The organism is Actinomadura sp. NPDC023710 (genome assembly GCF_040639875.1).
GTDB lineage: Bacteria > Actinomycetota > Actinomycetes > Streptosporangiales > Streptosporangiaceae > Spirillospora > Spirillospora citrea.
In genome coordinates this window covers 1-55389 of record NZ_JBFAGB010000020.1, presented here as the reverse complement: position 1 = coordinate 55389, position 55389 = coordinate 1, and the positions used below count along the sequence as shown (strand labels likewise).

General features: G+C 74.3%; 51 protein-coding genes and 1 pseudogene. 27 read left to right on the top strand and 25 right to left on the bottom strand.

Going from position 1 to position 55389, the window contains the following annotated elements:
- Positions 1 to 71: 71 nt before the first annotated feature.
- The gene (locus AB0H37_RS23260; RefSeq protein ID WP_229810577.1) at positions 72 to 653 is read left to right on the top strand and encodes a TetR/AcrR family transcriptional regulator; all 582 of its coding nucleotides are present in this window, start codon (positions 72 to 74) and stop codon (positions 651 to 653) included.
- 7 nt (positions 654 to 660) lie between these two features.
- Here the strand turns inward: AB0H37_RS23260 and AB0H37_RS23255 are convergent, their stop codons facing one another.
- Both AB0H37_RS23255 and AB0H37_RS23250 read right to left on the bottom strand, forming a co-directional pair.
- Positions 661 to 1497: a metallophosphoesterase gene (locus tag AB0H37_RS23255; RefSeq protein WP_360615064.1), complete on the bottom strand. Its 837-nt coding sequence runs from the start codon at positions 1495 to 1497 to the stop codon at positions 661 to 663.
- Positions 1498 to 1523: 26 nt separating this feature from the next.
- Complete coding sequence (locus tag AB0H37_RS23250) at positions 1524 to 1664, bottom strand: hypothetical protein (RefSeq protein WP_360615062.1); 141 nt, start codon at positions 1662 to 1664, stop codon at positions 1524 to 1526.
- A gap of 93 nt (positions 1665 to 1757) precedes the next feature.
- Here AB0H37_RS23250 and AB0H37_RS23245 point away from each other — a divergent pair, with 93 nt between their 5' ends.
- A complete protein-coding gene (locus AB0H37_RS23245; protein WP_360615060.1) occupies positions 1758 to 2732 on the top strand; it encodes a DUF1838 family protein in 975 nt (324 codons plus the stop codon).
- Positions 2733 to 2790: 58 nt separating this feature from the next.
- Here AB0H37_RS23245 and AB0H37_RS23240 read toward each other — a convergent pair whose 3' ends face one another.
- Together AB0H37_RS23240 and AB0H37_RS23235 are read right to left on the bottom strand one after the other, a co-directional pair.
- Positions 2791 to 3294: an anthrone oxygenase family protein gene (locus AB0H37_RS23240; RefSeq protein WP_329090960.1), complete on the bottom strand. Its 504-nt coding sequence runs from the start codon at positions 3292 to 3294 to the stop codon at positions 2791 to 2793.
- A gap of 17 nt (positions 3295 to 3311) precedes the next feature.
- Positions 3312 to 4160 (bottom strand): NAD(P)H-binding protein, encoded by an 849-nt coding sequence (locus AB0H37_RS23235; RefSeq protein WP_179834820.1) that lies wholly within the window; start codon positions 4158 to 4160, stop codon positions 3312 to 3314.
- Between the two features lie 82 nt (positions 4161 to 4242).
- On the opposite strand from AB0H37_RS23235, the gene AB0H37_RS23230 reads away from it, so the two are divergent.
- A complete protein-coding gene (locus AB0H37_RS23230; protein WP_360615058.1) occupies positions 4243 to 5184 on the top strand; it encodes an AraC family transcriptional regulator in 942 nt (313 codons plus the stop codon).
- A gap of 9 nt (positions 5185 to 5193) precedes the next feature.
- Here the strand turns inward: AB0H37_RS23230 and AB0H37_RS23225 are convergent, their stop codons facing one another.
- The gene (locus AB0H37_RS23225) at positions 5194 to 5358 is read right to left on the bottom strand and encodes a hypothetical protein (protein WP_360615056.1); all 165 of its coding nucleotides are present in this window, start codon (positions 5356 to 5358) and stop codon (positions 5194 to 5196) included.
- A gap of 33 nt (positions 5359 to 5391) precedes the next feature.
- On the bottom strand, positions 5392 to 6723 hold the full coding sequence (locus AB0H37_RS23220) for a hypothetical protein (RefSeq protein ID WP_360615054.1): 1332 nt from the start codon (positions 6721 to 6723) through the stop codon (positions 5392 to 5394).
- 195 nt (positions 6724 to 6918) lie between these two features.
- Here AB0H37_RS23220 and AB0H37_RS23215 point away from each other — a divergent pair, with 195 nt between their 5' ends.
- The 6 genes from AB0H37_RS23215 (at position 6919) to AB0H37_RS23190 (ending at position 11155) form a co-directional block, all read left to right on the top strand.
- Positions 6919 to 7650 carry a GntR family transcriptional regulator gene (locus AB0H37_RS23215; protein WP_360615052.1) on the top strand — a complete coding sequence of 244 codons (732 nt, stop codon included), beginning with the start codon at positions 6919 to 6921 and terminating at the stop codon, positions 7648 to 7650.
- Between the two features lie 101 nt (positions 7651 to 7751).
- Positions 7752 to 9194, top strand: coding sequence for a PTS ascorbate transporter subunit IIC (locus tag AB0H37_RS23210; protein ID WP_329090973.1), 1443 nt, complete (start codon positions 7752 to 7754; stop codon positions 9192 to 9194).
- 87 nt (positions 9195 to 9281) lie between these two features.
- Positions 9282 to 9584, top strand: coding sequence for a PTS sugar transporter subunit IIB (locus AB0H37_RS23205; RefSeq protein ID WP_179834816.1), 303 nt, complete (start codon positions 9282 to 9284; stop codon positions 9582 to 9584).
- The gene (locus AB0H37_RS23200; RefSeq protein WP_179834815.1) at positions 9581 to 10063 is read left to right on the top strand and encodes a PTS sugar transporter subunit IIA; all 483 of its coding nucleotides are present in this window, start codon (positions 9581 to 9583) and stop codon (positions 10061 to 10063) included. The genes AB0H37_RS23205 and AB0H37_RS23200 overlap by 4 nt, the downstream gene beginning before the upstream one ends.
- Positions 10056 to 10799 carry a sugar isomerase domain-containing protein gene (locus AB0H37_RS23195; protein WP_360615049.1) on the top strand — a complete coding sequence of 248 codons (744 nt, stop codon included), beginning with the start codon at positions 10056 to 10058 and terminating at the stop codon, positions 10797 to 10799. The genes AB0H37_RS23200 and AB0H37_RS23195 overlap by 8 nt, the downstream gene beginning before the upstream one ends.
- Positions 10800 to 10897: 98 nt before the next feature.
- On the top strand, positions 10898 to 11155 hold the full coding sequence (locus tag AB0H37_RS23190) for an EF-hand domain-containing protein (protein WP_179834813.1): 258 nt from the start codon (positions 10898 to 10900) through the stop codon (positions 11153 to 11155).
- A gap of 66 nt (positions 11156 to 11221) precedes the next feature.
- Here AB0H37_RS23190 and pgi read toward each other — a convergent pair whose 3' ends face one another.
- The gene (gene pgi / locus AB0H37_RS23185) at positions 11222 to 12850 is read right to left on the bottom strand and encodes a glucose-6-phosphate isomerase (RefSeq protein WP_329090979.1); all 1629 of its coding nucleotides are present in this window, start codon (positions 12848 to 12850) and stop codon (positions 11222 to 11224) included.
- 297 nt (positions 12851 to 13147) lie between these two features.
- On the opposite strand from pgi, the gene AB0H37_RS23180 reads away from it, so the two are divergent.
- Both AB0H37_RS23180 and AB0H37_RS23175 read left to right on the top strand, forming a co-directional pair.
- Entirely contained in the window at positions 13148 to 14167 is a 1020-nt protein-coding gene (locus AB0H37_RS23180) for a lactonase family protein (RefSeq protein ID WP_360615046.1), read from the top strand.
- An 84-nt stretch (positions 14168 to 14251) separates the two neighbouring features.
- Positions 14252 to 15631: an NADP-dependent succinic semialdehyde dehydrogenase gene (locus AB0H37_RS23175; protein ID WP_360615045.1), complete on the top strand. Its 1380-nt coding sequence runs from the start codon at positions 14252 to 14254 to the stop codon at positions 15629 to 15631.
- A 44-nt stretch (positions 15632 to 15675) separates the two neighbouring features.
- Here the strand turns inward: AB0H37_RS23175 and AB0H37_RS23170 are convergent, their stop codons facing one another.
- From AB0H37_RS23170 to AB0H37_RS23130, 9 genes are all read right to left on the bottom strand, one after another.
- Positions 15676 to 17076 carry an aldehyde dehydrogenase (NADP(+)) gene (locus AB0H37_RS23170; RefSeq protein WP_360615043.1) on the bottom strand — a complete coding sequence of 467 codons (1401 nt, stop codon included), beginning with the start codon at positions 17074 to 17076 and terminating at the stop codon, positions 15676 to 15678.
- Positions 17073 to 18572: an amino acid permease gene (locus AB0H37_RS23165; RefSeq protein WP_360615041.1), complete on the bottom strand. Its 1500-nt coding sequence runs from the start codon at positions 18570 to 18572 to the stop codon at positions 17073 to 17075. The genes AB0H37_RS23170 and AB0H37_RS23165 overlap by 4 nt, the downstream gene beginning before the upstream one ends.
- 95 nt (positions 18573 to 18667) lie before the next feature.
- Positions 18668 to 19669, bottom strand: a complete 1002-nt coding sequence (locus AB0H37_RS23160; protein WP_329090988.1) for a proline racemase family protein — start codon at positions 19667 to 19669, stop codon at positions 18668 to 18670.
- Positions 19669 to 20598: a dihydrodipicolinate synthase family protein gene (locus AB0H37_RS23155; RefSeq protein ID WP_179834807.1), complete on the bottom strand. Its 930-nt coding sequence runs from the start codon at positions 20596 to 20598 to the stop codon at positions 19669 to 19671. The genes AB0H37_RS23160 and AB0H37_RS23155 overlap by 1 nt, the downstream gene beginning before the upstream one ends.
- The gene (locus AB0H37_RS23150) at positions 20595 to 22019 is read right to left on the bottom strand and encodes an NAD(P)/FAD-dependent oxidoreductase (protein ID WP_360615038.1); all 1425 of its coding nucleotides are present in this window, start codon (positions 22017 to 22019) and stop codon (positions 20595 to 20597) included. Before AB0H37_RS23150 ends, AB0H37_RS23155 begins: the two co-directional genes overlap by 4 nt.
- The gene (locus AB0H37_RS23145) at positions 22016 to 22324 is read right to left on the bottom strand and encodes a (2Fe-2S)-binding protein (protein ID WP_329090993.1); all 309 of its coding nucleotides are present in this window, start codon (positions 22322 to 22324) and stop codon (positions 22016 to 22018) included. Before AB0H37_RS23145 ends, AB0H37_RS23150 begins: the two co-directional genes overlap by 4 nt.
- Positions 22321 to 23481, bottom strand: coding sequence for an FAD-binding oxidoreductase (locus AB0H37_RS23140; RefSeq protein WP_360615036.1), 1161 nt, complete (start codon positions 23479 to 23481; stop codon positions 22321 to 22323). Before AB0H37_RS23140 ends, AB0H37_RS23145 begins: the two co-directional genes overlap by 4 nt.
- 89 nt (positions 23482 to 23570) lie before the next feature.
- The gene (locus AB0H37_RS23135) at positions 23571 to 24182 is read right to left on the bottom strand and encodes an XRE family transcriptional regulator (RefSeq protein ID WP_179834804.1); all 612 of its coding nucleotides are present in this window, start codon (positions 24180 to 24182) and stop codon (positions 23571 to 23573) included.
- Between the two features lie 76 nt (positions 24183 to 24258).
- Positions 24259 to 25236, bottom strand: coding sequence for an ornithine cyclodeaminase family protein (locus tag AB0H37_RS23130; RefSeq protein WP_360615033.1), 978 nt, complete (start codon positions 25234 to 25236; stop codon positions 24259 to 24261).
- A gap of 178 nt (positions 25237 to 25414) precedes the next feature.
- Between AB0H37_RS23130 and AB0H37_RS23125 the strand changes: the two genes are divergently transcribed.
- From AB0H37_RS23125 to AB0H37_RS23110, 4 genes are read left to right on the top strand one after another with little or no spacing between them, the layout of a single operon-like run.
- A complete protein-coding gene (locus tag AB0H37_RS23125) occupies positions 25415 to 26620 on the top strand; it encodes a branched-chain amino acid ABC transporter substrate-binding protein (RefSeq protein WP_218935155.1) in 1206 nt (401 codons plus the stop codon).
- 11 nt (positions 26621 to 26631) lie between these two features.
- Positions 26632 to 27531, top strand: coding sequence for a branched-chain amino acid ABC transporter permease (locus AB0H37_RS23120; protein ID WP_329091003.1), 900 nt, complete (start codon positions 26632 to 26634; stop codon positions 27529 to 27531).
- Positions 27528 to 29291, top strand: a complete 1764-nt coding sequence (locus AB0H37_RS23115; RefSeq protein ID WP_360615031.1) for a branched-chain amino acid ABC transporter ATP-binding protein/permease — start codon at positions 27528 to 27530, stop codon at positions 29289 to 29291. Before AB0H37_RS23120 ends, AB0H37_RS23115 begins: the two co-directional genes overlap by 4 nt.
- Entirely contained in the window at positions 29288 to 30022 is a 735-nt protein-coding gene (locus AB0H37_RS23110; RefSeq protein ID WP_360615029.1) for an ABC transporter ATP-binding protein, read from the top strand. Before AB0H37_RS23115 ends, AB0H37_RS23110 begins: the two co-directional genes overlap by 4 nt.
- On the opposite strand, the gene AB0H37_RS23105 is transcribed toward AB0H37_RS23110, so the two are convergent.
- Entirely contained in the window at positions 30006 to 32132 is a 2127-nt protein-coding gene (locus AB0H37_RS23105; protein ID WP_360615027.1) for a thiamine pyrophosphate-dependent enzyme, read from the bottom strand. The two genes, AB0H37_RS23110 and AB0H37_RS23105, sit on opposite strands and share 17 nt — an antisense overlap.
- Positions 32133 to 32345: 213 nt before the next feature.
- Here AB0H37_RS23105 and AB0H37_RS23100 point away from each other — a divergent pair, with 213 nt between their 5' ends.
- From AB0H37_RS23100 to AB0H37_RS23090, 3 genes are read left to right on the top strand one after another with little or no spacing between them, the layout of a single operon-like run.
- A complete protein-coding gene (locus AB0H37_RS23100) occupies positions 32346 to 33884 on the top strand; it encodes an aldehyde dehydrogenase family protein (protein WP_179834798.1) in 1539 nt (512 codons plus the stop codon).
- 8 nt (positions 33885 to 33892) lie between these two features.
- Positions 33893 to 35056 carry an FAD-binding oxidoreductase gene (locus AB0H37_RS23095; RefSeq protein ID WP_329091011.1) on the top strand — a complete coding sequence of 388 codons (1164 nt, stop codon included), beginning with the start codon at positions 33893 to 33895 and terminating at the stop codon, positions 35054 to 35056.
- Positions 35049 to 36191 carry a Glu/Leu/Phe/Val dehydrogenase gene (locus tag AB0H37_RS23090; RefSeq protein WP_360615024.1) on the top strand — a complete coding sequence of 381 codons (1143 nt, stop codon included), beginning with the start codon at positions 35049 to 35051 and terminating at the stop codon, positions 36189 to 36191. The genes AB0H37_RS23095 and AB0H37_RS23090 overlap by 8 nt, the downstream gene beginning before the upstream one ends.
- Here the strand turns inward: AB0H37_RS23090 and AB0H37_RS23085 are convergent.
- The 3 genes from AB0H37_RS23085 to AB0H37_RS23075 form a co-directional block, all read right to left on the bottom strand.
- On the bottom strand, positions 36169 to 37095 hold the full coding sequence (locus AB0H37_RS23085) for a LysR family transcriptional regulator (protein WP_329091015.1): 927 nt from the start codon (positions 37093 to 37095) through the stop codon (positions 36169 to 36171). The two genes, AB0H37_RS23090 and AB0H37_RS23085, sit on opposite strands and share 23 nt — an antisense overlap.
- 96 nt (positions 37096 to 37191) lie before the next feature.
- Positions 37192 to 39231, bottom strand: a complete 2040-nt coding sequence (paaZ, locus tag AB0H37_RS23080) for a phenylacetic acid degradation bifunctional protein PaaZ (RefSeq protein ID WP_360615022.1) — start codon at positions 39229 to 39231, stop codon at positions 37192 to 37194.
- A gap of 136 nt (positions 39232 to 39367) precedes the next feature.
- Positions 39368 to 41638, bottom strand: a complete 2271-nt coding sequence (locus AB0H37_RS23075) for a hypothetical protein (RefSeq protein WP_360615020.1) — start codon at positions 41636 to 41638, stop codon at positions 39368 to 39370.
- A 1109-nt stretch (positions 41639 to 42747) separates the two neighbouring features.
- On the opposite strand from AB0H37_RS23075, the gene mgrA reads away from it, so the two are divergent.
- The 3 genes from mgrA to AB0H37_RS23060 are packed head-to-tail and all read left to right on the top strand — an operon-like array spanning position 42748 to position 44649.
- Positions 42748 to 43773 carry an L-glyceraldehyde 3-phosphate reductase gene (mgrA, locus tag AB0H37_RS23070; RefSeq protein WP_179834793.1) on the top strand — a complete coding sequence of 342 codons (1026 nt, stop codon included), beginning with the start codon at positions 42748 to 42750 and terminating at the stop codon, positions 43771 to 43773.
- 24 nt (positions 43774 to 43797) lie between these two features.
- Entirely contained in the window at positions 43798 to 44286 is a 489-nt protein-coding gene (locus tag AB0H37_RS23065) for a YbhB/YbcL family Raf kinase inhibitor-like protein (protein ID WP_360615017.1), read from the top strand.
- A gap of 3 nt (positions 44287 to 44289) precedes the next feature.
- Positions 44290 to 44649, top strand: a complete 360-nt coding sequence (locus AB0H37_RS23060) for a DUF6343 family protein (protein WP_360615016.1) — start codon at positions 44290 to 44292, stop codon at positions 44647 to 44649.
- Positions 44650 to 44671: 22 nt separating this feature from the next.
- Here the strand turns inward: AB0H37_RS23060 and AB0H37_RS23055 are convergent, their stop codons facing one another.
- Entirely contained in the window at positions 44672 to 45577 is a 906-nt protein-coding gene (locus AB0H37_RS23055) for a helix-turn-helix transcriptional regulator (RefSeq protein WP_360615014.1), read from the bottom strand.
- A 108-nt stretch (positions 45578 to 45685) separates the two neighbouring features.
- On the opposite strand from AB0H37_RS23055, the gene AB0H37_RS23050 reads away from it, so the two are divergent.
- From AB0H37_RS23050 to AB0H37_RS23030, 5 genes are all read left to right on the top strand, one after another.
- On the top strand, positions 45686 to 47140 hold the full coding sequence (locus AB0H37_RS23050; RefSeq protein WP_360615012.1) for an MFS transporter: 1455 nt from the start codon (positions 45686 to 45688) through the stop codon (positions 47138 to 47140).
- 402 nt (positions 47141 to 47542) lie between these two features.
- Positions 47543 to 48571 (top strand): glycosyltransferase family 9 protein, encoded by a 1029-nt coding sequence (locus AB0H37_RS23045; RefSeq protein ID WP_360615010.1) that lies wholly within the window; start codon positions 47543 to 47545, stop codon positions 48569 to 48571.
- Positions 48572 to 48691: 120 nt separating this feature from the next.
- Positions 48692 to 49909: a glycosyltransferase gene (locus tag AB0H37_RS23040; protein WP_360615008.1), complete on the top strand. Its 1218-nt coding sequence runs from the start codon at positions 48692 to 48694 to the stop codon at positions 49907 to 49909.
- Between the two features lie 92 nt (positions 49910 to 50001).
- A complete protein-coding gene (locus tag AB0H37_RS23035; RefSeq protein ID WP_360615006.1) occupies positions 50002 to 51399 on the top strand; it encodes a PfkB family carbohydrate kinase in 1398 nt (465 codons plus the stop codon).
- Positions 51396 to 52073 carry an SDR family oxidoreductase gene (locus AB0H37_RS23030; protein WP_360615004.1) on the top strand — a complete coding sequence of 226 codons (678 nt, stop codon included), beginning with the start codon at positions 51396 to 51398 and terminating at the stop codon, positions 52071 to 52073. The genes AB0H37_RS23035 and AB0H37_RS23030 overlap by 4 nt, the downstream gene beginning before the upstream one ends.
- A gap of 209 nt (positions 52074 to 52282) precedes the next feature.
- Here AB0H37_RS23030 and crcB (AB0H37_RS23025) read toward each other — a convergent pair whose 3' ends face one another.
- Positions 52283 to 52645 (bottom strand): fluoride efflux transporter CrcB, encoded by a 363-nt coding sequence (gene crcB / locus AB0H37_RS23025; RefSeq protein WP_329091036.1) that lies wholly within the window; start codon positions 52643 to 52645, stop codon positions 52283 to 52285.
- The gene (gene crcB / locus AB0H37_RS23020) at positions 52642 to 53157 is read right to left on the bottom strand and encodes a fluoride efflux transporter CrcB (protein ID WP_360615002.1); all 516 of its coding nucleotides are present in this window, start codon (positions 53155 to 53157) and stop codon (positions 52642 to 52644) included. The genes crcB (AB0H37_RS23025) and crcB (AB0H37_RS23020) overlap by 4 nt, the downstream gene beginning before the upstream one ends.
- Before the next feature lie 220 nt (positions 53158 to 53377).
- Here crcB (AB0H37_RS23020) and AB0H37_RS23015 point away from each other — a divergent pair, with 220 nt between their 5' ends.
- Entirely contained in the window at positions 53378 to 54166 is a 789-nt protein-coding gene (locus AB0H37_RS23015) for a SigB/SigF/SigG family RNA polymerase sigma factor (RefSeq protein ID WP_179834783.1), read from the top strand.
- 18 nt (positions 54167 to 54184) lie between these two features.
- Here the strand turns inward: AB0H37_RS23015 and AB0H37_RS23010 are convergent, their stop codons facing one another.
- On the bottom strand, positions 54185 to 55048 hold the full coding sequence (locus tag AB0H37_RS23010) for a serine protease (RefSeq protein WP_360615000.1): 864 nt from the start codon (positions 55046 to 55048) through the stop codon (positions 54185 to 54187).
- 125 nt (positions 55049 to 55173) lie between these two features.
- Positions 55174 to 55389, bottom strand: a pseudogene (locus AB0H37_RS23005) (glycerol kinase); the annotation flags it as partial.

The following is a 55389-nucleotide window of genomic DNA, read 5'->3' as shown; positions in this document are numbered from 1 at the left end:
ACCGTTCCAAAAGCCGCGGATCCTCCCGATCGCCGCAGGCCCGTTCCACCCGGGAAGGATCGACGACCCACGTGACCAGCGACGACACGCCGAAGGCGCGCCCGGTGCGGGCCGACGTGCGCCGCAACCGCGCGCGGCTGCTCGCCGCGGCGCGGGAGACCTTCCAGCGCCAGGGGGCGGGCGCCTCGCTCGAAGGCGTCGCGCGGCTCGCGGGTGTCGGCATCGGCACGCTCTACCGCCACTTCCCCACCCGCCAGGACCTCCTGGAGGCCCTGCTCGCCGACGTCTACACGGGGCTGGCCTCGGCCGCCCGCGACCTGCTGGACTCCCCCTCCCCCGACGAGGCCCTGCTGGCCTGGCTGCGGACGTTCGTCTCGGAGATCACCGCGTTCCCCGGCATGGCGGCCTCGGCGATGGTGTCGCTGCGCGACCCCCGGCTCGACCCCTCCGGCTCCCGCGCGGCGATGTCCGAGGCGGGCGAGGCGCTGCTCGCCCGCGCGCAGCGCGCCGGGGACGCGCCCGCCGACGCGGCGTTCGGCGACGTGCTGAGGCTGGCGGGCGCGATCGCGACGGTCGCCGAGCGGGACCCGGACGCCGCCGCCCGGCTGCTGGCGCTCGCCGCCACCGGCGTGGCGCCGGGCGCGGCCCGCTAGGACCCGGTCAGTCCGCCTCGGGGGCGGGCAGGACGCGGCGGGGGCCGCGCGGCGCGTCGGCCCGCCGGCGCCACTCGCGCGGGTACCCGACCGACACCTCGATGTGCGGGACGCCGCCGGTCCAGATCGTCCGGGGAATGTGCAGGTGCCCGTAGACGACGGACACCGCGCCGAACCGGCTGTGCCAGTCGGCGGTGCGCTCGGTGCCGCACCACTGGGCGAACTCGGGGTACCAGAGGACGCGGGTGGGCTCGCGGACGAGCGGCCAGTGGTTGACGAGCACGGTCCGCGTCCCCGGCTCCAGGTCGGACAGGCGCCGCTCGGTGTAGGCGATCCTGGCGTCGCACCAGGCGTCCCGGCCGGGATACGGGTCGGGATGCAGGTAGACCTCGTCAGTGCAGACGACGCCGGCCTCGTGCGCGGCCTTGAGGGCCTCTTCCTTGCTGGACGTCCCGTCCGGCCGGAACGTGTAGTCGTACAGGATGAACAGCGGCGCCACCGTGACGGCGCCGTCCGGGCCGTCCCAGACGGGATAGGGGTCCTCGGGGGTCAGCACGCCCAGGCCGCGGCACATGTCGACGAGCCGGCGGTAGCGGGCCTCGCCGCGCAACTGCACGGGGTCGCCCTTGACGGTCCACAGTTCGTGGTTGCCTGGCACCCACACCACCCTGGCGAAGCGCTCGCCGAGGGTGCGCAGCGTCCACTCGACGTCGGCGAAGCGCTCGCCGACGTCGCCCGCAACGATCAGCCAGTCGTCCTCGGACGCGGGCCGCAGGCCCTCGACGAACGCGCGGTTCTCCGGGAACCCCACGTGCAGGTCGCTGATCGCGTAGACGCCGCCCATCCCGCGATCGTAAGCCCCACCGCCGCTCAGCCGTCGCCGGCGGGAAGGGTGAACAGGCGGATGTGGACGGGACGCGCGCCGGGCGGCGCGTCCTCCCGGCGGTGCGCGTGCTCGTGTGGCAGGCGGATGTATGCCTCGAAGAACTCGGCCAGGCCCTCCTCGGTCATGCTGGGGCGTGCTGCTCCCATGAGCGTGACTCGGCGGGCAGGGGCTGCTTGCATGGCGGCGACCCCCCATCACCCTTCACCCAGGGAGCCCCGATGCGACGCCGAATGACGGCCGCGCTCGCCGGCGCGGCCGCCGCGTGCCTGCTGTGGTCGGTGCCGGGCGCGGCCGCCGCCCGCCCGGCCTACGGCCCGTCCGCCCCCGGCCCGCTGTACGCGCAGGTCAAGGACCGTGACACCCGGCTGCAACTGCAGGTGCTCGGGCGCCCGGACGGCCGGGACATGCTGTACCGGATCTCGGGCTTCGTGTACGTGGACGCGCCGGGCGACACCCTGGCGCCGGCACTGCGGCACGGGACGAGGCTGTTCGGGTTCGAGGGCTACAACGTCCGGCGCCTGTACCGCGAACCGGGCACGAACAGGCTGTACCAGCTCAGCCGCGAGATCGTCTTCTACACCGACCCGCAGGACCCGGCGAGAGTGCTGCGGGAATGGCGCAACCCGCTGGACGGCAGGACCTATCCGCTGGTCCCGGTGAACAACGACGACGTCGATTTCGGCCCGTTCCCGATCACGCCGGAGTTCAGGCTCGGGCCGCTGAAGGACGTCCAGCGCACGCTCGCCCAGGTGTCGGACATTCCGCCTCGCACGGACCTGAAGGCGCTGACCGGGGACGATTTCGGGCTTCCCGGTGGGATCTACACCGCGTGGGAGATGTTCGACTTCTACCTCGGGAAGCGGGAGGCCGCGCGCCGGGCGCACGGCGTCCCGGAGGGCGCGATGGAGGTGACCAGCAGCTGGACGCGGTCCAGCCCGTTCATCCCGTCGATGTGCATCGCGGACAGGGACGTGCGCGCCCGGCTGACGTTCCACGCCCGGAGCTGGACCCTCGATTCCTGGGACGAGCTGGAGCCCTGGCTGAAGGCCGAGGTCCAGCGGGACCACCCGCTCTACCGGAAGGCCCCCGAGGCGCCTGCGCGGTCGGAGACCTCCTGGACGTCGTTCTACCGCAAGCAGCTCGACAACGGCGCCCTCACATGGGCGGAGTGGTGCGCGAAGAACGGCCGTTAGGTAGAGGGAACGAGGCCCGTGCTCCGGAAAGGGGCACGGGCCTCGTAGATCCGCCAGGTCAGTTGTTCTTGCCCCAGACGTAGACGGCCAGGCTCATGGCGAGGAGGCTCGCCCAGCTGAACACCGCGCGGACGGTGTTCCACGCCGTCCAGCGGCCGGAGTAGTCCGACCAGATCCTCGCCGCCTCGGAGACGTCCTTCGGGATCGTGACGCCGTCCAGGTCGTTGTTCATCGGGATGTTCACCGCGAAGCTGGGGAGGAGCGCGCCAACGAAGTACAGGCCGGCCGCGGCGAAGAAGAGCAGGGCCGCCGACTTCTGGTCCAGGGTGAGCAGCAGGATCCCCGCCGCCGCCGCCAGCACCGGAACCAGGAGGAACATCCCCACGAAGACCGGGTTCTGGATCCTCTGGTTGATGCCCTGCATGGCGTCGATCGCCGAGGCGGGCCGCGCCGCGTTCAACCCGGGCATCACGCCGGTGGAGAAGCCGAAGAACGTTCCGGCCATCCCGGCCGCCATGATGATCGAGAGGGTCGCCGAGACGCCCGCGAGAGAGAATTTCATGATGTCCGATCCTCGGGTCAGTGGTTCCAGATGCCGCTGGCGGCGGTCGCGTCCGCGTACGCGGAGAAGTCGCGCGGCGGGCGGCCGAGGGCCCGCTCGACGCCGTCGGCGGGCCGGGCGTTGCGGCCGTCCAGCACGGTCGTGAACAGGTAGGTCAGCAGGCCGATGACGTCCTCGGGCACACCGTGCCCCCGGAGGGCCGCCGCGTTGTCGTCCGCGCTGACGGGAACGAAGGCGATCTCGCGTCCGGCGGCACGGCCGATCTCGGCGACCGCCTCGGCGAACGTGAGCGCCCGGGGGCCGGTCACCTCGTACACCTCGCCGGCGTGCCCGTCCCGGGTGAGCGCCTCGACGGCCACGTCCGCGATGTCGTCGGCGTCCACGAACGGCTCCGGGACATCGCCCGCCGGGAGGACGACCTCGCCGGCCCGCACGGGGTCGAGCAGGTAGTCCTCACTGAAGTTCTGCGCGAACCAGCTCGACCGCACGACCGTCCAGACCAGGCCCGACTCCTGGACGATCCGCTCGCACTCCTGCGCCTCCGGCTCGCCCCGCCCCGACAGCAGGACCACGCGCCGCACGCCCGCGCCTGCCGCCGCACCTGTGAACGCGCGGATGGCGTCGGGGGCGCCGGGCACGGCCAGGTCGGGGTAGTAGGAGAGGTAGACGTTCTCGACGTTCCGCAGGACGGGCGCCCAGGTGGACTCGTCCTCCCAGTCGAAGGGCGGCGAGGCCGACCGCGAGCCCATCCGGACCGGGACGTCCCGGGCCTCCAGCCGCTCGACGACGCGGCGGCCTGTCTTGCCGGTCCCGCCGAGGACGAGGGTGAGGCCGCTCTCGATGATGTCGGATTCGCTGTTCGTCATGCCCTTGAGTCAACAGGCGGGCGGTTCTGGCCACCATCGTTGAGAAGCTCGCCCGCATTCGCGAGCGTCTACGCTGGCCTCCATGGACGCCCTGGCCGAACTCCTCGACGGTCCGCGCGCGCGGGGAGCGTTCATGCTGCGCTCGACCCTCGCGCCGCCCTGGTCGCTCCGGATCCAGGACGAGGCGCCGCTGACCCTGCTCTCCATGGTCAGGGACGAGGCGTGGCTGGTCCCGGACGAGGGCGATCCGCAGCGCGTCGGCCCAGGCGACATGGTCATCTTCCGGGGGCCGGACCCCTACACCGTGAGCGACGACCCGGCGACCGCGCCGCAGATCGTCATCCATCCGGGGCAGCGCTGCACCACCCCGGACGGCACGAGCCTCTCGGAGGCCATGGACCTCGGCGTCCGCGCCTGGGGCAACGACCCGGACGGGCCGGCGGTCATGCTGGTCGGCACCTACCAGATGCGCGGCGCCGTCACGCAGCGGCTGCTGGCCGCGCTGCCCCCGATGGCGGTCGTCCGCGGCGACACGTGGAGGTCGCCGCTCGTCGCCGTGCTGCAGGAGGAGATCGGCAAGGACGAGCCCGGCCAGGACGTCGTCCTCGACCGGCTCCTCGACCTGCTGCTCATCGCGACCCTGCGCGCCTGGTTCTCCCGCTCGGACGCCGCCGCGCCCGGCTGGTACCGCGCCCACGGCGACCCGGTCGTCGGTCCGGCGCTGCGGCTCCTGCACGACGACCTCGCGCACCCCTGGACGGTCGCGGACCTCGCGGCCGGGGTCGGGGTGTCGCGTGCGGCGCTCGCGCAGCGGTTCGCGAAGCTGATCGGCGAGCCGCCCATGTCCTACCTCACCGGCCTCCGCCTCGCGCAGGCCGCCGATCTGCTGCGCGAGACGGACGCGACCCTGGAGGCCGTCGCCCGCAGGGTCGGCTACGGCAACGCCTTCGCGCTGAGCACGGCCTTCAAGCGGGAGCACGGCGTCAGCCCGCAGGAGTACCGCACCGGGGCGGCGACGGCCTGACCGGCCGGCTCACTCCTCCCGGCGCAGTGTCGGCTCGGCGCGCACGACGGTGTCGTCGGCGGCCTCGGGGATGGGGATCACGAACGCGTGGTCGGCGAGGACGGCTCGGGGGCCCTGCCTGGCGCGGTCTGCCGGGTCGCGGGCCCCCTGGGCGAGGCAAGGGAACGTTCTCACGGACCCTGGCCCGCACCACCGACATCCGGTCCGCTATCGCGGAACGTACAGCCGGATGTCGTCCACCTGCGCCGATCCTTCGTAGAAGTTCATGTGCGGGTCACCGATCATGAACCGGTCCGGGTAGGCGGACCCGGCCGGCCAGGTGTCGCGGTCGACGAGGGTGCCGCCCGGGCCCGTCCAGGTCCAGTCGGCGTTGAACCGGCCGTCGTACTCGCCGGGCTTCTGGTTGTAGTGCCAGATCGGCTCGCCGTCCTGGACGAACGAGCGCGTGTAGCGCAGGGTCGCCCTGCCGACATGCGCGAAGACCCCGGACATCTCCATCGTGTAGGCGCCGCCGCGGCGCTCCACCGCGAACGTGTACGGCTCCGCCGGCAGCAGCTCGGGCTTCAGGTCGACGGTCGAGACGATGGCGCCGCCCTTGCGCAGCCCGCACTCGCTCTCCATCAGGTACTCGGTGCCCGGCATCGTCGGGTAGCGGCGGTCGTCGGTCATGAAGATCGCGTTGACGCCGTTGCCCGTCCCGGCGGAGTACGGCTCGTACTGCCCGGTCGCCGGGTCGCAGTACAGCAGGCCCTTGCCGGTGTACCGGTACCGGTTGTATCCGTCCATGGCGACCTTGCGATGGCCGTGGACGAACACGTTGTTGTGCGGCGCGACCCGCGGGTAGTCCATGATCGACATGTAGTAGAAGCCGTTGGAGTCGGTCCGGACGTCGGCCCACTCGCACTCGGGCCGGGTGTAGTCGCCGCCCGAGGCCCAGGGGAAGTTGGTCTTGCAGCCCGCCGGCGAGTAGCCGTTGACCCTGCCGTCCGGATAGTCCCAGGACCCGTTCCGCTGGCCGCCGAAGTCCAGGCCGCGCAGCGTCATCTCCACCCGGTACTCGGCGGGCAGGTCGCGGGTCGAGCGGATGACGACGCCCGCCTGGTGGACCGGCTCGTCCAGCCGGGCCACCCCCTTGCGGGAGGTGAGCGTGGGCGGCGCCTCCGGCCGGCCGTCCCCGTCGGCGTCGCGGGCGGCCAGCTCGGCGGTGAGCCAGCCGCGCTTCCCGAAGGTGAACGACTTGCGGTAGGTCTTCATCTTCGCCAGCTGCTGCCGGAACGCCGGGCCGCCCATCGTGTCGAAGTAGGCGCCGTCGTTGTCGTACATGTCGACGTTGTACGGACTGGACGGACCGTCACCGTCCGGCTTCCAGGGGGCCTTCGCGTCGTCGATGTGCCGGTCGAACGGCTCGGAGGCGACCAGCCTCCAGCCGTCCCCCGTCCCCGGCCGGCCCGGGTCCGCCTGGGCCGGCGCCGCACTGAGCGCCGCCGGCATGAGCATCGGCAGGGCCAGCGCCACGGCGCCGCGCACGAGCTTCCTCATCTGGCCGCCTTCCTCGCCGCGGCGAGCGCGGCGTTGACACGGTCGGGATCGGCACCGTCTGCCGATCTGCCGAGACGCTAGTTCGGGCCCTCCGGTCGTGACCACGGCAAACATCGCCAAAGTGGTATTGACCAGTCGCCATAATGGGACATACCGTGTGCGACGACAGGAATCGCGTCAAAGGAGGTGACAGGCGTGCCATCCGCCGGTGAGGCCCGGACCGCGAGCACGAAACGGCAGACGGTGCGCCGGGAGCTGCTCGCGATGCTGGACGGCATGGACGTCGGGGACGCGCTGCCGTCCGAGCGCCGGCTGGCCGAGGAGCTCGGCGTCTCGCGGCCGACGCTGCGCCAGGCCATCGACGGGCTCGTCGCCGAGGGCCTGCTCGACCGGCGCCACGGCAGCGGGACCTACCTGGCGGAACCCCGGATCGCCGTGTCGCTGACCATGACCTCGTTCACCGAGGACATGATCAGGCGCGGGATGAAGCCGGGCGGCAGGGTGCTGTCGTTCCGCACCGAGACCGCGGGGGCGCGGATCGGCCGCCGGCTGGCCCTGTCGCCCGTCGAAGAGGTATTTACCATTCGGCGGCTCCGGCTGGCCGACGAGGCCCCCATGGCCATCGAGACCCTCTACCTTCCGCGGGCGCTGATACCGGACCTGCGGCGGAGCGACCTGGAAGGGCGCTCGTTCTACGACCTGCTCCGGGGCAACGGCGTCGTGATCGCCTCGGGCACCGAGACCATCGAGCCGACCGTCACCACCGCCGAGGAGGCCGCCGAGCTCGGCGTCCCGGTGCACATGCCGGCGTTCCTGTTCGAGCGGATCACCAGGGACGCGGGCGGCCGGCCGCTGGAGTACGTCCGGTCCCTCTACCGCGGCGACCGGTACCGGCTGGAACTGGACCTGCGACCACCGAGCCACTGACCGCCCGCCCGGGCGCCGCGTCCCGGGCGCATGATCGTCCGTCCGCGCTGACGGGGGCGACAGCGCACCACCCATCCCCCGAGATGTGAGGCGAGTTCACCATGGACGTCATCAAGGACATCCTCACCTTCCTGGCCGACAACGTGTTCGGCCAGGTGCCCATCCTCATCGGGCTCATCACGCTGGCGGGCCTGCTCCTGCAGCGCAAGCGGTTCGAGGACGTCTTCGCCGGGGCGCTGCGCGCCACGATCGGCGTGGTCATCCTGTTCATCGGCGTGGAGGTCTTCACCGGGGGGCTGACGAGCTTCCAGACGGTGCTCGCCAGCGCGATGGGGACCACGCCGCCGAAGGCGGACAACAGCCTCGCCGACTTCCTCGCCGACCAGGGCGGGACGGTCGCGCTGGTGATCACGGTCGCGTTCCTGGCGCACGTGCTGGTCGTGCGGCTCTTCCCCGCGGCCCGGTACCTGTACCTGACCGGCCACCTGATGTTCTGGGTCAGCACGGTCACCGTCGCCTCCCTGGTGACGATCGCGCCCGGCGCCGACCAGCTCACGCTCGTGCTCTGCGGGGCCGGGTTCGTCGCCGCGTACTGGACACTGCAGCCGCTGTGGATGCGGCCGCTGATGCGCCGCGTCATGCCGGACGACCGCTTCGGGTTCGCGCACACCAGCTCGCTCGCCTGCCTGATCACCGGCTACGCGGCCCGCCCGCTCGGCAGCCGCGAGAAGCACGACACCGAGAAGCTGAAGCTCCCGCGCCAGCTGTCGTTCTTCAAGGACGTCAACGTCAGCACCGCGCTGATCATCACCGTGATCATGCTGGTCGGGGTCGCGTTCGCCGACCACGGCGTGGTGACCAAGGCCGCGGCCGAGATGGACGACAAGCTGTCGCCGTGGGTGTGGGCGATCCTGGTGGGCCTGCGCTTCGCGGGCGGCATCGCGATCCTGCTGTTCGGCGTGCGGATGTTCCTCGGCGAGATCGTCCCGGCGTTCAAGGGGTTCAGCGACCGCGTCATCCCGGGCACGCGGCCCGCGCTGGACGCGCCCACCGTGTTCCCCGTCGCGCCGACCGCCGTCATGGTCGGGTTCGTCGCCTCCACCGCGGTGTTCCTGGTCTGCCTCGCGGTCTTCGCCGCCGCCGGCTGGTTCACCCTCGCCCCGCCCATGATCATGCTGTTCTTCGTGGGCGGCGCGGCGGCGCTGTTCGGCAACGTGGTGGCGGGCTGGCGCGGCGCGGTCCTCGGCGGCGTCATCACCGGTCTGATCCTGGCCGTCGGGCAGGCCGTCACCTGGGGCCTGTACGAGCGGACCGCGCCCGAGCTGGCGACGCTCGCCGACCCCGACTGGTACGCGATCGGCTGGCTGCTGAAGGCCGCGGACCCGGTCGTCGGCGGCAACTCGATCTGGCTCGTCCCCGCGGTCGCGGTCGGCGCGATGATCGTCACCCTGCTGCTCCTCGGCCGCGCCGAGAAGCGCCGGGCGGCGGCGGACGAGCAGGAGGAGGAGAAGGCGCCCGAGAGCGCGGCCCCCGCGGAAGCCTGACGGGCGGGGGAAGCCCGGCGGACGGCGGAGGCCTGACGGACGCCCGCGCAGGCCTGACCGACCACCCTACGAGGAGAGAAGGACGACATGGCACTGGACCGGCAACTGGAGATCCTCGCGGTCTGCGGCGTCGGCATGGGCTCAAGCCTGATGCTCAAGATGACCGCCGAGGACGCGCTGCGCTCGCTCGGCGTGGAGGCCCGGGTGGAGAACACCGACGTGTCCACGGCGCGCGGGATGTCGCCCGACGTGGTGATCGGCCAGGGCATGCACACCGGCGAGATCGCCGACCTGGCCCCCGTGGTGATCACCATCAGCGACTTCCTGGACAAGGAGGGCCTGGAGGCCCAGCTCAGGGAGCGCCTCACCGAGCAGGGCTGGCTCTCGTGACGGCCCGTTCCGAGGGAGCGGCCACCGGGTCCGCAGCGCCGGGCCCGGTCGTCGCCGCGACCGACGAGGCGACCGCGGGCGACTGGCGGGAGGCCGTTCGCGTGGCGGCCTCCGCGCTGGTCACCGCGGGCGCTGCGGGCGAGGGCTACCCCGAGGCGTGCGTCCGGGTGGTGGAGGAGAACGGCCCGTACATCGTGCTGACCAAGGGGCTCGCGCTCGTCCACGCCCGTCCTGAGGAGGGCGGCCTGGCCGTCGGCGTCGGCGTGACCCGGCTGGCCACGCCGGTCGAGTTCGGCCATCCCGACAACGACCCGGTCGACCTGCTGCTGGCGTTCTGCACGCCCGACCCCGACGCGCACGTCGGCACCCTGTCCGGGCTGGCGCGCGCCCTGTCGGGCGGACTCGCCGACCGCCTGCGCGCCGCGTCCGGCGAAGACGACCTGGCCCGCATCCTGAAGGAGGCTCTACCGAATGCCTGACGCGGCCTCCTCCGGGTTCCCCGCCAGGGTTCGCACCCTGCTCGACGACCTCGACGCGACCTCGGGCGGGGCGGCCGGCGACGCCGCCGCCCTGCTGTTCGACGCGATCGAGGCCGGCGGGATCGTGCACGTCGCCGGCGCCGGGCATTCCCTGGCGATGGTCTGCGAGACGTTCTACCGGGCCGGCGGCCTCGCCGCCGTCCGCCCGATCTGGGACCCCGACGTCTTCCCGCTCGACCACGCGCTGCGCAGCACCCGCGCCGAGCGACGGGACGGGGTGGGGCGCGCCGTCGTCGAGAAGGCCGCGCCCGCCCCGCCCGACGTGGCGGTGGTGTTCTCCACCAGCGGCCGCAACCCCTATCCGGTGGAGGTCGCGCGGGAGTGCGCGGCACGGGGCGTGCCGGTCGTCGCGGTGACCTCGGCGCGGGCGTCGCGGGGCGCGGCGGCGAGGGCCGACACGACCCTCGCCGACCACGCGGCCATCGTCCTCGACACGTGCGTCCCGCCCGGGGACGTGCTGCATCCGGCGGGCGCGCCGCGCACCGCGGCGGTCTCCACCGTCCTCGCCGCGTACGCGTGGGCGCGGGTGCTCGCCGACCTCGACGACCTCGCGGCGGCGCGCGGCGTTGAGCCGCCCCGCTGGACGAGCGCGAACGTCCCCGGCGGCGACGAGGTGAACGCCGCGCTGCTGGAGCGCTACCGCCACCGCGTCCCCGAGTTGACGGGCGAGGGTTGACGGGGAACCGAGGATCGTCCCGCGGCGTTTCTCATAGGGACGGACCAACCCGCTGTGACAAGATGCGGGGCTGAGTTCGGACCGGAACGAGGAGCGAGATGACGACGAGACCGACCGGGGACGACCTTCTTGCCGTGTTCACGCGCGCGGACCTCGGCGGCGACGAGAAGCTCGACCTGATGGAGTTCACGCTCGGGCTGGAGGAGCTGGGGCTGTCCTGGACGCGGGCCGAGACGCAGGACAGGTTCGAGAGGGCGGACAGCAACCTCGACGGGTTCATCTCCTATGGCGAGTTCCGCGCCATCCTGGAGTCGCAGGGCTGGGTCGAGGGGCCCCTGCCCGGCGCGCGCGCCTGACGGCGAAGGGACGGGCCCGCCGGACGACCGGCGGGCCCTTACGCGTGTCTCAGGCCGGCGAGGACATCAGACCCTGCGGCCGCGCAGCTCCCGGTACCTGCGCACGAGCGCGCCGGTGGACGGGTCGGGCGCCTCGGACGGCGGCTCCGGCGAGGTCAGGGCCGGGGCGAGGTCCATCGCCATGACCTTGCCGAGCTCGACGCCCCACTGGTCGAAGGAGTCGATGCCCCAGATCGTCCCCTCGACGAAGACGATGTGCTCGTAGAGGGCGACGAGGGAGCCGAGGGTCTTCGGGGTGAGCTTCGGCGCGAGGAGCGTGCTGCTCGGCCGGTTGCCCGGCATGACCTTGTGCGGGACGACCGCCGCGGGCGTGCCGTCGGCGGCGATCTCCTCGGCGGTCTTGCCGAACGCGAGCGCCGAGGTCTGCGCGAGCATGTTCGCGATGAGCAGGTCGTGCATCCCCTCGCGGTCCTCGAACGGCTCGGCGAAACCGATGAAGTCCGCAGGCACGAGCCGGGTCCCCTGGTGCAGCAGCTGGTAGAAGGCGTGCTGCCCGTTGGTGCCCGGCTCGCCCCAGAAGATCGCGCCGGTCTGCGCGATGACCGGGGCGCCGTCGGCCCGCACCGACTTGCCGTTGGACTCCATCGTGAGCTGCTGGAGGTAGGCGGGGAACCGCGACAGGCGCTGGCTGTAGGGCAGGACGGCCCGGGTCTGCGCGCCGAAGAAGTCGGTGTACCAGACGCCGAGCAGCCCCATCAGCACCGGCATGTTCGCCTCGAACGGCGCGCTCCGGAAGTGCTCGTCGACCTCCCGGAACCCGGCGAGCATCTCGCGGAACGCCTCGCCGCCGATCGCGATCATCAGCGACAGGCCGATGGCGCCGTCGAAGGAGTAGCGCCCGCCCACCCAGTCCCAGAACCCGAACATGTTGGCGGTGTCGATGCCGAACTCGGCGACCCGCTCGGCGTTGGTCGACACGGCGACGAAGTGGCGGGAGACGGCGTCGTCGCCGAGCCGCTCGGTGAGCCACCGCCGCGCGACCTTGGCGTTGGTGAGGGTCTCCAGCGTCCCGAACGTCTTGGAGCTGACGACGAACAGCGTCTGCTCGGGGTCGAGTCCGGCGAGCTTGCCGAGGATGTCGGCCGGGTCGATGTTGGAGACGAACCGGCAGGAGACGCCCGCGTCGGCGAAGTCGTGCAGCGCCTCGTAGGCCATGGCGGGGCCGAGGTCGGAGCCGCCGATGCCGATGTTGACGACGGTCGTGATGCGCTTTCCGGTGAAGCCCGTCCACTCCCCCGACCGGACGCGTCCCGCGAAGTCGGCCATCTTGTCCAGGACCGCGTGCACGTCGCCCGCGACGTCCTGCCCGTCCACCTTCAGCGCCTCGCCGGGAGGCAGCCGCAACGCGGTGTGGAGGACGGCGCGGTCCTCGCTGACGTTGATGTGCTCCCCGCCGAACATCGCATCGATCCTGGCGCGCAGCCCGGCCCGTTCGGCGAGCGCCGCGAGCAGCGACAGGGTCTCGCCGGTGACGCGGTGCTTGGAGTAGTCCAGGAACAGGTCCCCCGCGGTCACCGTCATCCGGTCGGCGCGGCCCGGGTCCTCCGCGAAGAGCTCGCGCAGGTGCCGCCCGGCGATCGCCGCCTGGTGCTCGGCCAGCGCGGTCCATTCGGGCGACTCGGTGATATCAGCCATTGCCTTCTCTCATCTCCTCGTGGGGGCGAGGGCGTACCCCCACGGGCGGGCGCCGAACGTCCCCCGGGCGCCACGCCGCTCCCCACCGGCGATCATAGGTCGACCGCGCGTGACCGTATCAGGGCCGTCCCCGCGCGCGCAGCGATCCGCCCCGTCCGCCCGCGACCGCCCAGGCCGCGAGCGGGGTCGCCGGCAGGCTCCGGGAGTGCCCGGAGGAGCGACGCCGATCATGGACGGGACTAGGCTCGCCCTCGGCCGCCGAGGGCGGGGTGGATCGCGTTTCGAGGGGAGTCCCGGGTGAGCGAGCGGGCGTTCTGGGTGGGCACGTACACCGGCGCGGCCGGAGGCGGCGCCGGGATCTACCGGGTCGCGCGGGGCGCCGACGGGGCGCTGCGGGCGGCCGTGCTCGCGGCGGAGGCGGTGTGCCCGTCGTACCTGGCCGTCCATCCCACCAAGGACGTCCTGTACGCGGTCCGGGAGGAGGACCGCGGCGGGGTGGTGGCCTACGAGGCGGCCGGACCGCGGCTGAAGGAGATCGGGGCGCGGGAGGCGGGGGCGCTGCCCTGCCACCTGTCCGTCTCACCGGACGGCGGCCGCCTCCTCGTCGCCGACTACGGGTCCGGGACGGTCCGGGCCTACCCGCTGGGCCCCGACGGCGGTCTCGCCGGGGAGCCGGACGTGGCGGACGGGCACGGCGGCGGGCCGAGGGCCGACCGCCAGGAGGGCCCGCACGCCCACATGACCGTCCACGCTCCCGACGGGACGGTCCTGACGACCGACCTGGGGGCGGACCTCGTGCGGTCCTTCCGGATCGAGGGCGGGGACCTGAGGCTCGTCGGGGAGACGCCCCTTCCGGCCGGGTGCGGACCGCGGCACCTGGTCGTCCATCCGAGCGGGCACGTGCACGTGCTGGCGGAGCTGGCCGCGTCCGTCCTGGTCCTGAGGCCGGCCGACGGGTACGCGGGCCTGGAGGTCGTGGCGGAGTCGCCCGCGACGGCCGGTCCGGCGGGCGACGCGGCCCAGGGTGCGGCGATCAAGGTCGGCGACGGCGGCCGGTACGTCTACACCTCCATGCGCGGCACGGACGTGGTGACGGCCCACCGGGTGCTGGACGGCGGCGCGGCGCTGGCGCCGGTCGCGGACGTCCCCTCCGGCGGGCACTGGCCGCGCGACCTGCACGTGGACGGCGAGTGGATGCACGTGGCGAACGAGCGGAGCGACGCGCTCTCGACCTTCCGGATCGGGCCGGACGGCGTCCCGGTGCCGGCGGGGCCGCCCCTGGGCGTCTCCTCGCCGGTGTGCGTGATCCCCGGCTGACCGCCGGGCCGGGCGGGCGTTTCCTGCGGGCCGGCTCGGGCACGCCCCGGGTGAACGAGTCCGACACTCAGGGAGCATCCCGACATGACGACGATCGCCACGACCAACCCCGCGACGGGCGAGGTCGAGAAGACCTTCGACGCGCTGACCGACGAGGAGGTCGACCGGCGCGTCGCGCGGGCGGCGGACACGTTCGCCTCCTACCGCTCGGTCCCCCTGGAGCGGCGTGCGGAGTGGATGAACGCCGCGGCGGACGTCCTCGACCGGGAGGCCGACCAGATCGGCGCCATGCTGACCACCGAGATGGGCAAGACCCACAAGGCGGCCGTGGCGGAGGCGCACAAGTGCGCGAAGGCGTGCCGGTACTACGCCGAGCACGCGGCGGAGTTCCTGGCCGACCGGCGCCCCGCCGACCCCGCGGACGTGGACGCGCGGGACGCCTACGTCCGCTACCAGCCGCTCGGGCCCGTGCTGGCGGTCATGCCGTGGAACTTCCCGCTGTGGCAGGTGATCCGCTTCGCGGCGCCCGCCCTGATGGCGGGGAACGTGGGGCTGCTGAAGCACTCCTCGAACGTCCCGCAGACGGCGCTGTTCCTTGAGGACCTGTTCCGCCGCGCCGGGTTCCCCGAGGGCGCGTTCCAGACGCTGCTGATCGGCTCGGCGAAGGTCGAGCGGGTGCTGCGCGACCCGCGGGTGAAGGCCGCGACGCTCACCGGCAGCGAGCCCGCCGGGCGGTCCGTCGCCTCCATCGCCGGGGACGAGATCAAGCCGACCGTGCTGGAGCTCGGCGGCAGCGACCCGTTCGTGGTGATGCCGTCCGCCGACCTCAAGGCGGCGGCGCGCACGGCCGCCGAGTCCCGGTGCCTCAACAACGGGCAGAGCTGCATCTCGGCGAAGCGGTTCATCGTCGACAACGGCTGCGCCGAGGAGTTCGAGAGGCTGTTCGTCGAGCGGATGCGCGCGAAGAAGGTCGGCGACCCGATGGAGGAGTCCACCGACGTCGGCCCCCTCGTCAGCGAGCAGGGCCGCGCCGAGGTCGAGGAACTCGTGGCCGACGCGGTCGGCAAGGGCGCCACCGTGCTGTGCGGCGGCGAGCGCCCGGACGGGCCCGGCTGGTACTACCCGCCGACGGTGGTCTCCGGGGTGACGCCCGGGATGCGGATGTACCACGAGGAGGTCTTCGCACCGGTCGCGTCGCTGCTGCGCGTGCGCGGGGTGTCGGAGGCCGTCGAGGTCGCGAACGCGACGGGCTTCGGGCTCGGCTCGAACGCCTGGACGCGCGACGACGACGAGCGGGAGCGGTTCGTGCGGGAGCTGGACGCCGGGCAGGTCTTCATCAACGGGATGACGACGTCCTACCCCGAACTGCCGTTCGGCGGGGTGAAGCGCTCCGGGTACGGGCGCGAGCTGTCGGCGGACGGCATGCGCGCGTTCTGCAACGCCAAGACCGTCTGGGTCGGCTGACCGCACGTCCTCGGTCCGCTGCGCACAGCGGACCGAGGACGGTCTCACCGGACGGCCTGCGGGACCTTCCACGGGTTGTCGTCGCGGAGCGGCGGCGGGAGCAGGTCCTGCGGCCAGCCCTGGTAGGCGACCGGCCGCAGGAACCGCTCCATCGCGGCCGTGCCGACCGAGGTGGTGGAGGGCGCCGTCGTGGCCGGGTACGGCCCGCCGTGCTGCATCGCGTGCGTGACGGACACACCGGTGGGCCACTGGTTCCACAGGACGCGGCCGCTTCGGCCCGCGAGCACCGCCGCGAGCGCGGCGAGGTCGCCGGTCTCCTCCGGCTCGGCGTGCAGCGAGGCGGTGAGCTGGCCGGGCAGGGCGGCCACGACGCCGGTGAGGTCGGCGAGGCGGTCGTAGGTGACGACGAGGCCGAGCGGCCCGAAGCACTCCTCCGCCGCGGCGTCGATGTCGGCCTGGAAGGCCGCCAGGTCCATGGTGAGCAGGCGCGGCGTCAGCGCGTCCGCCTCGTCCGGCCAGACGAGGCGCCGCACGCCGGGCCGGGCGCCCAGCGCGCCCGCCGCGGCCAGGTACCCGGCGCCGATCCGCTCGTTGAGCATCGGCGCGCCGGCGGCTTCGCGCAGGTGCGCCGCGATACCCGCCGGCAGCCCGGCGGGGGCGAACAGCAGGCCGGGGTTCGTGCAGAACTGGCCGGCCCCCAGGGTGAGGGACGCCGCGTAGCCCTCGGCGATCTCCTCGGCGCGGGCCTCGGCCGCGCCGGGCGTGACCACGGACGGGTTCACGCTGCCCATCTCGCCGTAGAACGGGATCGGCACCGGCCGCTCCGCCGCGATACGCGCGAGGGCGAGTCCGCCCCGCTGGGAGCCGGTGAACGCGGCGGCGGCGACGCCGGGATGCCGCAGGGCCTCGACTCCGGCGTCCTCGCCCTCGACCAGGGCGAACACGCCGTCCGGGAGCCCGGCGCCGGCGATCACCTCGGCCGTCCGGCGCGACAGCCGGGGGTGGCCGGGGTGCGCCTTGACCACGACGGGGCAGCCCGCCGCCCACGCCGACGCGGTGTCGCCGCCGGCGACGCTGAAGGCGAACGGGAAGTTGCTCGCCGCGAACACCAGCACAGGACCGACGGCCGTCCGGCAGCGGCGCAGATCCGGCCTCGGACCGGTGGGCCACTGCGGGTCGGCCCGGTCGATGCGCGCGTCGTGGAAGGCGCCCTCCAGGACCTGCTCGGCGAACAACTTCAGCTGGAACGTGGTGCGGGTCAGCTCGCCGTTCAGGCGCGCCTCGCCTAGGCGGCTCTCCTCGTCGGCGAGCGCGACCAGTTCGCCGCGGGCGGCCTCCAGCGCGTCCGCGACCGCCGCCAGGTGGGCGGCGCGTTCGGCCGGCGGCGACGCGGCCCAGCCTGGCGCGGCGGCGACCGCCGCGGAGACGGCCTGGTCCGGTGTCATGAACTGCTCCCTTCGTCCTCGGTGTTCGGGGCGGTGCGGGCTGACCGCGGCGCCCGGTTCTCCACCGAGTTGCGGTACCCGTACAGCGCGTAGACGACCAGGCCGAGCACCATCCACACCGCGAACCGGACCCAGGTGATCCAGTCGAGGTTGGCGATCAGCCAGATCGAGAAGGCGATGCCGACCAGCGGCACCACCGGCACCCAGGGGGTGCGGAACGAGCGCGGCAGGTCGGGGCGGGTGCGGCGCATCACCATGACGGCGATCGCGACGACGATGAACGCCATCAGGATGCCGATGTTGGTGAGGTCGGCCGCCTCCTTGATGGGCAGCAGGCCCGCGATGACGGCCGAGCCGAGGCCGACGAGCCAGATGACGCGGGTCGGCACCTGCCGGCGCGGGTGGTTCCGAGCGAAGTAGGAGGGCAGCAGGCCGTCCCGGCTCATCGAGAACCAGACGCGGGTGACCGCCAGCATGTTCGCGAGCGCGGAGGTGGTGATGCCGACGACGGCGCCGACCGCCACGACCGTGCCGAGGCCGGCCAGGCCGACCGAGGCGAGCGCGCTGGAGAACGGGCTCTTGACGTCGATCTGCCGGTAGTCCTGCATGCCGAGCAGGACGATGCAGACCAGCAGGTAGATGACCGCGGCGATGGCCAGGGAGATGACGATCGCCTTCGGCAGCACCTTCTTGGCCTCGGCGCTCTCCTCCGCCGCCGCGCTCATGGCGTCATAGCCGTACACGGCGAAGAAGGTGGTGGCGGCCCCCGCGACGGCGCCGCCGATGCCGAACGGCAGGAAAGGGCTGAAGTTGCCGGCCGAGATGTGGAACGCTCCCGCGACGATGACCAGCGCGACGATGGCGAGCTTGACCACGACGAGGATCGTCTCGAACCGCGCGGACTCCTTCGTCCCGCGCGACAGCACGAACGCCAGGAGCAGGCACAGCAGCGCGGCGAACAGGTCGACCTTGTGACCGGCGCCGGTGCCGGGCGCCCCGAGCGCCCAGTCCGGGATGTCCAGGCCGATCTGGTCGAGGATGTAGGACAGGTAGCCGGAGATGGCGATCGCGACGACGGCGACGATCGCGGTGTACTCCAGCAGCAGGTCCCACCCGATCGCCCAGCCGATCGCCTCGCCGAGCGCGGCGTAGGAGTAGGTGTAGGCGGAGCCGGCCTTCGGGATGGTGCCGGCGAACTCGGCGTAGCAGAGCGCGGCGGCGGAACTGGCGATGATGGCGATCAGGAAGGAGATCATCACGCCGGGCCCGGCGTCGTCGTGGGCGACGACGCCGGCGAGCGAGAACACGCCCGCGCCGACGAGCCCGCCGAGGCTGAGCGCGACGAGCTGCCACAGCCCCATGGTGCGGCGGAGGCCGCCCGGGGTCTCCTCCTCCGAGGAGTCGACGGGTTTCAGGCGGAAGACTCCGGCCCGGGTGAACAGCGCGGACCCGGCCGGGCCCCGCGGTGGTCGTGTTTTCGGCATGGCTTGGGACATGAAGGTCCCTCCCGACTGGTGCAGGGGAATACCAAGGTGGGTGTGGATCGGCGGTCAGGGGGCCGCCGTGAAGGGCTCGGGGAGCCGGCGGCCCTCTAGAGGACGAAGCCCTCGGGGAAGGGGTCGGCGGGGTCGAGCAGGTAGGTGGCGGTGCCGGTGATCCAGGCCCGCCCGGTGAACTCGGGGATCACCGCGGGCAGGCCGCCGGCCTCGGCGGTGCCGACCAGGCGCCCGGTGAAGCGGGTGCCGATGAACGACTCGTTGACGAACTCGGTGTGCAGCGGCAGCTCGCCCCGGGCGTGCAGCTGGGCCATGCGGGCGGAGGTGCCGGTGCCGCAGGGCGACCGGTCGAACCAGCCCGGATGGATCGCCATCGCGTTGCGGGAGCGCCTGGCGTCCGACCCGGGCGCGAGGAACTGGACGTGCTTGCAGCCTCCGATCAGCGGGTCGGCCGGATGGACGGGGCGGTCGGTCCCGTTGATCGCCTCCATGATCGCCAGCCCCGCCCGGAGGATGTCCTCCTTGCGTGCCCGGTCGAACGGCAGCCCGAGCGGTTCGAGGTCGGTGATGGCGTAGAAGTTGCCGCCGTAGGCCATGTCGTAGCGGACGTCCCCGAGCCCGGGCACCGGCACCACGGCGTCCCGCCGGAGCGCGAACGAGGCGACGTTGCGGAGCGTCACGTGCTCGGCGACGCCGTCGCGGACCGCGACGCGGGCCTCGACGAGGCCGGCCGGGGTGTCCAGCCGCACGATCGTCTCCGGCTCGGTCACCTCCACCATCCCGGTCTCGACCAGGACGGTCGCGACGCCGATGGTGCCGTGCCCGCACATCGGCAGGAACCCGCTGACCTCGACGTAGACCACGCCCCAGTCCGCGTCCGGGCGGGTGGGCGGCTGGAGCAGGGCGCCGCTCATCGCGGGGTGGCCGCGCGGCTCGTCCACGAGGAAGCGGCGCAGCCCGTCCAGGTGCCGCACGGCGTGGCGGCGCCGCTCGGCCATCGTGGCGCCCGGGATGGGCGCGACGCCGCCGGTGACGACGCGCGTCGGCATCCCCTCGGTGTGGGAGTCGACCGCGCTGATCGACCGGGCCGAGCGCATCAGGCGGCCCGCCGCCGCGCGAGGGCCGCGATCGCGCGGTCCATGTCGGCGGTGACGGCGGCGCGGTGCTCGGGCACGAGCGGGCCGCGCGGCGGGCGGCAGGGGCCGCCGTACCGGCCGACCTGCTCCATGCCGAGCTTGATCGCCTGGACGAACTCGGTGCGCGAGTCCCAGCGGAACGCGGCGACGAGCGGCTCGTACAGGGCGCGGGCCTCCTCCAGCTTCCCGGCGGTGGCCAGCTCGTACAGCAGCGCCGACTCGGCGGGGAAGACGTTGGGGAAGCCCGCGAACCAGCCGGTCGCGCCCATCAGCAGCGCTTCGAGGGTGACGTCGTCGGCGCCGGCGACCACCTCCAGGCCCGGGGCCCTCTCCCGGATCTCCAGGACGCGGCGGACGTCGCCGGAGAACTCCTTGACCGCGACGACGCCGTCGATCTGGGCGATCTCGGCCAGCAGGTCCGGGGTGAGGTCGACCTTGGTGTCGATGGGGTTGTTGTAGACCATGACCGGCAGGCCGACGGACGCGACGGCCTCGAAGTGCGCGATGATCTCGCCGCGGTTGGCCCGGTACATCGTCGGCGGCAGGCACAGCACGCCGTCGGCGCCGTCCTCGGCCGCGATCTGCGCCCAGTGCCGGGCCTGGTGGGAGCCGGGGCCGTGCACGCCGACCACGACGACGCCGTCCCGGCCGACCGCCTCGACGGCGGTGCGGGCGACGCGGCGGCGCTCGTCGTCGGTCAGCGAGGAGTACTCGCCGAGGGACCCGTTCGGGCCGACGCCGCGGCAGCCGTTGTCGACGAGCCAGCGGCAGTGCTCGGCGTACCGGTCGTGGTCGACGGCGAGCCCGGCGGGGGCGGCGGCGTCCTCACGGTAGGGCAGGGCCGTCGCCACGATGACGCCGCCGAGGCTCTGGAGCTTGCTGTCGCTCATCGGGCGCTCTCTTTCTTGTCGGGTGTGTCAACTGGAGGGTTCGCGAGCTCGCCGAGCCGGATGGGCTGGGCGACGGGCCGGCGGTGGGGATCGCCCCCGCCCGCCCGGTCGCGGAGCAGTTCGGCGACCGTGGGGCCGCAGACGCGGGCCTGGCAGGGGCCGAGGCCGGCGCGGGTGCCGAGCCTGACGGCGCGGGCGGAGCCGGCGGCCTCGCCGTCCGCGGCGCGCAGGAGGGTCCCGTAGGCGGTCTCCTCGCAGCGGCAGACGATCGTGTCGGGGCGCAGCCAGCCGGGCCACGCCGCGCCGACGGGGTGCGCGGCGGCGAGCCGGCCGGCGAACGCGCGCGCCCGGTCGCGGCGCCGGCGCAGGGCGGCGGCCGCGCGGTCGCCGCTGTCTCCTCCCCCGGCGGCCCAGCCGGCGAGCAGCCCCTCGGTGCGGGCGGCGGGCGCCCCGGCGATGCCGGTGATCTCCCCGGCCGCGTAGACGCCGGGGACGCTGGTGCGCTGGTCGTCGTCGACGTCGGTGAAGGCGCCGCCGCGCAGCCGGCAGCCCGCGGCGACGGGCAGTTCGAGCTGCGGGCTGAAGCCGTGGGTGACGCAGAGCGCGTCCACCGCGACGGTGCGCTCGGTGCCGGGCACGACCGACCAGTCGTGGCGGAGCCGCGCCGTGACCGCCTCTTCGACGCGCCCGTCGCCCCGGGCCTCGATCACGGCGCGGCCCGTCCGGTACGGGACGCGGTGCCGGGCCAGCAGCCCCGCGTACCCGGCCAGCTCCGCCGCCTTGCCCGCCTGCGGCGCCAGCTCCCACGGGCGCGCCGCCCAGCCGCGCGCCACGGTGGCGGCGGGGTTGGCCTCCAGCACCCCGAGGACGGTGGCGCCGGCCTCGACCAGCGACGCGGCGACCGGGAGCAGGAACGGTCCAGAACCGGCGATGAGGACGGGGTCGCCGATGACCAGGCGCTCCCCCTTCGCCAGCGCCTGCGCCGCACCGGCGGTGAAGACGCCGGGCAGCTCCCAGCCCGGGAACGGCAGGACGCGGTCATGGGCGCCCGGCGCCAGCACCAGCGCGTCCGGGCGCAGGACGTGCCGTTCCCGTCCGGCGCCGTCGGCCTCACCTCGCAGCACGTGGACGTGCGGCGGCGCCTGTTCGGTGCGGTCGACGGACCAGACGGCGCTCTCGGGCCACCAGGCGCAGCGCGGATGGCCGAGCACGCGGTCGCGCACCCGCTCGAAGCCGCGCCACCCGTGGTGAAGGCGGCCGGGGCGGGTCGCGCCGAACGCGGCGGGCGGCATCCGGTGGTACTGGCCGCCGGGCTCCTCGGCCGCGTCGAGCAGCGTGACCCGCGCGCCGGCGCGCAGCGCGCCCGCCGCCGCGCCGAGCCCCGCCGGCCCGGCGCCGACGACCACGACGTGCCGGCTCACCGGGCGTCCCGGGACTGGGTCGCGACGACGTCGCCGTCGCGGGCGCGGCGGCGGCAGGCCCGCACGTCGCGGACGCCGTTGACGGTGAGGAGGCAGTCGAAGCAGGCGCCGATCCCGCAGAACACGCCGCGCGGGGCGCCGGAGGGGCCCCGGCGCCAGGTTCGGCGGCCCGCGGCCAGCAGCACCCCGGCGAGGGTCTGGCCGGCGACGCCGTCCACGGGCTCGCCGTCCACGGTGATCCGCAGCGGGACGTCGGGGCGGCGCCCGGTCCGGTCGCCGCCGGCGGGCACGAGTCGCGCGCTCATCGGGTCTCTCCTTCGCACTGGGCGGCGGGCCGGTCCGCGCGGAACGGCGCCGCGTCGATCGCGGGGGCGCGGCCGAGCATGAGGTCGCGCAGGACGGCGGCGGTCCCGGCGGACAGGCCGATCCCGGCGCCCTCGTGCCCGGTGGCGTGCCAGAGGCCCTCAAGGTGCGGGTCGGCGCCGATGACGGGCAGGTGGTCGTCGACGTACGGGCGGAACCCTCCGTAGGCGCGCATCACCGGCACCCCGGCCAGGGACGGGAACAGCCGCAGCGCCTTGGCCGCGATGACCGACAGCACCTCGGGGCGGATCCGGTCGTCGAACCCGACCCGGCGGCGGGAGGATCCGAGGAGGATCGTCCCGGCCCGGGTGGACTCGACGACGGCGGACGCCTGCAGGTCCCCGGCGGCGCTGCCGACCGCGCTCACGTAGTCGGCGTCGTAGACCTTGTGGAAGACGGTCGGCGGCATCGGCGCGGTCACCAGGACCTCGCCCCGGCGGGGCCGGACACCGAGCCGGACGCCGAGCCGCGCGGCGACCTCCCCCGACCAGGGCCCGGCCGCGTTGACGACCGCGTCGGCCTCGATCGTCCCGCCGGAGGTGCGGACGCCGGTGACACGGCCGCCGCGCCGGACCGCGCCGAGGACCTCGCACCCGGTGCGCAGGACGGCGCCGGCGCGCACCGCGGCGGCCAGGAGGGCGACGGCGGCCCCCGCGGGCTGGACCTGCGCGTCCTCGGGGTAGTGGACGGCCTTGGCGAAGTCGCGCGTCAGGTGGGGCTCGGCGGCCGCGAGGGCGGCGGCGTCCAGGTCCTCGGCGATCACCCCGGCCTTGCGCTGAGCGCCGGCGAACTCCGTCAGCGCCTCGGCGCCCGCGGGGGTGGTGGCGACGACGATGCCGCCCTTGGCGTCCCATTCGACGCCGCCGGCGTTCGGGTCGCCGTCCAGGACGGCCGGCCACAGCTCGCGCGACAGCCGCGCGAGTTCGAGCTCCGGGCCCGGCCCCTTGTCGGAGACCAGGATGTTGCCCTCGCCGTGGGCGGTGGTCCCGGCGGCGGGGCCGCCCCGGTCGGCGACGGTGACCGCGCAGCCCGCCAGGGCCAGCTCGCGGGCGCAGGCCGCGCCGATGATCCCGGCGCCCAGTACCACGACCCGCGTCATCGACCCTCCCGTTCGTCGTTCGTTAAACCGAACGATTCCGAGAGTAAGTGCGTCCCGCGCGCGATGTCAACGCGCGGGCGACCCCGGATTCAGGGCGTTTCGACCAGATGGGACGGGGTTCCGGGCGAGGCGTGAAGCCGCTGGTCAGCGCTGTACTGCAGCAGCAGGACGGACCGGACGGGCCCCTCCACGGCGCTGTAGCTGTGCGGCAGGCGCGCGTCGAAGCCGACGTAGTCGCCCGGCCCGAGCTCGACGTCCCGGTCGTCCACCCGAACGGCGAGCCGCCCGGACTGGACGATCGTGTGCTCCATTCCCACGTGGCCGAGCGAGTCCTGCCGGCGGCCGGTCCTGACCTGCTGGTCGTACACCTCGAACAAGGCGCCGCCGGACTCGATCCCGCGCAGCGGCCGCAGGTCGACGCCCTCCCCGCTCAGCACCTCCACCTCCGCCGCCCGCACCACCGTGAGCCCGGACGGCTCCTGGTGGTCGAGCAGGTCGGAGATGGGGACCTCCAGCGCGCGCGACAGGCTGAACACGGTCTCGATCGTGGGGTTGCCGGCGCCCGCCTCAAGCTGGGAGAGCGTCGCCTTGCCGATCTTGGAGCGGCGGGACAGCTCCGACAGCGACAGGCCGAGCTCCAGCCGCGCGCGGCGCAGGTTGCCGGCCAGCACGTCCCGCACCGATTCCCCTGACGCGCCCACGCTCCCGCCCCTCGTCCGCTCACTCGGCTCACGTTCGCTCTATCGAACGGCCAGTGTACTCGGCGGACCGGAGGGGTCAGAGCTCCACCAGCGTCCCGGCGCCGGCCTCGCGGGCGCGGTCGACGATGACGGAGGCCGCCGCCGCGTCCTGCACGCCGAGGCCGACACTGTTGTAGAAGACGATGTCGGCGCCGGAGCGCCGCCCGGCGGCGAGGCCGGCGACGATCGGGCCCAGCGGGCGCACCCGGCCGAGGTCCAGCTCCCCCGCGCGCACGGCGGCCACCACGGGGCCGGCGTGCTCCAGTGCGGTCGTCACGTCGTCCACCACGACCGATGCGGCGCGGGTGAGGACCTCGCCGTCCACCTCCGCCCGGTCCGGGGCGAAGGACCCGACGCTCACGACCGTGCACCCGGGATCGAGCCACGCGCCGAGGACGACCGGCTCGGTGCTGGTGGTGGCGGTGACGACGATCTGCGCGCCCCGGACCGCCTCGCGGGCGGACGCCGCGGCCCCGACCGGCAGCTCCAGGTCCCGCGCGAGCTCGGAGGCCGCGGTGCAGGTGTCCGGCCGTCGGCAGGCCAACGTCACCTCGGTGAGGGGACGCACCATGGCCATCGCCCGCACGTGCGCGCGGCCCTGGACGCCGCAGCCGACGACCGCGAGGCGGGTGGCCCCCGGCACCGCGAGATGGTCGGCCGCCACCGCGCTCGCCGCCGACGTGCGCAGCGTCGTCACGGCCTCGCCCTCGATGATCGCGACGGGCCGCCCGTCGACCGGGTCCTGGACGGTCACCAGGGCCGCCACGGTCGGCAGCCCGCGCGCCGCGTTGCCCGGGGTGACGCTGCCGAACTTGGCGACGGCGCCGGCGCCGGGCAGGCGGGAGAGGTAGCCGAAGGCGACGTCGCCGTCCGGCCCGTCCAGCAGGACCCGCGGCGCGAGCCGCGCCCGCCCGCGGCCGAGCGCGGCGAACGCCTCCCGCTGCGAGGCGATCGCGGCGGGCAGGTCGAACACCGCGCGCACGTCGGCCGCGGAGAGCAGCAGGACACCGGCCATGGGGAGATCCTTTCCAGGCCGCGGCCGCGCTGTCGAGTGGCCAGAGGGCAAGCGGTGCTTACCGATCAGTGCATGAGATCGCATGCTTGCCCGTCTCGACGCCCGTGCCCCGACGTTTCACGCTTTCACCATCCCGGACCACGAGGACCTGCCGGCCACGAGCGACGGAGAGCCGCCGATGACTCCACTGACCCCGCGGGACCGCGGACGCCGGTTCCGGATGTTCACCGCGGCGGGCGCCGGCCTGCTGCTCGTCCCGCTCGCCGCGGCCTGCGGGTCGGGCGGCTCCGGCGGCTCGGGCGCCATCAAGATCGGCGTCCCGGCGCCGCTGAGCGGCGACTCGGCCTCGGCGGGGCAGGACATCCTCGCCGCGGCCAAGGTCGCCGCCGACGAGATCAACAAGGCCGGCGGCGTGGACGGCCGCAAGATCCAGATCGTGGAGGCCGACGACCAGTGCAGCGCCCAGCAGGGCGCGCAGGCCGCGCAGAAGCTGCTCAACAGCGGGGTCGTGGCGGTCGCCGGCGGGTACTGCTCGGGCGCGGCGGTGCCCGCGATCCCGATCTACGGCAGACGCGGCGTCCCGTTCGTGATGGACGCCTCCACCAACCCGTCCCTCACCGACAGCGGCAAGGGCAAGGTGTTCCGCACCTGCGGGCGCGACGACAACCAGGGCCTGGTCGCGGCCAAGTTCATGACCGGGCCGCTCGGCGCCAGGCGGATCGCGCTGCTGCACGACAGCACCACCTACGCCAAGGGGCTCGCGGACGCCGCGGCGAACTCGGCGAGGCGGGCGGGCGGCCAGGTCGTCTACGAGAACGCGCTGCAGCCCGGCCAGTCCGACTACGGCCCCGTGCTCACCAAGATCGCCTCGACGCGGCCGGACGTGCTGTACTTCACCGGCTACTTCGCCGAGGCGGGGCTCCTGATGAAGCAGCGCAAGCAGCTCGGGCTGAAGTTCACGCTCATGGGCGGGGACGCCACGACCGACTCCACCGTGCTGAAGACCGCGGGCTCGGCGGCCGGCGGCTACATCGCCACCACCGCGCCGCTGGCCAAGGACCTGCCGGCCGCCGCGACGTTCGTCTCGGCGTACAAGGCCGCGAACAACGCCGACCCGGGGCCGTTCTCGGTGTACGAGTACGACGCGGTGAAGGTCGTCGCGAAGGCGATCGACGACGCCGGGTCCACCCGGGGCGCCGCGATCACCGAGGCCCTCCACAAGATCAAGGACTTCCCGGGCATCACCGGACCGATCACCTTCGACGCCAAGGGCGACCGGACCGACCCGCTCTACATCACCGTCCAGGTCCAGAACGGCGCGTTCACCGCCTACAAGAAGCTCGACGAGAGCGGCGCCACCTGGGTGGACGCCAAGACCTCCTGATCAGGGGCCCGATGAGCGAATTCGTCCAGTACCTCGTGAACGGCCTGACGATCGGGGCGTTCCTCGCGCTGATCGCGCTGGGTTACTCGATGATCTACGGGGTGGTCCGGCTGATCAACTTCGCGCACGGCGACGTGTTCATGATCGGCGCGTTCGCCGGGTTCGGGACGCTGACGGCGCTCGGCGCGACCGGCGGGATGGCGCTGCCCGCCATCCTCGCCGCCGTCGTGGTCGGCGCGCTGACCACCGGCGTCGTCGGCGCCGGCATCGCCAGGGCCGCCTACGTGCCGCTGCTGTCGTCCCCGCGCCTGGCGCTGCTGATCGCCGCGATCGGGGTGTCGCTGGCACTGGAGGAGGGGGTGAAGGTGCTCACCGACGCCCGGTTCAAGTCCTACCCGCACGCGCTGGACGGCGGCCGGATCCTCAGCGGCGCCGTCCATGTCACCTGGGGGCAGCTCGTCCTGGTCGTGCTGTCGGTGGCGCTGATGGCGGCGCTGTGGGCGTTCGTCACCCGGACCGTGACGGGGACCGCGATGCGCGCGCTGGCGATGGACCGCGACGCGGCCCGGCTCCAGGGGATCAACGTGGAGCGGCTGATCCTGACGACGTTCTTCATCGGGTCGCTGCTCGCGGGGGCGGCCGGCGTCATGTACGGGTTGTACTACGTGCAGATCAGCTTCGGCATGGGGTTCCTCATCGGCCTGCGCGCGTTCACCGCCGCGGTGCTCGGCGGGATCGGCAACCTGCCGGGGACGATGGTCGCGGGCGTGTGCATCGGCCTCGTGCAGTCGTTCTCGGCCGGGTACGTCTCGTCCCGCTGGACGGACGTCATCATCTTCGGGCTGCTGATCGCGGTGCTGGCGCTGAGACCCACCGGCCTGTTCGGCGAGCGCGTCGTGGAGCGCGCGTGAGGGCGCGGGCGCCGCGGCCCGCGGGCGGGGAGGCGGCCGTCCGGTACGGCGGCTGGCCGCTGCTCATCGCGCTGGCGCTGGTCGCCGGGCAGACCCTCGACGACTACGCGCTGACCGTCGCGGGGACGATCCTGGTCTACGCGATCCTCGGGCTCGGGATCAACATCGTCGTCGGGTACGCCGGCCTCCTCGACCTCGGGTTCGCCGCCTTCTTCGCGATCGGCGCGTACGCTTCCGGGCTGCTGACGCTGAAGCTGGAGTGGGGCTTCTGGCCGACGCTGCCGGTGGCGGTCTCCGCCGCCGCGGTCGCCGGGGTGGTCATCGGCTACCCGACGCTGCGGCTGCGCAGCGACTACCTCGCGATCGTCACGCTCGGCTTCGGGGAGATCATCCGGATCACGGTGATCAATCTGGAGGTCACCGGGGGCCCCAACGGGCTGACCGGGATCCCCCCGGTGACGGTCGGCGGGCGGGAGATCGTCACGCCGAGGGACTTCTTCCACCTCGCGCTCGCGTTCTTCGCCGTCGTGCTGGCCGCGACGGCGCTGCTGGCCCGGTCGCGGCTCGCCTACGCGTGGCGCGCCATCCGGGCCGACGACACCGCCGCGGAGGCGGTCGGCGTCCCGGCGCGGCGGGTGAAGCTGCTGGCGTACGTGCTCGGCGCGATGGTCGGGGCCGTCGCGGGCCCGCTCAACGCCGCTCAGCTCGGCACCGTGGACCCCTCCAGCTTCACGTTCCTGACCTCCCTGATGATCCTGCTCGTGGTCATCATCGGCGGGATGGGAAGCCGGCCCGGCGTCATGGTCGGCGCGGTGGTGATCGTCGCGCTGCCGGAGGTGCTGCGGACCGTCCAGGAGTACCGGGGGCTGTTCTTCGCGCTGCTGCTCATCCTGATCGTGCTCCTGCGGCCGCAGGGCGTCTGGCCGTACCGGCCGCGCCGCCTGCGGCTCCCGGCGAAGGCGGGGCCCGCGCCCGAGCCTCCTGCCGCGCGGGGCACGCTGCTGGAGGTGGACGGCCTGTCCCGGCGCTTCGGCGGCGTCACGGCCGTGGACGGGCTCGCCCTGCGCGCGGACGCCGGCCAGGTCGTGAGCGTGATCGGCCCGAACGGCGCGGGCAAGACCACCGCGTTCAACTGCGTCACCGGGATGATCGCGCCGTCGGCCGGGACGGTCGTGCTCGCCGGGCGGGACGTGCGCGGCCTCGCCCCGCACCGGGTCGCCGCCGCCGGCCTCGCGCGCACGTTCCAGAGCATCCGGCTGTTCGAGGAGATGACCGTCGCCGAGAACGTGCTGATCGGCCGGTTCGCCCGCGACCGCGCCCTGCTGCGGCCGCTGTCGCGCGCCGACCTCGACACGGTCCGCCGCTGCCTGGACTTCGTCGGGCTGCTGGAGGCGGCCGACCGCCCGGCGGGCGGGCTCGCCTACGGCGACCGGCGCAGGCTGGAGATCGCGCGGGCGCTCGCGGGCGATCCCAGCGTCCTGCTGCTGGACGAGCCCGCCGCGGGCGCGAACCCGACCGAGAAGCGGGCGCTGATGGGGCTCATCTCCCGCATCAGCGCGCTCGGCGCCGCCGTGGTGCTGATCGAGCACGACGTGGCGCTGGTCATGTCGATCTCCGACCGGGTGACGGTGCTGGAGCACGGGCGGACGATCGCGGTGGGGCCGCCGGAGGAGATCCAGGTGGACCAGCGGGTCATTGCCGCCTACCTCGGCGTGCCGGACGACCCGGAGACCGACCTCGTCACGGAGGTGCTGCGGTGACGCTCCTGCGGGTCGGCGACCTGCGCAGCCGGTACGGCCAGGTCGAGGCGCTGTCCGGAATCTCCTTCGAGGTCGGCGAGGGCGAGATCGTCGCGCTGCTCGGCAGCAACGGCGCCGGCAAGACCACCGCGCTGCGGACCGTCACGGGCCTGCACCGGGCCCGGTCCGGGCGGGTCGAGTTCGACGGCCGCGACATCACCCGGCTCGCCGCGCACAGGGTCGTCGCGGCCGGGCTCGGGCACGTCCCGGAGGGGCGTCGCGTGTTCCCGGCGCTGACCGTGGCCGAGAACCTGTTGCTCGGCGGGTACCTGCGGCGCCGCGACAGGGCGCTCGTCGCGGCCCGCCGGGACGAGGTCTACGCGATGTTCCCGCGGCTCGGCGAGCGGCGCGGGCAGCCCGCGGGACTGCTGTCGGGCGGCGAGCAGCAGATGCTCGCGATCGGCCGGGCGCTGATGCTGCGGCCGCGGCTGCTCGCCCTGGACGAGCCGACGATGGGGCTGGCGCCGCAGACGGCGCAGCAGGTGCTGCGGGTCGTGCGGGAGATCCGCGACCAGGGCGCCACGATCCTGATCGTCGAGCAGAACGCCCATCAGACGCTCCGCCTCGCCGACCGCGCCTACGTCCTGGAGACCGGCCGGATCGTGCTGGAGGGCCCGGCGTCCGCGCTCGCCCAGGACGACCGGGTGAAGGCCGCCTACCTGGGCGGCGACCCGGTCATCGAGGCGCCGTGAGGAGCCTCCGCGCCGCCTCCTCGATCGCGGCCTCCGACAGCAGGACGTGGTGGGCGGCGTCTCCCAGGGGGATGAAGCTGTCCTCGCTCGTCACCCTGGCCGTGCGTCCCCGGAAGCCGGCATCGGCGAGCGCGGTCAGGACACCCTCGGAGACGCCCCCGGTGCGGCGCGTCTCGTCCGCGACCAGGACGGCGCCGGTGGCGCGGGCCTCGCGCAGCAGGTCCTCGGCCGGCAGCGGGGCGAGCCAGCGCAGGTCGACCACCCGGCACCGGACGCCCGCGGCCTCCAGGCGGCGGGCCGCCCGCAGGCTCATCCGCAGGCCGTTGGCGAAGGTGACGACGGTGAGGTCGCCGCCGTCCCCGTAGGTGCGCGCGCGCCCGATCGGGACCGTCCCGCCGGCCGGGGCCAGCCACCCGCCGTCGCCGTCCTCGTGCAGGTCGCGGGCGTGGTAGAGCGCGATCGGCTCCAGCATCGCGCACACGCGCCCCTCGCGCTCGGCGGCGTCCGCGCACGCGCGCAGCATCCCCGCGGCGTCGTCGGGCCGGGACGGTGACGCGATGACGAGCCCCGGGATGTCGCGCAGGGCGGCGACGGCGTTGTCGTTGTGGAAGTGGCCGCCGAACCCCTTCTGGTAGGCGTAGCCCGCGATCCGCAGGACCATCGGGTTGCGGTACCGACCGGAGGAGAAGAACGGCAGCGTCGCCGCCTCGCCCCGGATCTGGTCGGCGGCGTTGTGCAGGTAGGCGAGGTACTGGATCTCCGGGACCGGCAGCAGCCCGGCCGTCCCGAACCCGAGCGCGAGGCCGAGGACCGACTGCTCGTCCAGGATCGTGTCGAACACCCGCGCCGCCCCGGCCCGCTTCACCAGCCCGCGCGTGACCCCGTAGACGCCGCCCTTGCGGGCCACGTCCTCGCCGAAGACGAGCATGCCGGGCCGCTCGTCCAGCAGGTCGCCGAGCGTCCGGTTGATCGCCTGCGCCAGCGTGACCGGCTCCCCCTCCGCGCGTTCCGCTCCTCCGCCGGGGCGGGTGTACCGCAGCGGCGCCATGACCTCCGCGGCGGACGCCAGGCGCGGGGCGCGCGCGACCTTCTCGGCCAGCGCCGTGACCTCCGCGCGCTTGGCCTCGTAGATGCCGACGATGTCCTTCGCGGTCGCGACGCCGCGGTCGACGAGGAGCCGCGCGGTCTGCAGGAGCGGGTCGCGCTCCAGGTCGGACGCCATCTCGGCCGGGGTCCGGTAGGACGATTCGACGTCGGAGCCGGCATGGCCCATCAGGCGGACGGTCCGCAGGTGCAGGAAGGCGGGGCGGCGGCGTTCGCGGACCCAGCGGGCCGCCCGCGCCGCCACGGCGTGGGCGTCGGCGAGGTCGCAGCCGTCCGCGTGGAAGTAGGCGAGGCCGGGCCGCGAGCCGTACGCGGCGTGGATCCAGCCGGGCGCCGTGCGGACGCTGATGCCGATCCCGTTGTCCTCGCAGACGAACAGGAGCGGCAGGGGAAGGCCCTGGTAACCGCAGTTGACGGCGGCGTTGACGGCGCCGGTGGCGGTGGAGTGGTTGGCGGAGGCGTCCCCGAAGCTGCACACGGTGAGGGCGTCGCGCGGCCACGGCGAGTCCAGGCCGAGCCGGGCGGCGCGTTCGATCGCGAAGGCCACGCCAAGCGCGCGCGGGAGATGCGAGGCGATGGTGGAGGTCTGCGGGATCACGTTCAGCGGGCGGCTGCCGAACACCTTGTGGCGTCCGCCCGCGATCGGTTCCTCGGCGGCGGCGACCAGTCCGAGGAGGACGTCGCGGAGCGGGTTCTGGCCGGGGACCTGGCGTGCCCGCTCCAGGAAGAACGCGCCCGACCGGTAGTGCAGGAGCGCCGGGTCGTCCGGGCGGAGGGCGCCGGCGACGGCCGCGTTCCCCTCGTGGCCGGACGAGCCGATCGTGTAGAAGCCGTGGCCCTGTGCCTGGAGGCGGCGGGCGGCGAGGTCCAGGTGCCGGCTGCCGAGCTGCGCGTCGAACAGCTCCAGGCAGCGCTCGCCGGTGAGCGCGCCCGGCGGGGCGGGCGCGCCGGACGGCACCAGGGTCGCGGCCGTCTCGAGGAAGTGGACGTCGGCGGGCTCGGGCATGCGTGCTCCTGCCTGCGGATCGGGAAGCGTGTCGAGCATCGGACGCGGCCCCGGCCGCGGCCAAGCCGCGCGAGCCCGCGAACTGGTGGGGAGTTGGCCAAGGATCGCTTAACGACGCCCCCGGGAGAGCCTCAGCCCGGCTTGGCCTCGCGGTAAGGAAGCCGTGCTCTGCCCGATCTTGGCGCGGGCGGGCGGCCCGTTCAGGCTTGAACCGTGCTCTCCTCCGTCATCGGCGGCGCCCGGATCCCGGCGGGGCCGCGCTCGTACCGCTCCACCGACCCGTCCCGCACGTCCGAGACCGTCGCCGAGGTGTCCCTCGCGGACGCCGGCGACCTCGTGCGCGCCTGCCGGGCGGCCCGCGAGGCGCAGGACGCCTGGCGGGACGTGCCGGCGCCCGTCCGCGGGCAGGTGGTCGCCGCGATCGGCCGGCTCGTCGAGGCCAACAAGGCGGCCCTCGCCGCGACCGTCACCCGGGAGGTCGGCAAGCCCCGGGCCGAAGCCCTCGGCGAGGTCCAGGAGATCGCCGACACCTGCGCGTTCTTCCTCGGAGAGGGGCGGCGGCTGTACGGGCAGACCGTCCCGTCCGAGATGCCCGACAAGCAGCTGTTCACCTTCCGGGACCCGGTCGGCGTCGTCACCGTCATCACGGCGGGGAACTTCCCGGTCGCGGTGCCGTCCTGGTACATCGTCCCCGCGCTGCTGTGCGGGAACGCGGTGGTGTGGAAGCCCGCCGAGTACGCGGCGGCCTGCGCCGACGCCTTCTACGAGCTGTTCGCGCACGCGGGGCTGCCGGACGGCGTCCTCAACGTCGTCCACGCCGACGGCGCCGAGACGTTCCGCGGCCTGGAGCAGGCGCTGGACGAAGGACTGGTCGACAAGGTCGGCTTCACCGGCTCCACCGAGGTCGGGTCGCGGATCGGGGAGCTGTGCGGCCGCCACCTCCAGACGCCGTGCCTGGAGCTCGGCGGCAAGAACCCGATGGTCGTCGCCGAGGACGCCGACCTGCCGCTCGCCGTCGAGGGCGCCCTGTTCTCCGGGTTCGGGACGGCCGGGCAGCGCTGCACCTCCCTCGGGACCGCGATCGTCCACGCGTCGGTGCACGGCGAGTTCGTGCGGCTGCTGGACGAGGCGACGCGGGCCGCGGCCGTCGGCGACCCGGCGGGCGACGTGCTGTTCGGGCCGCTGATCAGCGAGCGGTTCGCGGACGGCTTCGAGAAGGTCCTCGGCTGGATCGGGCCGGGCCACACCGTGCACGGCTCGTCGGCCACCGGGCGGATCACGGCGGCCGCGCCGCGTGAGGGCTTCGCCGGAGACCCCGAGGCGGGGCTGTTCTACCACCCGGTGATCGTCGACGGGGTGGGGCCCGGCGACGAGCTGTTCATGAACGAGACGTTCGGGCCGATCATCGGCGTCACCGCCTACCGGACGCCGGACGAGGCGATCGCCCTCGCCAACGCCCCCGGCTACGGCCTGTCCGCGTCGATCTACACCACCGACCCGGCGAAGGTCTTCGCCTTCCGGCGGCGGATCTCGGCCGGGATGGTGAGCGTCAACAACTCCACCTCCGGCGCGGAGGCGCACCTGCCGTTCGGCGGGAACGGGCGCTCGGGCAACGGCAGCCGCCAGTCGGGCATGTGGGTGCTGGACCAGTTCACCCGCTGGCAGTCGATGAACTGGGACACCTCGGGACGGCTGCAGAAGGCGCAGATGGACGTCCTGGAGATCGCCCCCGACCTCGGCTTCCGGCTGTAGGGGCGGCCGTGGAGACCGAGACCGAGACGGAGACCGAGGCCGACGTCGTCGTCATCGGCGGCGGCGTGATGGGGACGAGCGTCGCGTTCCACCTCGCCGAGGCGGGGGTGCGGCGCGTGGTGCTCGTCGAGCGGGACGGGCTCGGATCGGGCTCGACGTGCAGGGCGGCGGGCGGCGTGCGCGCCCAGTTCTCCGACGAGGTCAACATCCGGCTCGGCGCCCGCAGCCTGGAGGCGTTCACCCGGTTCTCCGGCCGTCCCGGCCAGGAGATCGACCTGCACCAGGTCGGGTACCTGTTCCTGCTGTCGCGGCCCGAGGACGTCGCGGCGTTCGAGGCGGGCGTCGCCCTGCAGAACGAGCTGGGCGTCCCGAGCCGGATGGTCACGGTCGCGGAGGCCTGCCGGCTGTCGCCGCTGGTCGTCCCCGACGGGCTGCTGGCCGCCGCGTTCTCCCCCGACGACGGGCACTGCACGCCCGAGTCGGTCGTCCTCGGGTACGCGACGGGCGCGCGGCGGCACGGCGCGGCGATCCGCACCGGATGCGAGGTCGTCGGCATCGAGACCGGCGGCGGCGAGATCAGTGCAGTCCAGACCTCGCGGGGGCGCATCCGCACGCCCGCCGTCGTCTGCACGGCCGGGGCCTGGTCGGCGGCGGTCGGGCGGATGGCGGGCGTCGACCTCCCGGTCGAGCCGCTGCGCCGCCAGATCGTCTTCACCGAGCCGCTCCCGGACCTGCCGCGCCCGGTGCCGATGACGATCGACTTCGCGACGTCGCTCTACTTCCACGCCGAGGGCGAGGGCCTGATGCTCGGCATGTCCGACCCCGACGAGCGCCCCGGCTTCCTGCTGGACCGGTCCGACGCGTGGCTCCCCCGGCTCACCGAGGCGATCGGCGCCCGCGCGCCGCGCCTGCTCGACGTGGGGCTGACGGGCGGCTGGGCGGGCCTCTACGAGGTGACGCCCGACCACAACGCGCTCATCGGCGAGGACGCGTCGGTGTCGCGGTTCCTCTACGCGACGGGCTTCTCCGGTCACGGCTTCCTGCAGGGCCCGGCGGTCGGCGAGGTCGTCCGCGACCTGTACCTCGGCCGCGCGCCCTTCACCGATGTCGCCCCCCTGCACGCCGCGCGGTTCGCCGGCGACGCCCTCCGCCCGGAGATCAACTGTGTCTGACGTGCTCGCGCTGATGGACGAGTGGGGCCCCGAGCGGGTCGTGTGCGTCTCCGACGCCCGGACCGGGATGCGGGGCGTGCTCGTCATCGACAACACCGCCCGCGGCATGGGCAAGGGCGGCATGCGGATGAGCCCGTCGGTGACGGTCGCGGAGGTGGCGCGCCTCGCCCGGGTCATGACCTACAAATGGGCGGGCGTCGACCTGTTCTTCGGCGGCGCCAAGGCGGGGATCGCGGCGGACCCCGGGTCGCCCGACCGGGAGGCGGTCCTGCGCGCGTTCGTGCGGGCGCTGTCGCAGGAGATCCCCCGCCGGTACGTGGCCGGCCTCGACATGGGGCTCTCGGAGCGGGACGCCGCGATCGTCCAGGACGAGCTGGACGACCGGGGCGCGGCCGTCGGCACCCCGCACGTCCTCGGCGGCATGCCCTACGACGAGCTCGGCGTGACCGGCTTCGGGGTCGCGGAGGCCGCCGACGCCGCGGCCCAGCACGCCGGGATGTCCCTGCGCGGCGCGCGGGTCGCGGTGCAGGGGTTCGGCGCGGTCGGCCACGCGGCGGCACGGCGCCTGCACGAGCTCGGCGCGGCCGTCGTGGCGGTCTCGACCGTGCACGGAGCGCTGCACGACCCGGACGGCCTGGACGTCGGGCGGCTCCTCGCCCTGCGCGCCGAGGCGGGCGACATGGCGGTGCGGGAGTACGGCGGGCGGCTCCTGGCGCCCGGCGCCGAGCTGTCGGTCCCGGCCGACGTCCTCGTCCCGGCCGCGCTGCAGGACGTCATCGACGAGGAGGCCGCCGCGAACGTCCAGGCGGCGATCGTGGTGGAGGGCGCGAACCTGCCCACCGGGCGGGCGGCGCAGCGCGTCCTCGCCGAGCGCGGCGTGACGGTCGTGCCGGACTTCGTCGCGAACGCGGGCGGCGTCGTCGCGGCGGGGTTCGCGATGGACGCCCGCTACTCGGCGTTCCGCCCCGATCCGGACGCGGTGTTCGCGGCGGTCTCGGCGAAGATGCGCGACAACACCGGCCGGGTCCTCGACACCGCCCGGACGCAGGGCACGACGACGCACCAGGCCGCCGTCGCGCTCGCGCAGGAGCGCGTCCGCGCCGCGATGGAGCTCAAGGGCCGGTGGCGCCGCTGACCTCGCTCTGGACGCCCCGGGCGACCTCGATGAGGCCGCGCATGGCGTCCTTGACGAGCGGGTTGGTGTTGCTGGCGCGCCGCAGCACGGTGACGTGCCGCCGCGGGCTGCGGCGGCTGAGCCGCAGCGTCCTCAGCCCCGGGGCGGGGACGCAGCCGAGCGCCGGGACGAGCGCGATGCCGAGGCCGCACCCGACCAGCCCGCACACCACGGCGTAGTCGTTGCTGCGGAACGCGATGTCGGGGATGAACCCTGCGGTGCCGCACAGCCGCAGCAGCGCCTGCGCGCCCGCGCTCTCCGGGCGGCTCGCGATCCACGTCTCCGACCGCAGGTCCCGCAGCCGGACGGTGCGCCCCCCGGCGAGCGGGTGGTCCCGCGGGACGCACAGCACCAGGTTCTCGTCCATCACCGGCGTCTCCACGATCTGGTCGGGCCAGGTGCGCGGGAACAGGTCGTACCGGTAGGCGAGCTGGAGGTCGAGGTCGCCGTCGAGCAGTTCGGGCAGCAGCTCGTCCGGCTCCCCCTCGGCCAGCGTGATGTCGATGCCGGGCCGCACCCGCGACAGCTCCGCCAGCACCCGCGGCAGGATGCGGGCGCTGGCGGTCGGGAAGCTGCCGAGCTGCAGGGCGCCGCGCTCGCCGCTGGCGACCGCGCGCAGCTCCCGCTCCAGGGTGTCGAGGGCCGACAGCACGTCGTTGCCCTTGCTGACCATCAGGAACGCGGCGCTCGTCGGGCGCACGCTGCGCGCCCGGCGCTCGAACAGCACCAGGCCGCAGGCGCGTTCCAGCGCGGCGATCTGCTGGGAGACGGCGGACGCGGTGTATCCGAGGTTGCGGGCCGCGTCCGCGAACGAGCCGGTGCGGACGACCTCGCGCACGGTCTGGATGTGCAGGGGACTGATCATGGACGCACCCCGTTCAGCGCCGAACGTGACCGTCTCCCCCGCAGACGCCTCCCTCCATGCGTATCATCCCGCGGGCCGGCTCCCCAGACCCGAAGATCAGTCGTGCCGCGGGCGCTTGGCCACCAGCGTCAGGACGTCGTACTTGGCGACCGAGGCGCCCTCCTGGTTCGTGACGTCGGTGTCCCAGCGGACCTCGCCGTAGTCGGCGCCCTCGCGCGGCGAGATCTGCTTGGCCGTCAGGGTGACGGTCAGCTCGTCGCCCGGCTTGACGGGCGTGAGGAACCGGAGGTTCTCCAGGCCGTAGTTCGCCAGGACGGGCCCCGGGGACGGCTCCACGAACAGCCCGGCCGCGAACGACACGACGAGGTAGCCGTGCGCGACGCGCCCGCCGAAGAACGGGTTCGCCCTGGCGGCGTCCTCGTCCATGTGGGCGTAGAAGGTGTCGCCGGTGAACTCGGCGAAGTGCTCCACGTCGTCGAGGGTGACGACGCGCGGGCCGCCGACGGCGGTGTCGCCGACGCGCAGGTCCTCCAGGTGCTTGCGGAACGGGTGCACGTCGGTGACGGTCCGGTCGGTGCCGGGGACCCAGCGCCCGGTGATGGAGGTGAGCATCGCGGGCCCGGCCTGGACGGCGGTGCGCCGCATGTGGTGCACGACCCCGCGGATCCCGCCCATCTCCTCGCCGCCGCCGGCGCGCCCTGGCCCGCCGTGGACGAGCGAGGGCAGCGGCGAGCCGTGCCCGGTCGACTCCTTGGCGTCCTCGGCGTTCAGCACGAGCAGCCGGCCGTGCCACGGCGCGGCGCCGAGCACCACCTTCCGGGCGAACTCCGCGTCGCCGGTCACGACCGACCCGGCGAGGCTGCCGCGCCCGCGCACGGCCAGCTCGACCGCCTGCTCGGCGCCCTCGTACGGCATCAGGGTGCTGACCGGGCCGAACGCCTCGACCTCGTGCGGCTCGGCGCGGCCGGCGTCGTCGGCGCGCAGCAGCACCGGGGAGATGAACGCGCCCCGCTCGGCGTCGGCGCCCACGACCTCGACCCGCTCGGGGTCGCCGAACACGACGCGGCCGGCGTCCATGAGGGCCTTCAGGGACCGCCGCACCTCCTCGCGCTGGTCGAGCGTGGCGAGGGCGCCCATCCGCACGGACGGGTCGGAGGGGTTCCCGACCGTGACCTTCGCGAGCCGCTCCCGGACGGCCTCGGCGACGTCGTCCATCAGCGCGGCGGGGACCAGCGCCCGGCGGATCGCCGTGCACTTCTGGCCCGCCTTCACGGTCATCTCCGTGGCGAGCTGCCGGACGTACAGGTCGAACTCCTTCGTGCCGGGCGTCGCGTCCGGCCCGAGGACGGAGCAGTTCAGCGAGTCGGCCTCGGCGTTGAACCGCACCGCGTTCCCCACGATGACGGGGTGGGTGCGCAGCAGCCGGGCCGTGGACGCCGATCCGGTGAACCCGACGATGTCCTGCTCGGTGAGGTGGTCGAGGAGATCGCGCGGCTCGCCGCAGACCATCTGCACCGACCCCTCGGGCAGGATCCCGGCCTCGACGATCAGCTCGACCAGCCGGGCGGTCAGGTAGGCGGTCTGGCTCGCCGGCTTGATCAGGCTCGGCACCCCCGCGAGGAACGCGGGCGCGAGCTTCTCCAGCGGGCCCCACACCGGGAAGTTGAACGCGTTGATCTGCACCGCGACGCCGTGCGACGGCGTGCACAGGTGCTGCCCGACGAACGTCCCGCCCTTGCCGAGCGGCTCCACGTCGCCCTCGACCAGCACCGTGTCGTTCGGCAGCTCCCGCTTGCCCTTGCTCGCGTAGGCGAACAGGACGCCGATGCCGCCGTCGACGTCGAACCTCGCATCGTTCAGCGTCGCGCCCGTCCTGGCCGACAGGGCGTACAACTCCTCGCGCTGCTCCCGCAGATGGGACGCGAGCGCCTTCAGCAGGGCCGCGCGATGGTGGAACGTCAGCTCCCTCAGCACCGGGCCGCCGACCGACCGCCCGTACTCCAGGGCGGCGCCCATGTCGACCCCCGCCGAGGAGATCCGGGCGACCTCCTCCCCGGTGACGGCGTCGTGCAACGGCGCCCCCTCCTCCTCCGGGGCACGCCAGGAACCCGACACATAACTGCGCAGCACGACCACTGGGACCTCCCTGTCCAGATCTCAAACCATTCTTGCCACTTCACAGCCCCCTTCACCCTCGCAGACATGACAGCCGGGGCCCCGATCCTTTGTGTACTCCCGCGCCGCCGCGCTCCGCGGCGGGTTGTGGCGCAGGTCACGTACTGGGGACGACACTCCAGGCGTCCTGGCGGACCTCCACGTGGGCGGAGCGGCGCAGCCCGTCCAGGAGGTCCCGCCATTCGCCGGTCCACCCGGCGGCCAGGCCGCCCATGCGGACGACGCCGACGGCGAGCAGGTGCGAGGCCGCGTCGTCCCGTCCGGTGAGGGCGCGGGCGGCGGGCAGAAGCCGGCCGGGCCCGCCGCTCCCGCGCGCACCCCCGCCGCCCAGCACGTGGTCCAACCGCCGGTCGGCGACCCTGGAGGCCAGGACGGGGCGGCCGCGGAGGAGGTCCGCCAGGGCCACGAGCTCTTCGGCGACCCGCTCTGGGGAGGCGTCGCCGCCGGTCAGGCGAGCCGAGATGAGCGCGACGTCCACGGCGTCGGCGAGGTGGAGGGGGTGCCCCGCGAGCATTTCCACCACACGGCGGGAGAGCGGCGCGTTCGGGTGACCGGCGGGCAGGCCGCCGATCGCTTGGGCCACGGCCGCGATCCGCGACCGCGCGCGGTCGCCCGGCTCCGCGGCGAGCAGGGCGGACAGCACGCCGAGCGCCTCCTCCGCCACCGAGCCCGCCCGCACCAGGGCGTTGAGCACGAGCAACTCGTCGTCCCCGGCGGGGTCGGCGGGATCGGCGACGGCCGCGAGGACGGCGTCGAATCCGCCGGTGTACCAGCGCGCCCACGCGGCGAACGCCTTGGACGCCCGGAACCGGACGCCGGGGCCGTCCGCCGCCGCGCCGAGCCTGCGGACCAGCGCGGCGTAGGCGGGGCGGTGCGCGGGCGCGTACTCCGTGGGTTTGACCTGGAAGAGCGTGCGCAGCAGCTGCTCCGAGGTGTACGGCCCGGCGGCGGCGTCCAGCGCGGCGAGCGCACGAGGGTCCTCCGGCATACGGCGGAGCGCCGCCGCGACCGCGACACGGACGTCCCGGTGAAGGCCCGGGTCGTCCCACGCGCGCAGCAGGGCCTCCGCCGCGCCGGGGACCCGCAGCCGCTCGATCAGCCGGGCCGCCTGCTTGCGTACGGCCACCGTGCCGCCCGGGCCGGTCAGGGCCTCCGCCAGGACGGGACCGAGGCGGGACGGCGGAACCGACGCGGCGGCCCGTGCCAGCGCCGCCACCGCGACCGCCGATCGCGGTCCCCGGGCATGGCCCAGGAGCACCGCGAGGGCCTCGGCAGGGCGGTCCGCGGCCGCCATCGCCTCCAGAGCGGCCTCGGCGAGGGCGGGCTCCCCGTCCCCGTCCGCACGGGCGACGAGATCGTCGAGGCAGCCGGGGAGCCGTCCGAGCGAGGCGACGGCGGCGATCCCGGCGTCGACCGGTTCCGCCGGGGAGGCCAGGAGCTCCCGCACGCGCCCGACCTGTCGCGGTGTCCAGCGGCCGGGGTGCTGCGGCTGGATCGCCGGGACCCCGCCCGGGCCCCCGAACCGGCCCGTCCGGGAGCGCTCCAGGGCGGGCAGGAGCAGATCGGTGCGGCGGCCGGCGACGACGCGCCAGACCTCCGGCAGGACGATCGCGGAGGCGTCGGCGGCCACCAGTGCCGCGGCCCGCCGCTCGCGCTCCGCCGGGTCGGCGAGCCACAGCGCCGCGGCCTCGCGGGCGAGCGGCTCGGGCGCCTCGCGGACCGCCGCCCGCAGCAGCTCCTGTAGGCCCGCCAGCGCGAACGCCCGCCGCCCGAGAGCCCTGGCCAGCGCGATGACCACCACGTGATCACCCGGTTCGGGGCGCAGCTCCGCGACGAGGTCGCGCTCCCGGCCGCGGGGAAGCACGCGGTCGAGGCGGTGGCCGTCGAGGACCTCCGTCCCATGCCGGGCCACGAGCCGGGCCAAGGCGCCGATCGCCCACCGGACGAGCGTGGGCCGCGCCGAGTGGGCGAGGACGCGGCCCACCAGATCGCGCAGCCTCCGCCGGGTGGCCGGGGAGGAGTCCCGCGCGCCGACGGCCGCGGCGGCGATCTCCTCCAGCGGCCCGGCGAACGCGTCGTCCAGGAGGCGGACCGGGACGCGGGCCAGGGCGGCGATGAGGTCCGTCCTCAGCGGGTCCCGCTCGTTGCGCGTGCGGCGCGCGAGTCCGGCGACGAGGTCGCGCAGGCGCGCGGCGTCGCCGGTCCGGGCGGTCGCCTCGACCAGGAGGGTGCGGGCGAGCCCGCGCAGCCGGGGGCCCCGCCGAGCGCCGCCTCCCTCAGCGGCCCGGCCGCCTCCTCGTACGGGAGGTGGGCCGTGAGCTCCAGCGGTATCCCGGGATCGTCCAGCCGGGACCGCGCCGAGTGCCACACCGAGCCGTGCCGGCGGAGCATCCGGCGGGCCTCGCCGGCCGCCCGGTCCGGGGGCAGGAGAGCGAGCAGCGGCCGCGCCGCCAGGCCCGCCTGCCCGTCTCCTCGGGCGAGGTCGTAGACCTCGGCCCTGCGGCCCGGCGGGACGTGCGCGAGGAGGTCGCGCAGCGAGTACGGGTCGGCAGGGACGAACTCCCGGATCTCCGGTGAAGGCAGGCGGCCCACGTGCTCGAAGTACGAGGCCGGGTACCGGTTCCGGCGGCCCGCCCGCCGCACCGCCCGGGCGGCCCTGACCGCGTCCACTCTGAACAGTGCGGGGAGGAGGGTGCTCGGCAGCTGTGTCAGCGCCAGGCGGGAGCCGTTCGCCTCCAGCAGTTCCAGGAGCCCCGCCGGGTCGTGGCGGGCCAGTACCGGGAGGCCGGCCTTGCACCGCCTCCACCAGGACCATTCATGCGCCTGTTCGCGGCCGCGGGCGAGGAAGGCCCCGGGATGCCGTGCGGCCAGCGCGCGCCATCCGGTGACCGCGTGCTCCAGGTCGGGCAGCGACCGCGCGACCGTCTCGCTCGTGCAGGCCGGCAGGATGGCCGCGGCTTCGCGGTCGCCCCAGCGGGCGCGGACGTCCGGAAGGAGCCGGTCGGCGAGCGCCGCGCGTCGGGAGTGGCGGAGCGTCCTGTAGAGCGCGCGGCGCAGGTCGGCGGGCGCGTCGTCCAGCACCGCCGCGGCGGCGTCGTCGGAGACGGGCAGCGTGCGGACGGCCCGCAGCGCGGCGCGGCGCAGCGCCATGTCGGGGCCCGCGAGGACGCGTTCCAGGTACGGCAGATCGCGCGCCGCCAGGGCGATGTGCAGGGCGGTCCGGCGTTCGTACGGCCCGCGGGCCGCGAGGACGGCGAGGGTTTCGCGGAGTTCGGGGGTCCCGGCGAGACGGCGGGCCCGCAGGGCGAGCTCCCGCATGCGGTGCGGGTACGGCAGGGCTTCGAGGGCCGGTTCCCAGACCGGCTCGGCGGGGCTCAACGGCCCGGGCGGCGGACGCCCTTCCTGAAGATCATGGTGCCGATGATGGCGGACCGGCGGCACGCTCGGCAAGCCGCCTGTCCTGAAATACTTCCGACCATGACCTTTAAGGCAGACAGTGAGCGATACGAGCGCATCCCCTACCGGCGGTGCGGGCGGAGCGGGCTGCGGCTCCCGGCGATCTCCCTGGGCCTGTGGCACAACTTCGGCGACGACCGGCCGCTGGACGTCCAGCGGGCCATCCTGCGGCGCGCGTTCGACCTCGGCGTCACCCACTTCGACCTCGCCAACAACTACGGCCCGCCGTACGGGTCCGCGGAGACCAACTTCGGCCGGATCCTGCGCGAGGACCTCGCCCCCTACCGGGACGAGATCATCATCTCGACCAAGGCGGGCTACGACATGTGGCCCGGCCCGTACGGCGAGTGGGGGTCGCGCAAGTACCTGCTCGCGAGCCTCGACCAGTCGCTGCGCCGGATGGGCGTCGACTACGTCGACATCTTCTACAGCCACCGCTTCGACCCGGAGACGCCGCTGGAGGAGACGATGGGGGCGCTGGACCGGGCCGTGCGGTCCGGCAAGGCCCTGTACGCGGGGATCTCGTCCTACTCCCCCGAGCGCACCGCCGAGGCGGCGGCGATCCTGCGGGAGATGGGGACCCCGCTGCTGATCCACCAGCCGTCCTACTCGATGCTGAACCGCTGGATCGAGGGCGGGCTGCTCGACACGCTCGGCCGGGAGGGCGCCGGCTGCATCGCGTTCTCGCCGCTGGCGCAGGGGATGCTGACCGGCAAGTACCTCGACGGCGTCCCGGAGGGGTCCCGGGCGAGCAAGGGCACATCGCTGTCCACGAGCCTGCTCACCGAGGACAACCTGCGGCACGTCCGGACGTTGAACGCGATCGCCGAGGGGCGCGGGCAGTCGCTCGCCCAGATGGCGCTGGCCTGGTCGCTGCGGGACGGCCGGGTCACCTCGGCGCTGATCGGCGCGAGCAGCGTCGCGCAGCTGGAGGAGAACCTCGCCGCCCTCGGCCGGCTCGACTTCACCCCGGACGAGCTCGCCGCGATCGACCGGGACGCCGTCGAGGCGGGGATCAACATCTGGGCGCCCTCCAGCGCGGGCTGACCAGCCCGGGGACCGGGACGGCGCGTGCATCGACCGGGCGTCACGGGGCACGAGCAGCGCATGGAAGAGATGACGCTGAGAAGCACCGCGTTCGGCGACCACACGCTCATGCCCTCGGACTTCTCCCACGACAGCGGGGACCTCTCCCCGCCGCTGGAGTGGTCGCCCGCGCCCGAGCGGGTGGTGGAGCTGGCCCTGGCGTGCGAGGACCCCGACGCCCCGTCCGGCGCGTTCGCGCACTGGCTGCTCGCCGGCATCGATCCGGTGACCACCGGCCTGGACGCCGGGGAGCGGCCGACCGGAGCCGTCCTCGGGCGCAACGACTACGGCGCCGAGGGCTACGGCGGGCCGAAGCCCCCGGTGGGCGACGATCCGCACCGGTACTTCTTCCGGCTGTACGGGCTGGCGGAGCCGTCCGGGCTGCGGGACGGCTTCACCGTCGAGGACCTGCGCGCCGCCGTGGAGGACAAGATCGTCGCGTCGGGGACGCTCGTCGGCACCTACGCCAGGTGAGCCGTGGGCGGCACCGGAACGGACGGGCCCGACCGGAACGAGCCTGACCGGAACGAGCCCGAGCGGAACGAGCCCGAGCGGCACGACCTCGGCCGGGAGGACCCCGGCTGGCACGGCCCCGGGTCGCACGGGCCGTATCCGCACGAGCAGCCGCGCGGGGACGAGCCGATGACCGCGCGCAGCCCGCTGCTGCTGCGGGCCGTGCTGTCCGCGGTGGCACTGGTCGGCGCGGTGGCCGCCGCGATCGTGTTCACGGTGAACGCCTCGGGCGGCGGCTCCTGGACCGCGGCGGGCATCTGCGCCGCGGTCGCCGTCATCGCCGCCGTCGACCTGGTGGTGATCGCCCAGCGGGCCCGGCACTGAGCCCGGCGCTCGGCGACGGCGCTCAGTGCCGGTGGTCGGGAGCCGCTGCCGCGGGGTCGGCGAGCAGCCGGTCGATCCGCTCCCGGCTCTCCTCGTCGGTCGGCGTGTAGACGACCAGCCGCGCGTTCGGGGACGCCGTGATGTCCATGCTGGTGGTGCGGGTGCGGGTGCGGATCTCACCGGCGGCGTGGTGCCGGAACACCTTCACGCCCGGCCCGGGCAGCGCCACGTCGTGCGACGCCCAGAGCCGCGCGAACAGGGGGCTGGCCGCCTGCAGCCGCCGGACCAGTTCCTTCCAGCCCGGCTCGTCCAGGTGCCTGCTGTAGCGGTGCCGGAAGACGGCGACGTGGTCGGGCGCCGCCTCCTCCAGGTTGGCGACCGGGTTGCAGCACGGCGGCAGCGTGAACACCATCCACAGGGAGTTGCGCTCGCACGGCCGGGCCGTCGGCACGAGCGGGAGGATCGCGGAGTAGGCCGAATTCCAGGCCAGGATGTCCGAGCGGGCGTTGGCGACGGCCGCCGGCATGGGGACGAGCGCGTCCAGGATGCCCTGGACGTCCTCGGGCAGGCTCCCGGCCTCCTCCTCGACCGCCGCGTCGGGGACGTCGGCCAGCCGGTAGAGGTGCTCGCGCTCCGCGCCGTCCAGCCGCAGGGTGCGCGCCACCGCGTCCAGTACCTGGGTGCTGGCGTTGATCGGGCGGCCCTGCTCCAGCCACGTGTACCAGGTGACGCCGACCCCGGCGAGCTGGGCGACCTCCTCGCGGCGCAGGCCGGGCGTGCGGCGGCGCAGGCCCGGCGGCATCCCCACGTCCTCGGGGGTGATCCGCTCGCGCCGGCTGCGCAGGAACGCCGCCAGTTCCGTGCGGCGGCGCGGGCCCGCGCCGCTCCCGTTCCGGCGGGCGGCGGGCGCCGCGGGCGCACTCGTCATCGTCACTCCCCCAGCCTGGCCCCGCAGGGCGTCCTCTTCCAGGTGCTGTCAGTACCAGTATCGGCAGGCTCTCGTTACCGGTACCGGCCCGTCCGCATGATCGTCCTCATGACACAGACAACCGATCTGCGCGGGATCATTCCCGAACGGGGGTCGCGGAACGGGTCCGGCGGGCTCACGCTCGCCGTCATCCTGCTCGGCCAGTTCATGGCCATTCTCGATGTGAACATCGTCAACGTGGCCCTTCCGACGATGCGCGCGGACCTGCACGCCTCAGGGGCGGGGCTGCAGCTCGTCGTGGCGGGCTACGTCGTCTCCTACGCGGTGCTGCTGATCACGGGTGCGCGCCTCGGCGGCATCGCGGGCCACCGCCGCCTGTACCACCTCGGCCTCGCGTCGTTCACCGCGGCGTCGCTGGCGTGCGGGCTGGCGCCCTCCACCGGGACGCTGGTGCTGTTCCGCTTCCTGCAGGGGGCGGGCGCCGCGCTGCTGACCCCGCAGGTGATGTCGATGATCCAGCGGGACTTCGCCGGCGCGGCCCGGGCACGGGCCCTCGGCTTCTACTCGGCCGTCATCGCGGGCGGCGTCGTCGTGGGGCAGGCGGCCGGGGGCCTCCTGGTCGGCGCGGACCTGTTCGGCTCCGGCTGGCGGACGGTCTTCCTCGTCAACGTGCCGATCGGCGCCGCGCTGCTGCTCGCCGGGCCGCGCGTGCTGCCCCGCGACGAGACGGCGCGCCGGACGCGGCCGCTGCGGGCCGAGCTGGACCTTCCGGGGCTGCTCACGCTGGCCCCCGCGGTGCTGCTGTTCGTCGTCCCGCTGATCATGGGACACGAACTGGGGTGGCCGTCGTGGGGCTGGGCGGCACTGGCCGCCGGCGCCGCGTTCGCGGCGGCCTTCGCCGCCGTGGAGCGGCGCGCCGCGAGCGTCGGCGGACGGCCGCTGATCTCGCCGCGGGTGCTGCGCGCCCCGCTGCTGGTCCCGGCCTGCGTGGCGATCGTGTTCGCGCCGGCGAGCTGGGGGACGTTCCTGTTCACCACCACCCTGCACCTTCAAGGCGACCTGCGGATGTCCCCGCTGGATTCGGGGCTGGCGTTCGTACCGTGCGTCACCGCGTTCGGGCTGGTGGGGCTGAACTGGCAGCGGCTGCCGGCCCGCTGGCACCGGCGCGCCGTCCCGGCCGGGTTCGCCGTGGCGGGGGCGGGCTACCTGTTCATCGGGCCCCTCGCCGGAGGCGGCCTCGCCTACGAGGTGCTCACCGTCGTCATCGGGTTCGGGCTCGGGGTGATGCCGATCGTCATGACGACCGCCCTGCAGCACGTCCAGCCCGCCGACGCGGCCGACGCCAGCGGGCTGCTCCTCACGCTGATGCAGCTGGCGCAGGTGATCGGCATCGCCACCGTCGGGACGCTGTTCCTCACGCTGGCCGAGTCCGGCGGGTCCACCCGGCACGCCGAGTACGGCACCGGCTGGGCACTCGCCGCCATGGTGCTGCTCGGCGCCCTGTGCGCGCTCTCCCTGATCCGCGACCGGACCCCCGCTCGGTCCTCCTCGCTCTCCGGGTGACTCGGCTCGGGCCGCGTCGGCGAGCCCGGCGCGGCCCTCCGGGCCGGCGAGCACGACGACATCAAGCGCATGGACCGGCCCGCACACCCCCCGTATTTCCCTCTATGTAAGCAGATGTCGCATCACCTGCACCTTTTATTACCCGCGACTCTTCTGGCATCAGCGTTTAGGGGCACAGTTCCCGGCAATGTCCGGAATTACCTATAGGGGATTCCGCTCCGGCCGGTCCGTCCCGGGGCGCGGTGCCTAGGACGATGGCACCCGTCCTCTCCCCTGCCGAACGCTGCGCCGAAACGGGGTGCTCATGCGGGTGCTCGGAATCAACGCGATCTCCCATGATCCGGCCGCCGCGCCCATGGCGCCCGGCGCCGTCGGGCTGGTCCTCGGCGGAAGGCGGCGCCGATGAGGGTCCTCGTCGCACGGCAGGACAACATCGGCGACGTCCTGCTCGCCGGCCCCGCCGTGCAGGCGGTCGCCGAACGCGCCGACGAGCTGGTGCTGCTGTGCGGGCCGCGAGGGCGCACCGCGGCCGAGATGCTGCCCGGCGTCGACCGCGTCATCGAGTGGCGCGCCCCGTGGATCGACCCGGACCCCGTGCCCGTCGAGCAGGCCGACGTCGACCGCCTCGTCCGCGAGCTGAAGGGGTTCGACCGGGCACTGGTCCTGACCTCGTTCCGCCAGTCGCCGCTGCCGCTCGCGCTGCTGCTGCGGCTCGCCGGGACGCCCTGGATCGGCGGCATCAGCGAGGAGTACCCGGGGTCGCTGCTGGACCTGCGGCACCGCCCCGACACCGACGTGCCCGAGCCCCTGCGCATGCTCGCACTGGTGGAGGACGCCGGGTTCCCCGCTCCCGCCGACACCCGGCTGCGGGTCCGCGGCCCGCTGCCCGACGTCGACCACCTCACCGGCGGGCCCGGCTACGTGGTGGTGCACCCGGGAACCTCCGTCCCCGCGCGCGCCTGGCCGCCCGGGCACTGCGCCGAGGCGGTGCGGCTGCTCGTCGCGGCGGGTCGCCGGGTGGTCGTGACCGGCGACAAGGACGAGAAGGAACTGACGGCGCTCGTCGCCGGGGAGGACGGCCTCGACCTCGGCGGGCGCACCAGCCTGCCCGAGCTGGCGTCGGTGCTGCGCAGCGGCTGCGCCGTCGTCGCCGGCAACACCGGCCCCGCGCACCTGGCGGCGGCCGTCGGGACGCCGGTCGTCTCGCTGTTCGCGCCGACCGTCCCGGCGGCCCGGTGGGCGCCCTTCGGGGTCCCGCTGGCGCTGCTCGGCGACCAGCAGGCGCCGTGCAGGGACACCCGCGCCCGCGACTGCCCGGTGGACGGCCACCCCTGCCTGTCGTCGGTCGGCCCCGACGAGGTCGCCGCCGCCGTGGAGATCGTGGCATCGGACGAGATCGCGGCATCGGACGAGGAGGTGCCCGCCCAATGAGAGTGCTGACGTGGCACGTGCACGGATCGCGGGCGACGAGGCGCGGGCTCACTCCGTCGACCGGTACGGGCTCCCGCGGTTCCTGCGCGACCAGCGGCGGACTCTTCAGGAGGTAACGCGATGAGGATAGCCATGATCTCCGAGCACGCCAGCCCCCTCACCGCCGGGAAGGGGCCGGGCGGAGCGGACGGCGGCGGGCAGAACGTGTTCGTCGCGGAACTGGCCGCCCGACTCGGCGGGCAGGGGCACCTCGTCACCGTCTACACGCGCCGGAACGCGGACGCGCTGCCCGAGCGGGTCGGGTTCGCGCCGGGCGTGACCGTGGAGCACGTCCCGGCGGGCCCGGCCGGGCCCATCGCCAGGGACGACCTGCTGCCGTGGATGCACGACTTCGGGAGGTACCTGCAGCGGCGCTGGGCCGCGGACCCGCCCGACGTCGCGCACGCCCACTTCTGGCTGAGCGGCCTCGCGGCCGTCCAGGCCGCGCAGGCGGCGGGGGCCCGCCGCGTCCCGGTCGTGCAGACCTACCACGCGCTCGGCACCGTCGAGCGGCGCCACCGGCGCGGCGGCGACACCGGTCCCGCCTCCCGGGTCCGGCTGGAACGTGCGCTCGGGTGCGCCGCCGACGCCGTCGTCGCCACCTGCTCGGACGAGGCCGGCGAGCTGACCGCGATGGGCGTGCCCCGCGACCGCGTCCGCGTGGTGCCGTACGGGGTCGACCTGGACCTCTTCTCGCCCGAGGGGCCCGTCCGCGGCGGGCGCGGACGGCACCGGCTCGTCGTGCCGGCGCGGCTCGCCGAGCACAAGGGCGTCGACACCGCCATCCGGGCGCTGGCGCATCTGCCGGACGCCGAGCTGCTGGTCGCGGGCGGGCCGCCCCGCGACGGCCTCGACGGCGACCCCGAGGTGCGCAGGCTGCGGCGGGTGGCGGCGGACGCGGGCGTGGCCGGGCGGGTGGAGTTCCTCGGACGGCTCGGCCGCGACGAGGTCCCGCCGCTGCTGCGCTCGGCGAGCCTGGTGGTCACCCTTCCCTGGTACGAGCCGTTCGGGATGGTGCCGCTGGAGGCGATGGCCTGCGGCGTCCCGGTGGTGGCGACCGCCGTCGGAGGGCACCTCGACACCGTCGTGGACGGCGTCACCGGCGTCGTCGTCCCGCCGCGCGACCCGGAGGGGGCCGCCGGGGCGATCCGGCGGCTGCTGGACGATCCGGCCGAGCGCGCCGCGATGGGGCGTGCGGGCCGCGGGCGGGCGCGTGAGCACCACTCGTGGGCCCGGGTCGCCGCCGACACCGCCGAGGTCTACCGGCACGCCGCCGCGCTGAGCGGGGTGGCGGCCTGATGACCGCCGCGATCCGCCTGCGGTGCGGGGCGGTCGACGACGCGCCGGTGGCGCGCCATGCCTGAGCGGAGCCTTCGCGGGAAGGAGGGGCCATGACGGCGCCACTGGTCGTGGTGGGCGACGTCCTGCTCGATATCGATGTGGTCGGCAGCAGCAGTCGGCTCTGCCCGGACGCGCCCGTCCCCGTCGTCGAGCAGGCCGAGGAGCGGCCCCGCCCGGGCGGCGCGGGTCTGGCGGCGCTGCTGGCGGCGGCGGGCGGCCGCGAGGTGGTGCTCGTCACCGCGCTCGCCGACGACGACCCGGGCCGGCGGCTGCGCGCGATGCTGGAGCGGCACATGGAGGTGGTCGCGCTCCACCTGCACGGCGGGACGCCCTGCAAGCTGCGCATCCGGTCCGGGGGACAGTCGGTGGCGCGCCTGGACGCGGGGGACGGGCAGGCCCTCGACGGGCCCGTCGGCCCCCGCGTCACCGGCGCGATCGCCGGGGCGGGCGCCGTGCTGGTCTCCGACTACGGCCGCGGTGTCTCCCGGCACCGCGCCGTCCGGTCCCTGCTGGGCGAGCTGCCCCCCAGCGTCCCCGTCGTGTGGGACCCGCACCCGCGCGGCGAGCCGCCGGTGCCGGGGGTACGGCTGCTCACCCCGAACCAGGAGGAGGCCGCCCGGCTCGCCGCGGCCGACGGCGCCGACATCACCGGGTTCGGTCTGCCGGCCGCCGGGCGGCGCGGCCGCCACCTCGGCCGCTCCTGGGGCATCGACGGCGTCGCGATCACCCTCGGCGCCCAGGGCGCGCTGCTGTGCGACGGGTCGCAGGCTCCGTTCCTCGCGCCGGCCCGGCCCGCCCGCGGCGACTCGTGCGGGGCGGGCGACAGCTTCGCCGCCGAGGTCGTCGGCGCGCTCGCCGACGGCGCGGACCTGCCCGCGGCCGTCACCGAGGGCGTCGACCGGGCGTCGGAGTTCGTCCGTGCGGGCGCCGCCGCGGCCGTCGCGGCGCAACTCGCCGACACCGGCACCGCCCGGCTCACTCCAGAACGGCGGGAGGACGCCTGGGACGTCGTCGAGCGGACCCGGCGGGCGGGCGGCACGGTGGTGGCCACCGGCGGCTGCTTCGACCTGCTGCACGCGGGCCACGTCAGCCTGCTGCGGCAGGCGCGCAGGCTCGGCGACTGCCTGATCGTCTGCGTCAACTCCGACGCCTCGGTCCGGCACCGCAAGGGACCCTCCCGCCCCATAACGCCCGCCGCGGACCGCGTCCGGGTACTGGAGGCGCTCAGCGACGTCGACGCCGCGCTGGTGTTCGACGACGACACCCCCGCCCCGCTCCTGGAGCGGCTGCGCCCCGACCTGTGGGTCAAGGGCGCCGACCACACCGGGGCGGCCCTGCCCGAGGCCGAGACGATCCGGGCCCACAACGGCGAGGTGATCCTGCTGCCCCTGCTGGAAGGGCGCTCCACCACGCGCCTGCTGACGACCACGAAGGGAAACGCGTCATGAACGTTCTCATCACCGGCGGCGCTTCCGGACTCGGCGCGGCCGTGGCGCGCAGGGTCGCCGACGACGGCGGACGGCCCCTGATCCTCGACCGGCACCCGCCCAAGGACGACTTCGAGCACATGCAGGCCGACCTGGCCGACCGGCGGTGCGCCGAGCGCGCCGTGCACGGCCTGGCGCGCGCCGCCGGCGGGCTCCACGCCGTGGTCACCGCCGCCGGCATCGACGCCTGCGGAACCCTGTGCGAGGTCCCCACCGAGGACTGGGAACAAGTGATCAAGGTGAACCTGCTCGGCACCGCCGCCGTCGTCCGCGCCGCGATCCCCTTCCTGGAGAACGAACCGCACGGCCGCATCGTCACCGTCGCCTCCACACTGGGACTGCGCGCCGTCAGCGACGCCACCGCGTACTGCGCGTCCAAGTTCGGCGTCGTCGGCTTCACCCGAGCGCTCGCCGCCGAACTGGCCGGCAAGGTCGCCGTCACCATGATCGTGCCGGGCGGAATGGACACCGCGTTCTTCGACGGCCGGCCCGAACGGTACAAACCCGGAACCGACGCCAACCTCAACCGGCCCGAAGACGTCGCCGCGACCATCGCGTTCGCGCTCGCCCAGCCCCCCGGCTGCGAAGTGCGAGAAATGGTCGTGTGCCCCTCCCACGAGCTGTCGTGGCCGTGACGGCCGGCCCTGCGGCGCCGCTACGGCCGCCGTCCGTCCCCTGTCGGGGCCGTGTGTGCCCGTGGCGGGAGGAGGCCGTTCCCAGACGGTGACAGTCCAAACACCCATCGGTTTACCGAGATGCCCGCTTGGGCAGAGTCTTCTCGCGGCCCACTCGCGAGCTCGGAGCCCAGTGCACCGAACTGCGAGCTTGGGCCGCACCAGGTTTCTCACCCGGGGACGGCCTGGGCGATCGCCATCCCGCAGTACGCCGCGCCGAGTCCCGCGACGATACTGGCCCCGGCGTTGACCACGGCGTGCAAGCGCGCCCCTTCCTCGGCGAGGCGCAGCGTCTCGTAGCCGAACGTGGAGTACGTGGTCAGGGCGCCGCAGAAACCCGTCCCGGCGAAGGCCATCACGCCGTCGTGCGCGGGCAGCGCCGCCAGCAGGCCCAGGGTGAACGACCCCGCGATGTTGACGGTGAACGTCCCCCACGGGAACACCGAGTCGTGCCGGGCCTGGACGGCACGGTCGGTGAGGTAGCGCAGCGGAGCACCGAGCGCGGCGCCCAGCACGATCAGCACGATGGTCACTCGCCGCCCGCCTCGCCCGGCTCGGTGCGACGGATCCGCGCGACCGCCTCGCGGCGTCGCCGCCGGGTCGTCAGCCGGGTCACCCGGACGCCCGCGTAGACCGCCGTGAGCGCGGCCGCGAGCGTCCCGGCGAGGTAGGCCGGCGCGACGAGCGGCGCGCCGTGGTCCACCAGCTCCTGGACGTCGACGACATAGGTCGAGAACGTGGTGAAGCCGCCGAGCACCCCCACCCCGAGGAACGGGCGCACGAGCCGGTGCGCCCTCCACGTCTCGGTGACGAGGACCATCAGCACCCCGATCAGGAGGCACCCCGAGACGTTCACCCAGAAGACGGCCCACGGGAACTCCCCCGCACGGTGGGGGAACGCGCTGCCGAGGCCGTACCGCGCCAGAGCGCCCAGGGCGCCCCCGGCCGCGATCGCCGCCAGTACCCCCCACGGCCCTTCGCTCAGCTCGGACCGCTGCCTCGGAACATGCAGGTCGACATCGGAATCGACAGGACGGCCGGTCACGGGCGCACACTCCTACCAGTAGCCACGACGCACTCACCGGTAGGGACCGTTGGCGGAACATTCCGCGGTTCGCCGTCCAGGCACGGCGGGCCCCACCGCCGTTCCCCCGTCTCCGGGTCGTTTCGAGACTACCGGCACTGTGTGACCGGAGTTTCCCAGGGTAATGGCACGAGACCAACGATCCTCCTACCCTCACCGGCCCTGCTGGAAGGGAGCGCGTATGCCGTGGGCGGAGTCCACCGGCCGGTTCGACGACGGACAGACCGAGACGCTTCTCAAGGAAATGAACCGGCTCCAGGTGACCGACCCCCGGCGGGAACGGTTGCGCGAACGCATCGTCGCCCTGCACAACCCCCTGGTCCGCAGCGTGGCGCGCCGCTACGCCAACCGGGGGGAACCGCAGGACGATCTGCAGCAGGTCGCCTATCTGGGCCTTGTCAAAGCCATCAACCGTTTCGATCCCACTGTCGGGGACCGGTTCGTCACCTACGCCTACCCGGTGGTCACCGGCGAGGTGAAGCGGCACTTCCGCGACAAGACGTGGGGGATCCGGGTGTCGCGCCGCATCCAGGAGCTGCGGCCGGTCCTGCACCGTACCGTCCAGGAGTTCACCCGCGAGCACGGCCGCTCCCCCACCACCGCGGAGACCGCGGCGCTCATGGGCGTCACCGAGGACGAGGCGGTCGAGGTCATCATCGCCTGCGACGCCTACCGCCCGCTGTCGCTGGAGGCGCCGGCCGACGGGTCCCCGGACGGCGAGGCCGGCACGGTCGGCGAGTACCTCGGCTCCGAGGACCCGGCGCTGGAGGCCTTCATCGACGGCCACGCCCTCAGGCCCCTCATCGACGACCTGCCCGAGCGCGAGCGCACGATCCTGCTGCTGCGGTTCTTCGGCAACAAGACGCAGACGCAGATCGCCGAGCAGATCGGACTGTCCCAGATGCACGTCTCCCGGCTGATCCGCGCGACCCTGGACCGGCTCCGCACCGGCCTGCTGGCGGAGCGGTGACCACCCGCCCCCGGCTCGTCAGGGCCTGGGCAGCGCGCACGCCTTGCTCAGCACGACGTCGCCGCCCTGGCCCAGGCATCGGGCGAGCAGGTACGTCTGCTGCCCGTAGTGGATGCCCTGCCGGACGGTGACGTTCCCGGCGCGGTCGACCTCGCACGGGTTGTTGAGCGTGCAGCGCTCGCCGTCGTCGTTGCCGGTGTTGTTGACGCCGACGACCTGGTGCGTCCGGACGTCGATGACGGGCGACCCGGACGTCCCGTGGACGGTCTGGCATTCCGGCCTGTAGCGGATGGAGTCCTTCCACGTCCAGTCCGCCTCGCGCAGCCGGTAGACGGTCGCGTCGGTCGCGCAGCCGTAGATCTTCCGCCAGTAGCCGGACACGATCCGGATCGGCGTCCCGTCGTGCGGCCTGGCCGTCGACAGGCGCAGCGCGGGGATCCCGTAGCGCCTCTGGATCGCCGCGTAGGTCGTGCTGAGCCGGTACACCGTCACGTCGGTGTCGGTCATCGTGGCGTACTCGACCCTCGTGGCCTGGAGGGTGCCGAGGTTCCGGCCGCCCGTCCGGTCGAGGAGCGTGAACGTCCGGGACGACCTCTGGTCCACGATCACCTCGCCGGCCCCCGGCATGCCCGACTCCAGGCAGTGGCCGTTGGTCAGCACCAGCGCCGCGTCGGTGTCCCGCGACCGCGGCCCGCGCACGAGGGCGCCCGAGCAGTTGCTCAGCGCGACGATCCCGGTGAAGTCGACCGCAGCCCGCTGGGCGCGCGGCGCCTGCGGCCGGGCGGGTGCGGCCTGCGCGGGACCGGCGGTGAGCGCCCCGGCGCCCGCGAGGGCGAGCGCCCCGGCGGCGGCGAGGGCGGCTGCGGCGATGCGGCTGGGCATGCGGGTCCTCTCGGATGGGCCGGCGGCGGAGACCGCCCCGGCCGGGACGGCGCCGTCTCGGCGGATGCTAGATCATTTGATTCCCGCTGAGAAGCACCGCCGACCTTCCCCGCGAGGCACCCTTCTCAGTCGACCTCGACCCATCCGTACGTGCGCTCGACGGCCTTTTTCCAGCCTGCGTAGCCTTGTTGGCGTTGGTCGTTGTTCCAGGTGGGTTGCCAGCGTTTGTCTTCGTTCCAGTTCTGGCGGAGTTCGTCGGTGGTGTTCCAGAATCCGACGGCCAGGCCGGCGGCGTAGGCGGCGCCCAGGGCGGTGGTTTCGGCGACGACGGGTCGGGAGAC

Excerpts from the sequence above, each read along its gene's own strand:
- AB0H37_RS23255 (WP_360615064.1), bottom strand. The coding sequence starts at position 1,497 with ATGGGCGGCGTCTACGCGATCAGCGACCTGCACGTGGGGTTCCCGGAG.
- AB0H37_RS23250 (WP_360615062.1), bottom strand. The coding sequence starts at position 1,664 with ATGACCGAGGAGGGCCTGGCCGAGTTCTTCGAGGCATACATCCGCCTG.
- AB0H37_RS23245 (WP_360615060.1), top strand. The coding sequence starts at position 1,758 with ATGCGACGCCGAATGACGGCCGCGCTCGCCGGCGCGGCCGCCGCGTGC.
- AB0H37_RS23240 (WP_329090960.1), bottom strand. The coding sequence starts at position 3,294 with ATGAAATTCTCTCTCGCGGGCGTCTCGGCGACCCTCTCGATCATCATG.
- AB0H37_RS23235 (WP_179834820.1), bottom strand. The coding sequence starts at position 4,160 with ATGACGAACAGCGAATCCGACATCATCGAGAGCGGCCTCACCCTCGTC.
- AB0H37_RS23230 (WP_360615058.1), top strand. The coding sequence starts at position 4,243 with ATGGACGCCCTGGCCGAACTCCTCGACGGTCCGCGCGCGCGGGGAGCG.
- AB0H37_RS23220 (WP_360615054.1), bottom strand. The coding sequence starts at position 6,723 with ATGAGGAAGCTCGTGCGCGGCGCCGTGGCGCTGGCCCTGCCGATGCTC.
- AB0H37_RS23210 (WP_329090973.1), top strand. The coding sequence starts at position 7,752 with ATGGACGTCATCAAGGACATCCTCACCTTCCTGGCCGACAACGTGTTC.
- AB0H37_RS23205 (WP_179834816.1), top strand. The coding sequence starts at position 9,282 with ATGGCACTGGACCGGCAACTGGAGATCCTCGCGGTCTGCGGCGTCGGC.
- AB0H37_RS23195 (WP_360615049.1), top strand. The coding sequence starts at position 10,056 with ATGCCTGACGCGGCCTCCTCCGGGTTCCCCGCCAGGGTTCGCACCCTG.
- AB0H37_RS23190 (WP_179834813.1), top strand. The coding sequence starts at position 10,898 with ATGACGACGAGACCGACCGGGGACGACCTTCTTGCCGTGTTCACGCGC.
- pgi (WP_329090979.1), bottom strand. The coding sequence starts at position 12,850 with ATGGCTGATATCACCGAGTCGCCCGAATGGACCGCGCTGGCCGAGCAC.
- AB0H37_RS23175 (WP_360615045.1), top strand. The coding sequence starts at position 14,252 with ATGACGACGATCGCCACGACCAACCCCGCGACGGGCGAGGTCGAGAAG.
- AB0H37_RS23170 (WP_360615043.1), bottom strand. The coding sequence starts at position 17,076 with ATGACACCGGACCAGGCCGTCTCCGCGGCGGTCGCCGCCGCGCCAGGC.
- AB0H37_RS23165 (WP_360615041.1), bottom strand. The coding sequence starts at position 18,572 with ATGTCCCAAGCCATGCCGAAAACACGACCACCGCGGGGCCCGGCCGGG.
- AB0H37_RS23160 (WP_329090988.1), bottom strand. The coding sequence starts at position 19,669 with ATGCGCTCGGCCCGGTCGATCAGCGCGGTCGACTCCCACACCGAGGGG.
- AB0H37_RS23155 (WP_179834807.1), bottom strand. The coding sequence starts at position 20,598 with ATGAGCGACAGCAAGCTCCAGAGCCTCGGCGGCGTCATCGTGGCGACG.
- AB0H37_RS23145 (WP_329090993.1), bottom strand. The coding sequence starts at position 22,324 with ATGAGCGCGCGACTCGTGCCCGCCGGCGGCGACCGGACCGGGCGCCGC.
- AB0H37_RS23140 (WP_360615036.1), bottom strand. The coding sequence starts at position 23,481 with ATGACGCGGGTCGTGGTACTGGGCGCCGGGATCATCGGCGCGGCCTGC.
- AB0H37_RS23130 (WP_360615033.1), bottom strand. The coding sequence starts at position 25,236 with ATGGCCGGTGTCCTGCTGCTCTCCGCGGCCGACGTGCGCGCGGTGTTC.
- AB0H37_RS23125 (WP_218935155.1), top strand. The coding sequence starts at position 25,415 with ATGACTCCACTGACCCCGCGGGACCGCGGACGCCGGTTCCGGATGTTC.
- AB0H37_RS23120 (WP_329091003.1), top strand. The coding sequence starts at position 26,632 with ATGAGCGAATTCGTCCAGTACCTCGTGAACGGCCTGACGATCGGGGCG.
- AB0H37_RS23105 (WP_360615027.1), bottom strand. The coding sequence starts at position 32,132 with ATGCCCGAGCCCGCCGACGTCCACTTCCTCGAGACGGCCGCGACCCTG.
- AB0H37_RS23085 (WP_329091015.1), bottom strand. The coding sequence starts at position 37,095 with ATGATCAGTCCCCTGCACATCCAGACCGTGCGCGAGGTCGTCCGCACC.
- mgrA (WP_179834793.1), top strand. The coding sequence starts at position 42,748 with ATGACCTTTAAGGCAGACAGTGAGCGATACGAGCGCATCCCCTACCGG.
- AB0H37_RS23055 (WP_360615014.1), bottom strand. The coding sequence starts at position 45,577 with ATGACGAGTGCGCCCGCGGCGCCCGCCGCCCGCCGGAACGGGAGCGGC.
- AB0H37_RS23050 (WP_360615012.1), top strand. The coding sequence starts at position 45,686 with ATGACACAGACAACCGATCTGCGCGGGATCATTCCCGAACGGGGGTCG.
- AB0H37_RS23045 (WP_360615010.1), top strand. The coding sequence starts at position 47,543 with ATGAGGGTCCTCGTCGCACGGCAGGACAACATCGGCGACGTCCTGCTC.
- AB0H37_RS23040 (WP_360615008.1), top strand. The coding sequence starts at position 48,692 with ATGAGGATAGCCATGATCTCCGAGCACGCCAGCCCCCTCACCGCCGGG.
- AB0H37_RS23035 (WP_360615006.1), top strand. The coding sequence starts at position 50,002 with ATGACGGCGCCACTGGTCGTGGTGGGCGACGTCCTGCTCGATATCGAT.
- AB0H37_RS23030 (WP_360615004.1), top strand. The coding sequence starts at position 51,396 with ATGAACGTTCTCATCACCGGCGGCGCTTCCGGACTCGGCGCGGCCGTG.
- AB0H37_RS23015 (WP_179834783.1), top strand. The coding sequence starts at position 53,378 with ATGCCGTGGGCGGAGTCCACCGGCCGGTTCGACGACGGACAGACCGAG.
- AB0H37_RS23010 (WP_360615000.1), bottom strand. The coding sequence starts at position 55,048 with ATGCCCAGCCGCATCGCCGCAGCCGCCCTCGCCGCCGCCGGGGCGCTC.